The sequence below is a fragment of the Bradyrhizobium sp. 930_D9_N1_4 genome (assembly GCF_052076015.1).
Lineage (GTDB): Bacteria > Pseudomonadota > Alphaproteobacteria > Rhizobiales > Xanthobacteraceae > Bradyrhizobium.
On record NZ_CP197236.1, the window covers coordinates 2,240,393 to 2,296,013 of the forward strand.

The following is a 55,621-nucleotide window of genomic DNA, read 5'->3' on the forward strand; positions in this document are numbered from 1 at the left end:
GCCGCGTTTCACGTCATGCACGATCACAGGTACGTCGCCGCCCGGGCCGTTCAGATGCGGTTCGACCACCTGGAGCGTAAAGGCGGTGGCGACGCCGGCATCGAAGGCGTTGCCGCCCTTTTCGAGGATGGCCATGCCGACGGCGGTCGCGATCCAGTGTGTGGTCGCGACGACCCCGAAGGTGCCCTCGATCTCGGGGCGCGTCGTGAACGGATCGGGATTGACATTACTGGCCATGGAACTTCGCTACCTTGTTTATCGCGCGGGCAATTGATCACAGGCGATGCCGCGCCGCCAATGCGCAGGCCGCATGGCACGCGCGCGTCACGCCGGGACCGGCGCGGTCTTCACGGCGTGGCAGGCGACGCCGTCGATCAGTTCAGGAGCTTCCTTGCGGCAGAGATCGAACACCAGCGGGCAGCGCGGATTGAAGGCGCAACCGGGCGGCGGATTGATCGGGTTGGGGATCTCGCCTTTCACCGGAATGCGCTGGCGGCCAGACATGGCGAGGTCAGGCACTGCGCCAAGCAGCATCTTGGTGTAGGGCATGCGGGGACGGGCGAACAGCTCGCGGCCTTCCGCGATCTCGACGATGCGGCCGAGATACATCACGCCGACGCGGCTCGCCATGTGGCGGACCACGGCGAGGTTGTGGCTGATGAACATGTAGGTCAGGCCGAACTTGTCCTGGAGATCGCGCATCAAATTGAGGATCTGCGCCTGCACGGAGACGTCGAGCGCCGAGGTCGGCTCGTCGCAGACGATGAACTCGGCGTCGGAGGCGAGTGCGCGCGCAATCGCAATGCGCTGGCGCTGGCCGCCGGAGAATTCGTGTGGAAATTTCAGTCGGTCGTCGGGATGCAGGCCGACGAGGCTGAGTAGTTCGCCGACCCGAGCCTGGATGTCGCGCTCGCCCTGGATCAGGTCGAAGGCGCGGATCGGTTCGGAGATGATGGCATCGACGCGGAAGCGCGGGTTCAGGCTCGCGTAGGGATCCTGAAAGATCATCTGGATGCGGCGGCGCAGCTTGCGCCGTGCCGGCGCCTGCCGCGGGTCGGTCATCGAGACGCCGTCGATCAGGACGTCGCCGGAGCTCGGCGGCAACAGGCCGACGACCATCCGTGCCACCGTGGTCTTGCCCGAGCCGGACTCGCCGACCAGGGCAAAAGTCTCACCCTTCCTGATGTCGAAGGTCACGCCGTCGACGGCCTTGAGATATTCGAGATGACCACCTTCGAGCACGCGGTTGAGCCAGGGTTTCGAGACGTCGAAGACGCGGCGCAGATTGGTGGCCTGGACGAAGGGCGCGTTCATGCCGCGCTCTCCGCCGGCACGCTGTCGTAGAGATGGCAGGCGACCGATTGCGCGCCGCGCGGCAGCGGCTCCGGCCGTTCCACGCGGCAGCGGTCGAACGCGGATGCGCAGCGCGGATTGAACGAGCAGCCGCGGGGGATTGCCGACAGCCGTGGCATCGAGCCGGGGATCTGCACGAGGCGCTTGTCGTCGCCTGCGAGCGTCGGGATCGCGCCCATCAGGCCTTTTGCATAGGGATGCAGCGGATTTCTCACGACGTCCTGGACGGGGCCGATCTCGGCGATGCGCCCGGCATACATCACTGCGACGCGTTCCGAGGCCTCCGCGATCACGCCCATGTCGTGGGTCACCAGCATGACCGCGGTGCCGTGGTCGCGGCCAAGCCGCTTGATCAGGGAGATGATCTGCGCCTGCACGGAGACGTCGAGCGCGGTGGTCGGCTCGTCCGCGATGATCAATTCGGGCTCGGCACAGATCGCGAGCGCGATCACCACGCGCTGGCGCATGCCGCCGGAGAATTCGTGGGGATAGCCGTCGATGCGCTTCTCCGGCGCCGGGATGCCGACTTCGGCAAGCAGGTCGATGGCGCGGCGGCGCGCGGCCGTCTCGGACAGATTGAGATGGGTCCGGATCGTCTCGACGATCTGGTCGCCGATCCTGTACAGCGGGTTGAGCGAGGTGAGCGGGTCCTGGAAGATCATGCCGATGCGTTTGCCGCGGACGCGGCGCATTTCCTCAGGCGGCAGATTGTCGATGCGCAGGCCGGCGAGACGGATCTCGCCGCCCGCAATGCGGCCGGGCGGATCGATCAGGCCGATCACCGCGAGGCCGGTGACGGACTTGCCGGCGCCGGATTCGCCGACGACTCCCAGCACCTCACCCTTGGCGATGTCGAAGGAGACGTCGTCGATCGCGCGCAGCGTGCCGCGGCGGGAGGTGAACTCCACCTGAAGGCTGCGTACGGAGAGGATGGGATCGGTCATAGGCGACGCATATTCATCGAAAGCTCGCTCATCGAAGTTTTGGATTGAGAGCGTCGCGCAGCCAGTCGCCGAGCAGGTTGATCGACAAGATCAGTGCGGCGAGCGCGATTCCGGGGAAGGCGACGATCCACCATTCGCCCGCGAACAGATAATTGTTGCCGATGCGGATCAGCGTGCCGAGCGACGGCATGGTATCGGGCAGGCCGACGCCGAGGAAGGACAGCGTTGCTTCCGTGATGATGGCCAGCGCGAGGTTGATAGTGGCGATGACCAGGATAGGGCCCATCGTGTTCGGCAGCACGTGACGGAACATGATTTTCGGTGCGGGCAGGCCGATCAGCTGCGCGGCGGCCACATAGTCCTTGTTCTTCTCGACCATCACGGAGCTGCGCACCGTACGGGCATACCCGACCCAGAAACTCAGGCCGATCGAGACCACCAGCACCACCAGCATGCTGGTGGCATCCAGCCGGTTGCCGAGGATCGATTTGGCGATGCCGTTGACCAGCAGCGCGATCAGGATGGCGGGGAAGGTGAGCTGCACGTCGGCGATCCGCATGATCACGCCATCGACCGCGCCCCCGAAATAACCGGCGATCAGGCCTAGGGCGATGCCGAGCGCGCCTGCGAAGATCACGCCGGCCACGCCGACGGCGAGCGAGATGCGCATGCCGTAAAGGATGGCGGAGAACACGTCGCGGCCCTGCTCGTCGGTACCGAGCAGGAACGGGCTCTGGCCGTCGGCGGTCCAGATCGGCGAAATACGCGAATTCATCAATTGGAGTTGCGCCGGATCGAACGGGTTCTGGACCGCGAGCCAGGACGCAAAGATTGCGAGCAGGAAGAACAGCACGGTGATGGCCGCCGCCACCATGGTCAGCCTGGAGCGGCGAAACGAATAGAAGACGTCGCTGTCGAGCGCGCGGCTGAGCCAGCTGCGAGCATGCGCCGGCGACGCGCTCGGTTTGCCGGAATTGGAGACGACTGTGTCGGACATGCAGGCTGCCTTATGTGGCGCGGCCGACAGTCGAGCGCAGGCGCGGATCGACCACGGTGTAGAGGATGTCGACCACCAGATTGATGGTCACGAAGATTAGCGAGACCATCAGCAGGTAGGCGGCCATGATCGGAATATCGACGTTTTGCACGGCCTGCACGAACAGAATCCCCATGCCCGGCCACTGGAACACGGTTTCGGTGATGATCGAAAATGCAATAACCGAGCCAAATTGCAGTCCGGCCACCGTGATCACGGGAATGAGCGTGTTCTTCAGCGCGTGGCCGAAATGGATGGCGCGGGTGGTCAGTCCCCTCGCGCGGGCGAAGCGGATATAGTCGGTCCGCATCACCTCCAGCATCTCGGCGCGAACCAGTCGCATGATCAGCGTCATCTGGAACAGGCCGAGCGTGATCGAGGGCATGATCAAGGCCTTCAACCCGGACAGTGTGAGCAGGCCTGTGGTCCACCAACCGAGCTTGACCACCTCGCCCCGGCCGAACGAGGGCAACCAGCCCAATGTCACCGCGAACAAATAGATCAGGAGAATGCCGATCAGGAAAGTCGGCAGCGAGATGCCGATCAGCGAGACCGCCTGGAATAACTTGGCGAGCACGGTGTCGCGCCTCAGCGCCGAATAGACGCCCATCAGGATGCCGAGCACCATGGCAAACACGGTCGCGCAGATCGCGAGTTCGAGTGTTGCGGGCATCCGCTCCATCAACAGCGCCGAGACCGGTTGGCGGAACTGATAGGAGACGCCAAACTTGAACTGCGCGGCATTGCCGAAATAACGCACGAACTGCACCGGCACGGGATCGTCGAGGCCGAGCGACTTGCGCACGGCCTCGCGTTCGGCCGCCGGCGTGTCGATCGAGACGATCTGGTTAACGGGGTCGCCTGCGAAGCGGAACATCGAGAACGCGATGATACCGACGGCGAACATGACGCCGATGGCCTGAAGGGCGCGGCGAAGAGTGAAAGCGAGCATGCCTTCCACTATCCTTGGGTGTGCGTTTGGTCGACGTCGTTGTCAGCCTGAAAAGGAAAGGTCCCGGAAGCCTGACGCTGCCGGGACCTCGTGTTGAACGAACGCTATTCCTTTTTGGTCGCCCAGTGGAACATGACCAGATTGTCGGCGCGCTGCGGCAGGTTCACCTTCTTCGATACGCCCCAGGCCAGCGCCTGCTGGTGCAGCGGGATGTAGGCCCAGTCCTTGATGCTGATCTCGTAGGCCTGCTTGATCATCTGATTGCGCTTGTTGGTATCGGCTTCGACCAGCACCTTGTCCGTGAGAGCGTCGAACTCCTTATTGCAGTAGCCGCCGAGATTGGCTTCGCCACGGGATGATTTCGCATCGTCGCGGCAGCCCATGATGTCATTCATCACGTTGTGCGAGTCCATCGTGCTCGGCGTCCAGCCCAGCATGAAGAACGAGGTCTGGTAGCCGCCCTGCTTCAGCACCTTGGCGAAGTACTGCGCTTTCGGCTGTGCCAGCAGATTGATCTTGACGCCGATGCGGGCAAGCATGCCGACCACGGCCTGGCAGATCGCGGCGTCATTGACGTAGCGATCGTTCGGGCAATCCATGGTGACCTCGAAGCCATCGGGATAGCCGGCCTCGGTCAGCAGCTTCTTGGCGCCGTCAGGGTCGAATTTCGGCCGCGTAAAGTCCTTGGACAGTGCGAACAATTCGGGAGCGATCATCAGTGCCGACGGCGTCGACAGCCCGCGCATGACGCGCGTCTTGATCAGCTCGATGTCGATTGCCTTGTAGAAGGCTTCGCGGACCTTGACGTCCTTGAACGGATTCTTGCCCTTGATGTTGGAGTAGAGCAACTCGTCGCGAACCGTGTCGAAGCCGATGAAGATGGTTCGGAGCTCAGGCGCCTTCAGTACCTGCGCGTTCGGGCTCGAATCGACGCGGGTGATATCCTGGATCGGTACCGGCTCGATGACATCGACCTCGCCCGAGAGCAGCGCGGCGACGCGGGTTGCGTCGGATGCGATCGGGGTGAAGATGATCTCCTTCAGGTTACCTTCCATCTTGCCCCAGTAATTGGGGTTGGCCTTGAACACGGTCTTCACGCCGGGCTGATGGCTTTCGATGATGAAGGGACCGGTGCCGTTCTCGTTCAGCGAGGCGTAGCTCGGCGAGGTCGCGGACACAGGCGTCGGCTCGACGGCCTTGTTCTCCTCGGCCCACTTCTTGTCCATGATGTACCAGACGTCCCAGGACGAATGCAGGATCGGATTGGGCGAGGGCAGGATGAAATCGACCGTGTAGTCGTCGACCTTGACGACCTTGACGTTGGGCGCGAGACGGGTCTGCATGTTGGAGTTTTTATTGCGGACACGGTCGGCCGAGAACAGCACGTCGTCGGCGGTGAAGGGGTCGCCGTTGTGGAACTTCACGCCCTTGCGCAAATGGAAGCGCCAGCGGGTCGGCTCCGGAGTTTCCCAGCTTTCTGCCAGCGCCGGGATGATCTTGAGGTCCTTGTCGCGCGCGGTCAGGCCTTGATAGACGTGGCCGAGATGGGCGTGGGTCGTGGACTCGTTCAGCGAGTAGGGGTCGAGCGACTTCAGGTCACCCTGGTTGGCATAACGCAGCGTCTGGCTCGACGCCGGCGAAACCGTAACCGCAAGCATACCGGCGAGCGTCGCCGCAAACAGAGTTCGACCGACTGACATTCTTGACCCTCTCCACTCTGCCGCGCCGTGATTTTTGATTGTTCGGCCGGCGACCCAATCCATGTTGCCCAGAGTTCTCGACCCGTGCAAGCGCCATTCCAGCAAGGAACGCGCCAAGTTGCGCCGCTGTGCAGCAATGCTGCCCGGTGATCCCTGGGGCGAGAGGCGGATTTTGATTGACCATATCCGCCGATCGCGGAAACCGGCGCCCGGCCACCCGCCTCAGGTCGCTTGCGTTGCACACCGTGTCGCGGCGATACTGTGTGACGCCGCTCGAATCTCATCCGGAGGGGACATGAAAGTTAATATCGAAATAGACTGCACCCCCCTCGAGGCCCGCCAGTTCTTCGGACTCCCCGACGTGATGCCGATGCAGACTGCCGTCATGGACAAGCTGCAGCAGCAGATGATGTCCAACATCGACAAGGTCTCGCCGGAATCGCTGATCCAGAGCTGGTTCACCTTCGATCCGAAGATCGCCGAGCGGTTTCAGGACATGTTCGTCACCATGGCCGGCCTCGGCGGCTCTCGCAGCAGCGACAAGAAGAAGTAATGTCGCCCGCGCCGGACGGGCCGCAGGCGCCGGGCCGGCTTCGTCCGCCGAGCCTTGGTCTGTTGCTTGCCGAGGCCCGCAGCCTGTTTGAATTCAACGCCAGCGTGATGCTGTCGCCGCTCCTGATGCGCGCGCCGAAAGGCGACGGCCATCCGGTGCTGGCACTGCCGGGCTTTCTCGCCAGCGACCTCTCGATGGCGCCGATGCGGCGCTATCTCGGCGCACTTGGCTATGAGGCGCATGCCTGGCGGATGGGCCGCAATCTCGGTGGTCTCGGGCGGATGCGGGAGGCCCTGCGCACGCGCCTTGCGGAAATCCACGCCGCGAGCGGGCGCAAGGTCAGCCTGGTCGGATGGAGCCTCGGCGGCGTCTACGCCCGCGATCTCGCACTGCAGGCGCCCGAGATGGTCCGCTACGTCGTCACGCTCGGCAGCCCGTTTGCCAATGATGTGCGGGCGACCAACGCCACGCGGCTCTATGAAGCGCTGTCCGGCGAGCGGGTCGAGGACTTTGCCGAATTGCGCGAGGCGATCGCCGGCGATCTTCCGGTGCCGGCGACGTCGGTCTATTCGCGCGCCGATGGTGTCGTGAACTGGCGGACCTGTCTCTTGCGTCCCTCCGACCGCGCCGAGAACATCGAGGTGCATCTGGCGAGCCATATCGGGCTCGGCGTGAACCCCGCGGCGCTGTGGGCCGTGGCGGACCGCCTGGCGCAACCGGAGGGGGAATTCTGGCCATTTGACCGGGCAGGGCCGTTTGCCATTGCATATGCCCCGCCGGAACAGGCAGTATCGGCCTGACGAGAAGCGCCGGCAAAGGCGCCCGTCAAAATTAGCGGAGGGAACTATGGCTGACGGTAAAAAGCTGTCGTCGCTGGACGCATCATTTCTCTATCTGGAAACGCCGGAGATGCCGATGCATGTCGGCAGCATGGCGATCTTTCGCCTGCCTGACGACTACAAGGGCGACTTCTTCGAAGACTTCAAGGCGATGATCGTCTCGCGCCTGCATATCGCGCCGATCCTCAAAGCACGCCTGGAGAAGGCGCCGCTCGACATCGATCATCCCTCGTGGGTCGAGGACGACCAGTTCGATATCGACCGTCATATCTTCCGCGCCAGCCTGCCGCAGCCGCGCGACCGCGCCACGCTCGAGCGCATCGTCGGCTGGATGCACGCCAAGCTCCTGAACCGCGCCCGCCCGCTCTGGGAGTTCTACGTCTTCGAGGGCATGAAGGACAACGAGGTCGGGCTCTATTCCAAGATGCACCATGCCGCCATCGACGGCGGCGCGGGTGCGGCGCTGACCAACATGATCTACGACATCTCGCCGGTCCCGCGCCAGGTCGACCCGCCGGCGGCAGGGAGCAAGCCCGGTCAGGAGCCGCGCGACATCGCGGCGAACCTGCTCGATTCCTATCAGCAGCTCTTCACTCAGCCGCTCGATGCGTCGGCCGCGGCGAAGAACCTGCAACTGCCGCGCACCGGCAAGAGCGACATCGGCTCGATCCTGTTCGACAATGCGATGTACCAGATCGAGAGCGCGGTGCGCTTCGCCGGCAACATCCCGACCATGGTCAAGAGCGTCTCCGAGGTGCTCGGCAAGGTCTCCGATCCCAAGTCGCGGGAGAGCCTCGCCAGCATGGTGTCGCCACCCACCATGCTCAACAAGACGATCTCCTCGGAGCGAAGCTTTGCCGGCGTGTCGATCTCGCTGTCGCGCTCCAAGGCGCTGGCGAAGCTCGCCGGCGGCAAGCTCAACGATGTGGTGCTCGCGCTCGCCTCCGGCGTGGTCCGGCGCTATCTCAAGGAATACGCCACGCTGCCGGCGAAATCGCTGACCGCGGCGGTGCCGATCTCGCTGCGCGAGGAGGGCAACACCGAGGCCAACAACCAGGTCTTCGGCATGATCTGCGCGATCGCGACCAACATTGACGATCCCAAGGCGCGGCTGGAAGCCATCATCGCGCAATCGACCAAGTCCAAGGAGATGTCGCATCCCCTGCGCGCGCTGATGCCCCAGGTCTCCAACATCTCGATGCTGGGCGCGCCGATCATGGTGCAGATCCTGGCGCTGCTCTACAGCCGCTCCAATCTGTCGGACGTGCTGCCGCCGGCGGCCAACATCACGGTGTCCAACGTGCCGGGACCGCGGCAGACGCTCTATGCCGCCGGCGCCGAGTTGCTGCATATCTTCCCGGTCTCGATCTCGACCCACGGGCAGGCGCTCAACATCACCGTGCAGAGCTATCGGGACCAGCTCGATTTCGGCTTCATTGTCGGCGCCAACATCATTCCGCATGTGCAGGTGATGTGCGACATGCTGCCGGAGGAGTTTGCCGCGCTCGAAGCGGCCTATGCGCCGCCCGCAGCCGACATCAAGGGCGCGGCAGAATAAGAAGCTTGCAGGAAGCGTATGATGATTGAAATGCCGCCGCTCAAGTTCGCGCAGACGAACGGAATCCGCATGGGCTATTACGAGGCGGGCCCGGTCACGGACACGCCGCCGGTCGTGCTGTGCCATGGCTGGCCCGAGCTCGCCTTCTCCTGGCGCCACCAGATCAAGGCGCTGAGCGAAGCCGGCATCCGCGTCATCGCGCCGGACCAGCGCGGTTATGGCGTGTCGGACCGGCCCGAGCCGGTCGAGGCCTATGACATGGAGCAGCTGACCGGCGATCTCGTCGGGCTGCTCGATCATTTGAAGATCGACAAGGCGATCTTCGTCGGCCACGACTGGGGCGGCTTCGTCGTCTGGCAGATGCCGCTGCGCCATCCCGCGCGCGTCGCCGGCGTGGTCGGCGTCAACACCCCGCATTGGGATCGCGCGCCGATCGACCCGGTCGCGCTGTTCCGCCAGCGCTTCGGCGACCAGATGTACATCGTCCAGTTCCAGGATCCCGCGCGCGAGCCGGACAGGATCTTCGGCAGCCGCGTCGAGCAGACGTTTGACGCCTTCATGCGCAAGCCGCTGGCGCGGCCGGCAGAGAAATCGGCTGAGCCGCCGATCGCGGGCGTCCGCGCTTCGTCGAAAACCAATCTGGCTTTCCCGCAAATGATTGCGGCCTATGATGCAAGGCACGATCCGCGTACGCCAATCCTGTCGGCCGACGAGAAGAAGGTGTTCGTCGACACCTTCACGAAAACCGGCTTCACGGGCGGCATCAACTGGTATCGCAATTTCACCCGCAATTGGGAGCGCGCGAAGGGATTGGATCACAACATCCACGTGCCTTCGCTGATGATCATGGCCGAGAACGATGCGGTGCTGCCGCCCTCCGCGGCGGACGGCATGGAGAAGCTGGTCGCTGACCTCGAGAAGTATCTCGTGAAGGACAGCGGCCATTGGACGCAGCAAGAGAAGCCGGAGGAGGTCAGTGCCAAGCTGATCGAATGGCGTAGAAGGCGGTTTGGCTAATTCGTCACTTGCAAACTCGTCATTGCGAGGCGCGAAGCGACGAAGCAATCCAGATCTGTAACCGCGGATAAATTTTCTGGATTGCTTCGCTTCGCTCGCAATGACGGCAGAAAAGATCGAGGCAGGGGAAGCACTTTTAATGTCATCGAAGAACCGTCTGGACCCGATCCCGCAGCCGCCGACCAAACCTGTCGTCGGCAACATGCTGTCGCTGGACTCGGCAGCGCCCGTGCAGCATTTGACACGGCTGGCCAAGGAGCTCGGCCCGATCTTCTGGCTCGACATGATGGGCTCGCCGATCGTCGTCGTCTCCGGCCACGATCTCGTCGACGAGCTCTCCGACGAGAAGCGCTTCGACAAGACGGTGCGCGGCGCGCTGCGGCGCGTGCGCGCGGTGGGCGGCGACGGCCTGTTCACGGCGGACACCAGGGAACCGAACTGGAGCAAGGCGCATAACATTCTGCTCCAGCCCTTCGGCAACCGCGCGATGCAGTCCTACCACCCGAGCATGGTCGACATCGCCGAGCAGCTCGTCAGCAAATGGGACCGGCTCAACGCCGACGACGAGATCGACGTCGTCCACGACATGACGGCGCTGACGCTTGATACGATCGGTCTGTGCGGTTTCGAGTACCGCTTCAATTCGTTCTACCGGGGTGATTATCACCCCTTCGTCGAGTCGCTCGTGCGCTCGCTCGAAACCATCATGATGACCCGCGGCCTGCCGCTCGAGCAGCTCTGGATGCAGAAGCGGCGCAAGACCATGGGCGAAGACGTCGCCTTCATGAACAAGATGGTGGACGAAATCATCGCCGAGCGGCGCAAGAACGCGGATGCGCTCGACGACAAGAAGGACATGCTCGCCGCGATGATGACGGGCGTCGACCGCTCGACCGGCGAGCAGCTCGACGACGTCAACATCCGCTACCAGATCAACACGTTCCTGATCGCCGGCCACGAGACCACCAGCGGCTTGTTGTCGTGCACGATCTATGCGCTGCTCAAGCACCCGGACATTCTCAAGAAGGCGTATGACGAGGTCGATCGCGTCCTCGGTCCCAACGTCGATGCGAAGCCGACCTACCAGCAGGTGACGCAGCTCACCTACATCACGCAGATCTTGAAGGAGTCGCTGCGGCTGTGGCCGCCGGCGCCGGCCTACGGCATCTCGCCGCTGAACGACGAGACCATTGGCGGCGGCAAGTACAAGCTCCGGAAAGGCACGTTCACCACCATCCTGGTGACGGCGCTGCATCGCGATCCCTCGGTTTGGGGTCCGAACCCGGATGCCTTCGATCCCGAGAATTTCAGCAAGGAAGCCGAGGCCAAGCGGCCGATCAATGCCTGGAAGCCGTTCGGCAACGGCCAGCGCGCCTGCATCGGCCGCGGCTTCGCCATGCACGAGGCCGCGCTCGCGCTCGGCATGATCCTCCAGCGCTTCAAGCTGATCGACCATCAGCGTTACCAGATGCATTTGAAGGAAACGCTGACGATGAAGCCGGAAGGCTTCAAGATCAAGGTGCGGCCGCGCGTCGATCGCGAGCGCGGCGCCTATGGCGGGCCTGTGGCAACGGCGTCTTCGGGGCCAAGGGCGCCGCGCCAGCCGACCACGCGGCCCGGCCATAACACGCCGATGCTGGTGCTCTACGGCTCCAATCTCGGCACCGCCGAGGAGCTTGCAACGCGCATGGCCGACCTTGCCGAGATCAACGGCTTCGCCGTGCATCTCGGGCCGCTCGACGATTACGTCGGCAAGCTGCCGCATGATGGCGGCGTGCTGATCATCTGCGCTTCCTATAACGGTGCGCCGCCGGACAATGCGTCGCAATTCGTCAAGTGGCTCGGCGAGGACCTGCCGAAAGATGCCTTTGCCAATGTCCGCTACGCCGTGTTCGGCTGCGGCAACAGCGACTGGGCCGCGACCTATCAATCAGTGCCGCGCTTCATCGACGAGCAATTGTCGAAGCATGGCGCACGCGCGATCTATCCGCGCGGCGAGGGCGATGCGCGCAGCGATCTCGACGGCCAGTTCCAGAAATGGTTCCCGGCCGCGGCTCAGGTCGCCACCAAGGAGTTCGGCATCGACTGGAATTTCACCCGCACCGCCGAGGACGATCCGCTCTACGCGATCGAGCCCGTCGCGGTGACCGCCGTCAACACCATCGTGGCCCAGGGCGGTGCTGTCGCGATGAAGGTGCTGGCCAATGACGAGCTTCAGAACAAGTCCGGCGCCAATCCGTCGGAGCGCTCGACGCGCCACATCGAGGTGCAACTGCCGTCGAACATCACCTATCGCGTCGGCGATCATCTGAGCGTCGTTCCGCGCAACGACCCGACGCTGGTGGACTCGGTTGCCCGCCGCTTCGGCTTTCTGCCGGCGGACCAGATCAGGCTTCAGGTCTCCGAGGGTCGCCGCGCGCAATTGCCGGTCGGCAATGCCGTGTCGGTCGGCCGCCTGCTCAGCGAGTTCGTCGAGCTGCAACAGGTGGCGACGCGGAAGCAGATCCAGATCATGGCCGAGCACACCCGCTGCCCGGTCACCAAGCCTAAGCTGCTCGCTTTCGTGGGTGAAGAGGCCGAGCCGCTCGAGCGCTACCGCGGCGAAATTCTGGCCAGGCGCAAATCGGTATTCGACATGCTGCTCGAATATCCGGCTTGCGAGCTGCCGTTCCACGTCTATCTGGAAATGCTCTCGCTGCTGGCGCCGCGCTATTACTCGATCTCGTCGTCGCCGTCGGTCGATCCGTCCCGTTGCAGCGTCACGGTCGGCGTGGTCGAGGGGCCGGCGGCCTCCGGGCGCGGTACCTACAAGGGCATCTGCTCGAACTATCTCGCCAACCGGCGATCGGGCGATGCGATCTACGCCACCGTGCGCGAGACCAAGGCCGGCTTCCGGCTCCCGGATGATGCGTCTGTGCCTGTTATCATGATCGGCCCGGGCACGGGACTGGCGCCGTTCCGCGGCTTTCTCCAGGAGCGCGCGGCGCGCAAAGCCACAGGCGCTGCGCTCGGTCCGGCCATGCTGTTCTTCGGTTGCCGCCATCCCGACCAGGATTTTCTGTACGCGGACGAGCTGAAGACCTTGGCGGCCAGCGGCATCACCGAGCTGTTCACGGCGTTCTCGCGCGCGGATGGACCGAAGACCTATGTGCAGCACGTCCTCGCCGCGCAGAAGGACACGGTCTGGCCGCTGATCGAGCAGGGCGCGATCATCTATGTCTGCGGCGACGGCAGCAAGATGGAGCCGGACGTGAAGGCCGCGCTGGTCGCGATCCATCGCGAGAAGACCGGCAGCGATGCGGCCGCGAGCGCGCGCTGGATCGACGAGATGGGTGCAAAGAACCGGTATGTGCTGGACGTCTGGGCGGGCGGGTAGCCCTGAACCATAGGGTGGATTAGCGAAGCGTAATCCACCGCTTCTGCTCCAACGGAAAGCAAAGAGGTGGGTTACGCCTTCGGCTAACCCACCCTACGAATTGCGATCATGCTAAACGTCTCCCATGATTCCCTGGGAAAAACTCGACACCGCCAAGATCCCCGGCTCCGACGAAGAGCTTCGCCTGATGCGGCGCGGCAAGGAGTTCTCCATCAAGCTCGGCACCAATGAGCTGATGAACAACCGCCTGTCGGGCTCGGAAGCCGCACTCGCAACGCTTGCCGCGAAGCAGATCGAGACGGTCGCCAAACCGGTCGTCCTCATCGGCGGCCTCGGCATGGGCTTTACCTTGCGTGCGGCGCTCACCGTGCTCGGGAGCAAGGCGAAAATCGTGGTCTCCGAGTTGGTGCCGTCCGTGGTTGCCTGGGCGCGCGGCCCGATGGCGGAGGTCTTCGGCGATAGTCTCGATGATGCCAGGGTGAGCATCCGCGAGATCGACGTCGGCGAAGTCATCCGTGCCAAGAGTTCGGCCTTCGACGCCATTCTGCTCGACGTCGACAATGGGCCGGAGGGGCTGACCCGCAAAGGCAATGATGCGCTCTACAGTGCGAGCGGGCTGACGGCGGCGAAGACGGCGCTGCGGCCGGGCGGCGTGCTCGCCGTCTGGTCGTCGGGACCCAATCCCGCCTTCACCAAGCGCATCGGGCGCGCCGGCTTCGAGGTCAACGAGGTCAACGTCCGCGCCATGGGCAAAGGCGGCGGTGCGCGTCATGTGATCTGGATGGCGAAGAAAAAATAGGCTTCGCCGCGGCAAGGTGGTCCCGGATTGCGCTGCGCTCCATCCGGGCTACGCCGCCGCGCTAGAACATCGTGTTGCTGTTCGCCGGGTTTTCCGGGATGGGCTGAACGGCGTCCCAGTGCTCGACGATCTTGCCGTTCTCCAGCTTGAAGATGTCGACAATCGCATTGCCTCTCGTTCCGGGCTCGCGAACCGCGTGAACGTGCAGGATGACGAAGTCGCCATCCACGAAGCTGCGCTTGATCTCGCTGTGCGAGTTCGGAAATTTTTCACGCAGGAATCCGATGAACTTCCGGAAGCCGTCGGGACCGTCTGCGGCGTTTGGATTGTGCTGGACATAACGGTTGCCGACATAGGCAAGGGCTGCATCGACGTCCTTCTGGTTGAGGCCCTTCTCGTAGAAGGCAAGAACGGCGGCGCGATTGGCCTCCTCCTGAGCGCTGCCAGCGATCGCGGCGCCGCCTCCGAAGGACAGCAAGAGAATGGAGGCCGCAATCATTGCGACAGGGCGGACGATGAGATGCATGTGAGCTCCGAGAGGCCGCAGCCTCTGTGCTGCGATTGAGGGAGACTTGTATAGCCTTGGTGTCGGCCCGCGTTAAGAGAGTAACCAACAGCTTACATGGTCACCGTCAGGAGACCTGGGTTGGTCTAAGCCGCCTGTGCCCCCGCGCCATGCGCGTGCTTGTCGATGGCACGGATGATCTCGGGCCAGAAGCGCATAGGCAAGGCATGGCCCATACCGTCGATCATCAACAGCTTGGCGCCCGGAATCGACTCTGCGGTGTCCTTGCCGCCCTCGGGACGGACCAGGGGATCGACCGTGCCGTGGATCACCAGCGTCGGCGTCTTCACGCCATGCAGCCGTTCCTTGCGGCTGCCGGAGGCGAGCACGGCGCGGAGCTGCCGGCCGACGCCGGCCGGATTGAGCCCGCGCGCAAACACGCGCTCGGCACGATCGGGGTCGAGCGCCTCTTCTTCCGGAAAGGACCCGGCGCGCAACACTTTCCAGGTCTGGCCGTAACGGACGATGAACTCCTCCTTGCTCTGTGGCGGCGGCGCCATCAGCATTGCGGCGGCCTCGCGCGTCGGCGGCGGCACGCGCGGATTGCCCGTCGTCGACATGATCGAGGTCAGCGAGCGCACGCGCTCGGGAAACGACAGCGTCACCTCCTGCGCGATCATGCCGCCCATGGAGGCGCCGACGAGATGTGCCGACTTGATGCCGAGCGCGTCCATCAGGCCGACCGTGTCCTTGGCCATGTCGATCAGCTTGTAGGTCGCCGCGACGGGAATTCTGAGAAAGCGCAGCTTCAGCAATTCGAGCGGCGTCAGGCGCTTGCCGCCGGTAAGATGGCTCGATTTGCCGATGTCGCGATTGTCGAAGCGGATCACGCGAAAACCATGTGTCGCGAGTTGCTCGCAGAACGCATCGTCCCAGTGGATCATCTGCGCCCCGAGCCCCATGATCAGCAGCAGCGGCTCGGCATTGTCGTTGCCGAAGATCTCGTAGCAGATGTCGATGCCGTTGGCGCGGACGGTCTGGGGTGGCTGATGGGCGATCACGGATGCGTTCCCTTCGCTTCTGATCCCTGTGTATCGCACGGTTTCACGCCGCACAGAAGCGGTGTGCGCCGCACTGGGCGACCTGCCGGTTGACCGGCATCGCGCAACGGTGTGGTATGGCAAAAAAGAAGGGCATCGCAGCTCTCGATATCAGGAGGACGCCGATGACCGACAAGACCAATGACCCCGTTGCCATGTGGCAGAAGATGGTGGGCGAGATGGAGAAGGGATTCAACTCCTTCGCCAACCAGGCCATGTCTTCGCCCGAATTTTCGCAAGTCGTGAACCGCGCAGGAGGAGTTGCTGCAGGTGCTCAGAAGCAGCTCGGCGAGCTCATGGAGAAATACCTCGTCACGATGAACCTGCCGAGCCGGGAGCAGGTGACGAGTCTCGCTGAACGGCTTCAATCGATTGAATCGCAGATTGGCGAGATGAAGTCGATGCTGAGCCAGATGGCAGCAAGTTCCGGAATCTCGCAAGGTTTCGACGGGGCGCCGAAGCCGCCGCGGACGAAGCGCCCGCCCTCCGAAAACGGAGAGCAGACATGAACGCGCCGACGGGACTTGATTTTGCGGCCATCCCGGAGCGAATTCAGTCCGAGGTGCAGCGCGCGATCCAGCGCAGCATCAAGGGCGTCGAGTATTTCTCGACCTCCGGCCCCACGCTCGGCTCGACGCCGAAGGACGTGCTGCATTCGCGGGGCACGATGAGCCTCTATCATTATCGGCCGATGTCGGACGAGATCTACCGCGTCCCGGTGCTGATCGTGATGGCCACCACCAACCGCGGCTACATTCTCGACCTCGTGCCCGGCCAGAGCTTCATCGAGTTCCTGTTGAAGCGCGGCTACGACGTCTACATGCTCGACTGGAGCGCGCCGCGGCCGGAGGAGAAGAGCCTGCGGATGGAGGACTATGTCCTCGACTTCATCCCGGATTGCGTCCGCCGCGTGCAGGCCGATTCCGGCGAGCAGGAGGTTTCCGTCATCGGCTATTGCTTCGGCGGCGTGCTGTCGCTGCTCTATGGCTCGATCCATCAGGATGGGCCGATGAAGAATCTGATCTGCTTTACGACGCCGATCGACTTCCGCGAGATGAAGCTGTTCTCAAATTTCTCCGACCGCCGCTATTTCGACGTCGACCGCCTCGTCGACAGTGTCGGCAACGTGCCGCCGGAAATGATCCTGTCCTCGTTCGAGATGTTGCGCCCGGCTTCGCGCACGGTGAGCCAGATCCAGCTCTGGGAAAATATCTGGAACGACGAGTTCGTGAAGTCGTACCGGATGTTCGACCGCTGGGCGACCGACACGCTGCCGCTCGCGGGGGAATACTTCCGCACCATCACCAAGGACCTGATGTGGGACAACAAGCTGTTCAACGACACCATGTCGGTCGGCGGCCGCGCGGCGAAGCTCGAAGACATCAAGGTGCCGTTCCTGCATGCGGTCGCCGAACACGATCACATCGTGCCCTATGACGCTGCCAAGCATTTGATTGCGAAGATCGGCTCCGAGGACAAGGAAGAGGTGATGCTGAAGGGCGGTCACGTCTCGCTGGTCGCCGGGGCCAATGCGGTGAAGCGGCTGTGGCCGAAACTGGACTCCTGGCTGGGGAAGAGATCGACATGAGTGAGCAGCGTTCCTATCCGCGACACGTCAAGACCGATGCCGGCGATATCGAAATCCGCGTGATGTCGCCCGCGGACGAGGCCGCGGTGCTTGCCTTCGGCCAGGGCCTGCCGACCCATGACCTGCTCTTTCTGCCGCGCAACATCAGCGAGCCGAAGGTGCTGTCGGCCTGGGTCAAGGAGATCGAGCGCGGTGCGATCACCAGTCTTCTTGCCGTGAGGGATGCCAAGGTCGTCGGCTGCGGCACGCTGGTGCGCGATCCGCATTCCTGGTCGCCCCATGTCGGCGAGATCCGCATGGTGGTTTCGCTCGACGTGCGCGGGAAGGGGGTCGGGCGGGCGCTGTCGCAGGAGACCTTTGCCCTCGCGCTCGGTGCCGGCCTCGAAAAGCTCTCGGTCCAGATGACGGTGGACCAGCAGGCTGCGATCGCGCTGTTCGAGAGCCTCGGCTTCAAGGCCGAGGCGTTGCTGCGCGACCACGTCAGGGATGTCGACGGCAAGACCCACGACATTGTCGTGCTCGGCCACAACATCGCGCAGGTTCAGGCCCAGATGGAGGCCTACGGGCTGCCTGGCGCCGTCCACCACTAGGAGCGTCTAGTCTGAGGGGGAACAGGCTGGCTACGGAAGCATCAGGTTGCCTCCCGTTAAGGCCGTTCACGGATTCGTGATATCGCAGTGCAATATGAATATTGCATCGCACAATTAACTATGCCATATAAGTCGTGCCCCGGGCCAATGCGGACGGGGTGAGCCCATAGCTCAAAACAATGAGGATGGAGAGAACCCCATGACCACCGAAACCAACACCGCTTTCGAAGGCTTCAAAGACGCGTTCAAGAACATCCAGAACCTGGAAGTTCCCGAGGCCGCCCGCGAGTTCGTGAAGAAGTCTGCCAACACCGCCAAGGACCGTGCTGCCGAGGTGTTCGCTGGCTCCGAGCGCGTGACCGCCGCCGTCGAGAGCGCGGTGACCGAGTCCGTCACTGAAGCCGGCAAGATCAGCCGCAACATCCAGCAGGCGATTTATGACGACGCCCAGGCGTTCTTCGCCGGCATCGACAAGCTCGCCTCGGCCAAGTCGGTCAGCGAAGCCGTCGAGATCCAGTCGGGCCTGCTCCGCGCCCGCGGCGAAGTGTTCGTCTCGCGCGCCAAGGCGACCGCCGACTATTTCGGCGAGCTCGCCGCCAATGGTGCGAAGTCCGCTCAGGACAACTTTGCCAAGGTCTACAACAAGACCGCCTGATCCGGCGCCCTGAGACCAAACTGAAATTTGAGGCCCGCTTCGGCGGGCCTTTTGTTTTCGTGGCACCGCCGTCATTGGCAGTCGTCATTGCGAGCGAAGCGAAGCAATCCAGTTCGTCTCCATGGAAAGATTCTGGATTGCTTCGCTTCGCTCGCAATGACGGGTAGGGTGATGCAGTCATGGCTTCATCAGGCACCTTCTTCGATACCCCGGGCGACGCCGAACGCGCGGCCGAGCTGCGCCGCGTGAAGGCGCTGGCGACGCTGGTGCTGGCCTCGACGCTGGCGCTGTTCGTCGTCGCGAAATGGCTGCTGCCGGTGCATCCCGTGTTCGGCTTCATCGCGGCCTTCGCGGAGGCTGCGACCATCGGCGGGATCGCCGACTGGTATGCGGTGGTCGCGCTGTTCAAGCGGCCGCTGGGCCTGCCGATCCCGCATACCGCGATCATCCAGAGCAATCAGGCCCGCATCGCCGACAAGCTCGGCGAGTTCATTCAGGTGCATTTCCTCGAGGCAGGTCCGGTCGAGGCCAAGCTGAGGGAGATTGATTTCGGTTCTTTCGTCGCGGACTGGCTGCGCGACCGCAAGCGCAGCGATGATCTCGCGCGCTTTGCGTTGCGCCTGCTGCCGGAGGCCGTCTCCGCGACTGAGAGCTCCGGCCTGATGACGTTCATCATCCGCCGCATGTCCTCGCAGCTCCAGGCGATCGACCTCGCGCCACTCGCGGCCGGCACGTTGCGCGGCTTCGTGGCGGAGGGGCGGCATCAGATCCTGTTCGACGATCTCCTGCGCGTGATGCACGAGACGCTGAACCAGACGGAGACGATGGCGATGATCCGCGAGAAGGTGCGCGCGGAGTTGCCGACCCTGCTCAGGCTCTATCGCGCCGACAAGTTTCTGGTGAACAAGATCGTGTCATCCGCCACCGCTTTCTTCAACGAGGTGCGCAGCGATCCCAAGCATCCGTTCCGCGGCGAGTTCGACCGCATGGTGCTGAGCTTCGTCGACCGGCTCGGCACCGACCAGGCCTATATCGACCGCATCGACGGATTGAAGCGCGATCTGCTTGCGCGGCCCGAGCTTGCCGATCTCGCGCGCACCGTCTGGGCCAACACACGCTCTTTCATCGAGCGTAGCGCGTCGGGCGAAACGCAAGTCTTGCAGCACCATCTTGCCGGCATGTTCGTCGCCGCGGGCGAAGCGCTGGCCGGCGATGCCGAGCTGCGAGGCGAGATCAACAAAGGCCTGGTGGCCGTGCTGCGCAGCTTCGTCTCCGACCAGAAGAGCGGCGTCTCGACTTTCATCTCCGACCAGGTCAAGGGCTGGGACATGGCGCAGCTGATTTCGCTGATCGAAATCAACATCGGGCGCGACCTGCAATACATCCGCTTCAACGGTTCGCTGATCGGCGGCCTCGCCGGCCTCGCGCTTTACTCCGTAGAATCCCTGCTTCGATTGCTGTGACTTTTGCGTCACGGCCGTTAGCATTAACGCGTAGGCCTATTGTGGCCTCGTGTCTCTCCCGCTTGAATGTGCGGAACCGGCCGCCTAACTGATTCATGTTGCGCTGCGGAACGTTCAAGAAGCCGGCGTGTTGGAATTCATGCCCATTTGCCGGCATCGCTGCCGGCGGGCTTTCCAGGAATTTTGCTCCAGGGGATTAATTGATGACCGCTACCGCCCAGACGCTGCGTCCGCCGTCCCGTACTCTGATGTTCCTGGAGGGGCGCGCGATCCACGAGTTCGGCGCATTTCTCGGCGCGCTGCCGCTGCTCAGCCTCGCGCCGCGTGGCGACGGGCATCCGGTGCTGGTGCTGCCGGGCCTTGTGGCCTCCGATGCATCCACGCGCGCACTGCGGACGTTTCTGTCGGGCAAGGGCTATGCGGCGAGCGGCTGGCGTCAGGGCCGCAATTACGGCCTGCGTGAGGGCGTCCAGCATGCCATGGTCGATCTGGTCGAGGAGCTCAGCGACAAGCATGGCTGCAAGATCAGCCTGGTCGGCTGGAGCCTCGGCGGCCTCTACGCGCGCCAGCTCGCCAAGATGATGCCCGAGCGCGTGCGTCAGGTGATCACGCTCGGCAGCCCCTTTGCCGGCGATCCCCGTTCGACCAATGCCTGGCAGGTCTATGAATGGGTCAGCGGGCAGAAATCCGATCAGGTCGATCCGCGCTTCGGGGGCGATCTCGCCGTTCCGCCGCCGGTGCCGACAACCGCCATCTTCAGCCGCACCGACGGCGTCTGCGCCTGGCAGGGCTGCATGGAGAAGTCGGGGGCGCAGACCGAGAGCATCGAGATCGAGAGCAGCCATTGCGGCATGGGCCACCATCCCGCCGCCGTCTATGCAGTGGCCGATCGCCTCGCGCAGAAGGAAGGCCAGTGGCGCCCCTTCGACCGCAGCGGCTGGCGCAGCATGGTCTATCCCGATCCGCATCGATAGCCGGGCCTGCATGGTTCGAGACGCGCGGCTGTGCCGCGCTCCTCACCATGAGGGTTGAGAGCGAGTGACGCCGAGCCAAGGCAGTCAGACCTCATCCTGAGGAGGCGCGAAGCGCCGTCTCGAAGGAGAGAGCCCGGCTCTCGCATTGTCGCACCCGTCCATTGTCGCGCCCGCACCAAACGCGCTATGCCTCGCGCATGGCGCATCCGTTGTCCCGCATCATCGACCAGCTCAAGCGCGAGCCATCGCGCACCGGCTCCATCGTCATTACCGTGTTCGGCGACGCCATCGTGCCGCGCGGTGGCTCGGTGTGGCTCGGCACGCTGCTGGAATTTTTCGAAAGCCTCGATATCGACAGCGGCGTCGTCCGCACCGCGATGTCGCGCCTCGCCGCCGATGGCTGGCTGACGCGCGAAAAGGTCGGCCGCAACAGTTTCTATCGCCTGGCCGACAAGGGCAGCCAGACCTTCGAAGCCGCCACGCGCCACATCTACGATCCGCCGCCGTCGGACTGGACCGGACGCTTCGAGCTGCTGCTGATCGGCAATGGCGAAGATCGCGACGCCTCGCGCGACGCACTGCGCAATGCCGGCTTCGGCAGTCCGCTGCCGGGCGTCTGGGTGGCACCTTCGGGCGTGCCCGTGCCGGACGAGGCCGCGGGCGCCATTCGTCTCGAAGTCTCGGCCGAAGACGACAGCGGTCGCCGTCTGCTCAGTGCGAGCTGGCCGCTGGAACGCACCGCGGACGCCTATCTGAAATTCATGAAGACGTTCGAGCCGTTGCGCGCTGCGATCGCGCGCGGCACGGATTTGTCCGAGGCTGATGCCTTCACCGCGCGCATCTTGTTGATCCACCATTACCGCCGCGTCGTGCTGCGCGATCCATTGCTGCCGGACAGCCTGCTGCCGGCTGATTGGCCGGGCCGGGCGGCGCGTGAACTCTGCGGCGAGATCTATCGCGCGCTGCTTGCTGCGTCCGAACAATGGCTTGACGGCCATGGAACCAATGAAGAAGGCGCGCTGCCTCCGGCCCGGAAGCTTCTGGAGAGGAGATTCGAAGTCTGATCGACATGTTACAGAAATATCTTGCATGACGTAATTCTTGTTATATATTGCCTCCCAATAAAACGGGAGGATGCGCATGTATACCCAGGCGCTGAACACGGCCGAGGCGGACGATCGCGGTCTCGAGGACGCGGCCAAGGCTGCGCAATTCCAGGCCCGCATCGATGCCGAGGAGCGCATCGAGCCGAACGACTGGATGCCGGCGGCCTATCGTAAGACGCTCACCCGCCAGATTTCCCAGCACGCCCATTCCGAAATCGTCGGCATGCTGCCCGAAGGCAACTGGATCACGCGCGCGCCGACCTTGCGCCGCAAGGCCGCGCTGCTTGCCAAGGTGCAGGACGAGTGCGGCCACGGGCTCTATCTCTACGCCGCCGCCGAGACGCTCGGCACCTCGCGCGAAGAGCTGGTCGACGCGATGCTCGCCGGCAAGGCCAAGTACTCCTCGATCTTCAACTACCCGACGCTGACCTGGGCCGACATCGGCACCGTCGGATGGCTGGTCGACGGCGCCGCGATCATGAACCAGATCCCGCTGTGCCGCTGCTCCTATGGCCCCTATGCGCGCGCGATGATCCGCGTCTGCAAGGAGGAGTCGTTTCACCAGCGCCAGGGCTACGAGATCATGCTGACGCTGTGCCGCGGCTCGGACGAGCAGAAGGCGATGGCGCAGGATGCGCTGAACCGCTGGTGGTGGCCGGTGCTGATGATGTTCGGCCCGCCCGATGCCACGAGCCAGCACAGCGACACCTCGACCAAATGGAAGATCAAGCGCTTCTCCAATGACGAGCTGCGCCAGAAATTCGTCGATGCCACCGTGCCGCAGGCGCAATATCTCGGGCTCACCATTCCCGATCCGGGCATGACACAGGATGCCGACGGGCACTGGCGCTACAGCGAGATCGACTGGACCGAGTTCAAGCAGGTGCTTGCTGGCAACGGTCCGTGCAACCGCGACCGCATGGTTGCGCGCCGCAAGTCACACGAGGAAGGCGCCTGGGTTCGCGAAGCGGCCGCCGCCTATGCCGCCAAGCGCGCGCAGCGTCGGACCGCACAAGCTGCGGAATAGGGAGATCGCAATGGCCACGCCGAACACGCCGCTGTGGGAAGTCTTCATTCGCAGCCGCAACGGGCTCGCGCACAAGCATGTCGGATCGCTGCATGCGAGCGACGCCACCATGGCGCTGCAAGCCGCCCGCGACATTTACACCCGTCGCGGCGAAGGCCTCTCGATCTGGGTCGTGCCGTCCACCGCGATCACCGCAAGCGACCCCGCCGAAAAGGGCATGATGTTCGAACCGGCCGAATCCAAGATCTACCGGCATCCGACGTTCTACGAGGTGCCCGAGGAAGTGGGGCACATGTAATGGCGAGCGCCAACATCGAGGTCTCCGAAACGCCGCTGGTGCTCTACACGCTGCGCCGCGCCGACGATGCGCTGATCCTCGGCCACCGGCTGTCGGAGTGGTGCGGGCATGCGCCGATGATGGAAGAGGACATGGCGCTGTCCAATATCGCGCTCGACCTCATCGGCCAGGCGCGGGAGCTCTACAGCTATGCCGCGAAGGCCGAAGGCGGCGATAACGACGAGGACAAGCTCGCTTACCTGCGCGACGTCAGGCAGTACCGGAATCTGCTGCTGGTCGAGCAGCCCAATGGCGACTTCGCCCAGACCTTGGTGCGGCAGTTCTTCTATTCTGCCTTTGCCGACCTCTATTGGCGCGCCACAATGACTTCGCGCGATGCGACGCTCGCGGCCATCGCTGCCAAGTCCGAGAAGGAGAGCGCCTATCATCTGCGTCATGCCTCGGAATGGATCATCCGGCTCGGCGACGGCACGGACGAGAGCCATCAACGCGCGCAGGCCGCGATCGATCACCTCTGGGCCTTCACCGGCGAGATGTTCGCCGTCGACGACGGTGAACGCGCCCTGATCCATGCCGGTATTGCCATCGATCCCGGAACCTTGCGCGGCCGCTGGCTGACGACACTCTCCGCTGTCGTCGGTGAAGCAGCGCTCACGCTGCCGCAGAGCGACTGGATGCAGCAGGGTGGGCGTGCGGGCCGGCACAGCGAGCATCTCGGCCATCTCCTGTCCGAGCTGCAATCGATGCAGCGCACGTTTCCGGGGCAGACATGGTGACGGTGCTGGAGCGCGACAGCGAGCTGCGCCGGCGCGCCTGGGATGCCGCCGCAAGCGTGGTCGATCCCGAAATCCCGGTGCTGACCATCGCCGATCTCGGCGTGCTGCGTGATGTCGTTCTCGACGGCGATCATGTCGAGGTCGCGATCACGCCGACTTATTCGGGCTGCCCGGCCATGAACATGATTACGCTCGAAATCGAAGTCGCGCTGGAGCGCGCCGGTTTCCATCGTCCGAAGGTGCGCACCGTGCTGTCGCCGGCCTGGACCACCGACTGGATGAGCGAGGAGGGCCGCCGCAAGCTGCACGCCTATGGCATCGCGCCGCCGCAAGGCTCGAACTCGCGCCGCGCGCTGTTTGGCGCGCAGGCCGTCGCGTGCCCGCAATGCGGCTCGGACAAGACCGAGCTGTTGTCCGAGTTCGGCTCGACCTCCTGCAAGGCGCTCTGGCGCTGCAAGGCCTGCCGCGAACCCTTTGATTACTTCAAGTGTCATTGAGGGCATGTGATGCCAACCCCATCGTCATTGCGAGCGCAGCGAAGCAATCCAGACTGTCTCTGCGGTGGCAGTCTGGATTGCTTCGTCGCAAGAGCTCCTCGCAATGACGGCGATGTAGGGTCTTTCTAATGTCAGCAGCAGCCCCCCGCTTTCATCGCCTGGCCGTCAACGATCTCCGCCGCGAGGCGTCCGACGCCGTGTCGATGACCTTTGCGGTCCCCGGCGAACTTGCCGGCGACTACGCTTTCGCGCCCGGCCAGTACCTCACGCTCCGCACCATGCTGGATGGCGAGGAGGTCCGTCGCTCTTATTCGATCTGTTCCGGGCCCGACGATGGCGAGATTCGTATTGCCGTGAAGAAGGTCGACGGTGGCGCGTTTTCAAACTGGGCCGCGGACGAACTCAAATGCGGCGACGAACTCGATGTGATGACGCCGACCGGACGCTTTGGCGTCGTCCCGCCGGCGGATAGCGGACGCATCCATGTCGGCTTTGCCGCAGGCTCCGGCATCACGCCGATCCTGTCGATCGTCAAGGGCGTTCTCGCGCGGGAGCCGGACAGCCGCTTCTTCCTGTTCTACGGCAATCGCGCCACCGACAACATCATGTTCCTCGAAGCACTCGAGGAGCTGAAGGATCGTTTCATCGACCGCCTTTCGATCTTCCACGTCATCTCCGGCGAGGAGCAGGACATCCCGATCCTGCACGGCCGGCTCGACGGCGACAAGGTGAGGGTGCTGCTGCGCTCCCTGGTGCCGGCCGCCAGCGTCGACCATGTCTTCGTCTGCGGTCCCTCCGGCATGAGCGAGGACATCGAGGCAACCTGTCGTGATCTCGGCATCGCGGAAGAGCGTATCCATGTTGAACGATTCGTCTCCGAGTTCGGCGGCAAACCGCGACCGAAGAAGATAGTTGCACCGGACGCGCCGCCGAAGGCGATCGCCTCCCTGATCATCGACGGCAAGCGCCGTGACGTGCCGGTCGCCGAGGACGAGGCGATCCTCGATGCGGCGCTGCGCGCCGGTGTCGATCTGCCCTTTGCGTGCAAGGGCGGCATGTGCTCGACCTGCCGCGCGAAACTGGTTGAAGGCGAGGCGCCGATGGACCTCAACTATTCGCTGGAGCCCTGGGAACTCAAAGCCGGCTTCGTCCTGACCTGCCAGGCCAAGCCCTCGTCGGAGCGGGTCGTGGTCGATTACGATCACGTTTGACAGTTATAGCCAGGCAGCAGAGCATTATGGGTAAACATTTGGCCGGGAGAAGCGCGTGAACGTCAAAGCCATCCTGTCGCCCGAGGATATTGCCCGCGCCTGTGCCGACGCGATGTGGGCGGAGGACGATGCCTCCAAGGGGCTCGGCATGGAGATCGTCGAGATCGGCCCGGGCTTTGCGACGCTGGCAATGAATGTGCGGCCGGACATGGTCAACGGCCAGCGCATCGCCCATGGCGGCTTCATCTTCACGCTCGCCGATTCCGCCTTCGCCTTTGCCTGCAATTCGCACAATGAACGTGTCGTGGCGGCACAGGGTCAGATCACCTTCATCAAGCCGGGCAAGCTCGGCGATCGCCTCGTCGCGAAGGCGCGCGAGGTCACCCGCGGCGGCCGCTCCGGCATCTACGACGTGCGGGTCACGGCAGGCGACACCGTCATTGCGGAATTCCGCGGGCATTCGCGTGTCATTCCCGGCAAATGGCTGCCGGCGCAAGATCAATAAAGAGAAGAACAATCAATGTGGGGAAACGAGAATGGCTTCGACGAAGCTGAAGGAAGGCGGCCACACCTATAAGGCCGAGATGGACGCGCAGGAGCGGGCGTCACGCGACGAGATCATGGCGCTGCAGACGCAGCGGCTGGCCTGGTCGCTGAAGCACGCCTACGACAACGTCGCGCACTATCGCAACGCGTTCGACAAGGCCGGTGTGCATCCGTCAGACTTTCGCGAGTTGTCGGATCTCGCGAAGTTCCCGTTCACGGTGAAGACGGATCTGCGCGACAATTATCCCTTCAACATGTTCGCCGTGCCGCGCGAAAAGCTGGTGCGCGTACATGCGTCGTCCGGAACGACGGGCAAGCCGATCGTGGTGGGCTATACGCAACGCGACATCGATACCTGGTCGGAGGTGATGGCGCGCTCGATCCGCGCCGCCGGCGGCCGCACCGGCATGATCATTCACAACGCCTATGGCTACGGCCTCTTCACCGGTGGTCTCGGCGTGCACTACGGCGCCGAGAAGCTCGGCTGCACGGTGGTGCCGATCTCCGGCGGCATGACCGAGCGGCAGGTGCAGCTCATCAACGATTTCCGGCCCGACATCATCACGGTGACGCCGAGCTACATGCTGGCGATCCTGGATGAGTTCAAGCGGCAAAAGCTCGATCCGCGCCAGTGCTCCCTCAAGGTCGGCATCTTCGGCGCCGAGCCCTGGACCAACGCGATGCGTGAAGAGATCGAGCACGCCTTCGACATGGATGCGACCGACATCTATGGCCTCTCCGAAGTGATCGGTCCCGGCGTCGCGCAGGAGTGCATCGAGACCAAGGACGGCCTGCACATCTGGGAGGACCATTTCTATCCGGAAGTGATCGATCCCGTGACAGGCGCGGTGCTGCCCGATGGCGAGAAGGGCGAGCTGGTTTTCACCTCGCTCACCAAGGAAGGTTTTCCGGTGATCCGCTATCGCACCCGCGACCTGACGCGGCTGCTGCCGGGCACGGCGCGGCCGGGCATGCGGCGCATGGAGAAGGTGACCGGCCGCTCGGACGACATGATCATCCTGCGCGGCGTCAACCTGTTCCCGACCCAGATCGAGGAGGTGCTGCTCGCGACCGACTGGTGCGGCGGACACTTCATCCTCGAGTTGACCCGCGAGGGTCGCATGGACGAATTGACCATCATTGCCGAGGCGCGGACAGAGAGCTGGGATGGCCGCGGTCTGCTCGACCATGCCGATCGGATTTCGACCCATATCAAGAACACGATCGGGATCAGCTCGAAGGTTCAGATCGTGCCCCCTGACACGCTGGAGCGCTCGCTCGGCAAGGCCAGGCGGCTCTACGACAAGCGGCCCAAGGACTGACTTGACGGATTGACTTGACCGTCCCCAAAGGCGACAAGGCCCGCGAGAAATTGCGGGTCTTTTCCATGTCGCCAGCACCCAAAACCGTCGAAGCGCGCTGTGTGCGCCTCAATGCCAAAGCCGAGAACGCTGCCGCACTCGCGCCGGTGGTTGAGCATCATGCGCTCACGCGCGGTCCGAACGATCTGCTGATCGAGGTGAAGGCAGCAGCCGTCAATCCCTCCGACGTCAAGGCTGCAACGGGCCTGATGCCCTATGCCATCTTCCCTCGCACGCCAGGCCGCGATTACGCCGGCGTGGTGATCGACGGGCCGGTCGGCGCGGTGGGACGCGAAGTGTTCGGCTCCTCCGGTGATCTCGGCATCCGCCGCGACGGCACCCACGCCAGCCATCTCGTCGTCGAGGCCGATGCCGTGGTGGAGAAACCGAACACGGTGTCCTGGGAAGAGGCCGCCGGCATCGGCGTGCCCTTCGTCACCGCGATGGAAGGGTTTCGCCGCGCCGGCATTCCAAAGGCGAGCGAAACGGTGCTGGTGTTTGGCGTCAACGGCAAGGTCGGTCAGGCCGCGGTGCAGATCGCGACCTGGCAGGGCGCGCGCGTCATCGGCGTGGTGCGCAAGGCGGAAGCCTATGATGGGCACGCCAATGCCCCCATCGAAGTGATCGATGCTTCGGCGACCGATGTCGCCACGCGCGTACGCGAATTGACCGGTGGCAAGGGCGCGGACATCGTCTTCAACACGGTCGGCGATCCCTATTTCCAGGCCGCGCACAAGTCGCTTGCGCTACGCGGTCGCCAGATCCTGATCGCCGCGATCGACCGCATCGTGCAGTTCAACATCCTCGAATTCTACCGGGGGCAGCACACCTATGTCGGCATCGACACGCTCGGGCTGTCCTCGGCCGCGACCGGCGCGGTGCTGCGCGATCTCGGCCCCGGTTTTGCGAGTGGACACCTCAAGCCGTTCCCGATCAAGGCGAATGCCGTGTATCCGCTGGAGCGCGCAAGGGAGGCCTATGCCGCTGTCGCTGGCTCGTCGCGCGACCGCGTGATCCTGAAGCCGTAGTACACCGTCATTGCGAGCGTAGCGAAGCAATCCAGACATGCATCCGGGGAGACAGACTGGATTGCTTCGCTGCGCTCGCAATGACGGAGCATGGCGAGAGGCCTGAGAACAACCAATGGACTCCACCCAGCTCGTCATCCTCGCCGGCCTCGTCATCGGCCTCGTCTACGGCGCCGTCGGCCTGCTCAGCGGCTTCTGCCTGATGAGCAGCATGCGCGGCTGGCTGGCCGGGGGAGACGGGCGGCCGGTGCGGTCCTATGCGCTGGCGATTGCGGTGGCGATCGCCGCCAGCCAGTTCCTCGCCGGCAACGGCATGGTCGATCTCGGCAAGTCGATCTACCTGCAACCAACCTTCTCGGTACCGGTGCTGTTCCTCGGCGGTCTGCTGTTCGGCTACGGCATGGTGCTGTCGAATGGCTGCGGCTCGCGGGCGCTGGTGCTGCTCGGCCGTGGCAATCTCCGTTCCTTCGTGGTCGTGATCGTGCTCGGCATCGCCGCGCAGATGACGCTCAAGGGCTTGATCGCACCGGCGCGCATTGCGCTGGTTCAGGCTTCGCAAACCACCGTCAGCGTCAATTCGCTGCCGTCGTTGCTGGCAACGCTCGGAGCTGCGGAAGCTGTTTCGCGGGCGCTGGCCGCTGTCGTGGTCGTCGTCGCGCTGATCCTGTTTGCTTTCGCGCATCCGGCGTTTCGGCGGTCGCCGGGCCAGATCGCAGCAGGAATCATCGTCGGTCTTCTCGTCGCCGGCGGCTGGTTCGTTACCGGCTATATCGGTGCCGATGATTTCAACCCGGTGCCGGTGACATCGCTCACCTTTATCGCGCCGATCGCGGACGCCTTGCAATACGCCATGCTCTCGACCGGCCTGACGCTCAACTTCGGCATCGCGACGGTTGCCGGAGTCTTCGCCGGCAGTCTGATCACAGCGCTCGCCACCGGCCGCTTCCATCTCGAAGGCTATTCCTCACCGCGCCACATGCTGCGCTCAGGCACCGGCGCCGCGCTGATGGGGATCGGCGGGGTGATGGCGTTCGGCTGTTCGATCGGTCAGGGGCTCACCGGCATGTCGACCCTCGCGCTGGGTTCGTTTGTCGCGGTCGCCGGCATCCTGCTCGGCACGACGGCCGGCCTGCGCGGCGCGTTGCGCGTTCAGCCACTCGCGGTGGCCTGACCGCGCAGCAGCCGGTCGCCCAGAGTCGCAAGACCGATGCCGGCGACGATCAGTCCGGCCGCAACGGCAAGGCTCATATCGATCGGCTCGCCCAGCAGGATTGCGGCAGTTGCGATCCCGACGAGCGGCGTTCCCGTGGTGCCGAGCGAGGTCGTCAGGGCCGAGATGCTCTTGTTGACCATCGACATCGCCCAATAAGCCAGCGCCGTTCCGATCAGGCCTGAGTACAGGGACAGCAGGACGAGCCTCCACGACCACTCCGCGTGCGGCAGACCATCGACGACGAGTGCGCTGACCGTCAGCAAAATCGTCGCGACGAGAACCTGCCAGATCAGCAGCTGGAGCGGCGAGGCGATCCAGTGATGCGCGCGGATATAGATGATGTTCGCGGCCCAGGAGATCGCGGCCAGGACGACCATGCCGGCGCCGATCAAGACGTTGGCATTGGACCAGTCGATTGAGGTCGGATTCAGGATCACGGCAAGGCCGATCATTCCGAGCAGGGCGCCGGCGAGCTTTGGCGCGGTCAGTGTGTCCTTCCCGAGCAGGGGCGCGGCGATCGCGACCCAGAGCGGCGTGGTGTAGCCGAGCACGATGGCCTTGCTCGCGGGCAGGAAGCGCACACCGGCCGCAACCAGGACCGAGAATATCGTCATGTGCAGCAGCGCGACGCTCAGGACCACGGGGATGTCACGCCGCTCCGGGATGACCAGATTGTTGCTCAGTCCGAGGATCACGAACAATGCCGCCAGGGCGATCCAGCTGCGGATTGCTGCGGTCCACAGCGGCGGGAGCAACTGCACGAGTTGCTTGGTCACCGACCAGTTGACGCCCCAGGCCAGCACGACGATCAGGAACAGGCCGATGGCCGCACGGGATGAGAGGGAGTTCATCGCAAAATCCTTGAAGCAGTCCGGTTCCGCAGATAGCATCCTCGCTGGCACCTGAAAAAGTGCCAGATCAGAAAGGAATGAGGTGCCAGTTTCGGAAGCGATGATCGTCGCGCAGATCGACCTGAAACGGGCGGATGACGAGGGACTGGTGGCTCAGTTGACAAGCCAGCTCCGAAGCCTGATCGCGACCGGACGCCTGGGCAAAGGCAGCGCGCTGCCGTCGAGCCGCCGGCTTGCGAGTGACCTCGGCGTTTCGCGCAATACCGTCACCTATGCGTTCGAGCAGCTTGCCGCGGAGGGATATCTGGCGGCGTCACGCGGGCGCCGCCCGGTAGTGACGGTCGACGGCGGCCAGCGCATCGAAGGGGTCGGCGCCGCCGCGTCGCGCGTCCGCTCTGCCAGGACGCAGCTCTCGCCTTGGGCTGCGAAGTTCAAGCAGACCGACTGGTCGATATCCTATCAGGCACCCCTCAAGCCGCTGCGTCCGGGGCACGGCGATTTCAGGGAGTTTCCGAACGATATCTGGGCACGCTGCCTGCGCCGTAGTGCTGTGCGCGCAGCCAGGCGCGAGCTTGGTTTGGTCAACCGGACGCGGCTGCGTGAGGCGCTGGCGCATTATCTGGCGACCAGCCGGGGCGTACGTGCCACGGCGGACCAGATCCTGATCCTTCCGAGTGCGCAGGCGGCGCTGACCTTGATCGCGGCCGTGCTCGTTGCGCCCGGTGACGAAGTCTGGGTCGAGGATCCCGGCTATCCCGGCGCCGCGGCCGCTTTCCACGCGTCCGGCGCGCGCGTGACGGGCATGAGGCTGGACGAGCAGGGCATGCAGCGGATGCCGGGAATGGCCGCGCCAAAGCTCATCTTCATGACGCCGTCGCATCAGCACCCGACCGGACGGCTGATGTCGCTGGCGCGCCGCACCGAGTTTCTCAGGTCAAGTCGGCCCGGCAAGACCTGGATCGTGGAGGACGATTACGACGGCGAATTCCATTACGACAGCCGGCCGGTGCCGGCCTTGCAGGGTCTCGATGCGCATGGCCGCGTGTTCTATGTCGGCACCTTCTCGAAGGCGACGACCTCGGATATCCGGCTTGGCTACCTCGTCGTGCCGCAGGCGCTGGTCGGCACACTGGAGATCGCACAGCGGCATATCGGCCTGATTGCGTCCAGCCAGATCCAGGAAGCGCTCGCCGAGTTCATTGCGGACGGTCATTTCCTGGCGCATTTGCGCCGGATGCGCCGACTCTATCACACGCGCCGCGATCACCTCGTCGAAGGGCTGGAGCGCCATCTCGGCGAGGTGCTTACGGCCGAAGTGCCCTCGGGCGGCATCCAGCTCGTTGCGCGCTTCAAGCGCGGTCGCGCTGATCAGGCGGCCGTCAAGCGGCTGGCCGAGGCTGGCGTTGTGGCGCGAGCACTGTCCAGCCTGGCGTTGGAACGGCCGCGCGATCACGGCTTGCTGCTCGGCTTTGCGGCGTGGCGCGAGAACGAGATCAGCGCGGCGCTGCGGACGATGGTATCGTGCTTCTAGAGCATGGTCCGGAAATGCGTGAAGCGGTTTCCCAAGAGATCATGCTCGAAACAATGATCCGCTAGTCCACGGCCTTCGTCACGATGCGGATTTCGGAGGTCAGCGTCCGGTGCACCGGGCACTTGTCGGCGATCTCCATCAGTTTCTTGCGCTGCTCGGCATCGAGCGTGCCGTCGATGGCGATGTCGCGCTCGATCTGGTCGAGCATGCCGTCCCGCGTCTCGCACTCCGCACAGTCCTTGGCGTGGATTTTCGAATGTTTCAGCGTGACGGTGACGCGATCGAGCGGTAGCGATTTCCGGTCAGCATAGAGGCGCATGGTCATGGAGGTGCAGGCGCCGAGCCCTGCGAGCAGGAAGTCATAGGGGCCGGGGCCCGCATCCTCGCCGCCGGCCGCGACCGGCTCGTCCGCCACCAGATGATGCGGCCCGACTGTGATGATCTGGTTGAATTTGCTCTTGCGAGTTTCTTGCACCACGACCTTGCGCGGTTCTTCCGCCGCACCGGTGGTCTTCGCGACCTTTGACGTGTCGATATAACGGCTTGCCCAGGCGGCGATCAATTCGGCAGCGTAGAGCGCGTCGGCCGGCTTGCTCAGCAGATGATCGGCGTGGTCGAGCGAAACGAAGCTTTTGGGGTGCTTCGCCGCCACGAAAATCTTCGTTGCATTGTCGATGCCGACGGTGTCGTCGACGGGCGATTGCATGATCAGCAGCGCCTTGTGCAAGCCGGTGATGTCCTTCATCAACGCGTGCTCGGCGATGTCGTCGAGGAACTCGCGCTTGATCCGGAATGGACGGCCCGCGAGCGAGACTTCGACCTCGCCCTGCGCGCGGATACTGTCGATATGCTCTTTAAACAGACCGGTCACATGCGTCGGGTCGGAAGGCGCGGCGATGGTCGCGACCGCCTTGGCTTCGGGGATTTGTCCGGCCGCTGCAAGGATTGCGGCGCCGCCAAGGCTGTGACCGATCAGGAGCGACGGGGCCTTGCGGGTCGTCCGGAGATGATCGGCAGCGCGCACGAGATCGGCGACGTTGGAGGAGAAGGTCGAATTGGCGAAATCGCCTTCACTGGAGCCGAGCCCGGTGAAGTCGAAGCGCAGCACGGCGATGCCCTTGGCGGCAAGCGCAACCGAGATGCGCTTGGCCGCCAGCGTATCCTTGCCGCAGGTGAAGCAGTGCGCAAACAGCGCGTAGGCCGTGGGCTCGCCGTCCGGCAGCTCCAGCGCCGCCGCCAATTGATGGCCGCCTTCGCCCGTGAATTGAAAGCGTTCCGTCGGCATGGGCTTTCCCCCGTCCTGCTTGAACCTAATCGCCTGAATAGCGCTGCTCGGCCCAGGGATCGCCGCGGTTATGATAGCCGCGGACTTCCCAGAAACCCGGCGCGTCGTCGGTTACGAATTCGATCGCCTGGAGCCACTTTGCGCTCTTCCAGAAATACAGATGCGGCACGACCAGCCGCACCGGGCCGCCATGCTCGTCCGACAGCGGCGCCCCCGACCAGCTGTGGGCGAGCAGGGCGTCCTCGGCGGCAAAGTCTTCCAGCGCGAGATTTGTGGTGTAGCCGTCATAGGAATGCAGCACGACGAAGCGTGCGTCGTCGCGCGGCTGGCAGGCCGCGAGCAACTCGCGCGTCGCAAGCCCTTCCCACTGATTGTCGTAACGAGACCAGGTCGTGACGCAATGGATATCGGAGGTGAACTGCGCCTGCTTGTGCGCGGCGAACTCCGCATAAGTCCAGAACACAGGAGTCTCGACCGCACCATAGACGTCGAGCCGCCAGCGCTCGCGCGACACCGGCGGAACGACGCCGAGATCGAGCACCGGCCAGTCCTTGGTCAGGTGCTGTCCCGGCGGCAGCCGCTGATCCCCAGGGCGCGTGATCTTGCCGGTGAGGAAGCGGCCCTCGCGCGCCCATTTTTCCTTGGTGCGCGTCAGCTTGCTGTCGGACGGTGTTTCGTCAGCCATGACCTACTCGTGACGGTGCATCGCGGAGGCGTGCTTGGTGTCGCGCATGGTGGAATAGATGATCAGCGACAGGCAAATGACGCCGGCGAGATAATAGTAGAACCACTCTTCATGCCCGATGCTCTTGAAATAGAGCGCGATCGCCGGTGCGGTGCCGCCGAAGATCGAGACGGTGATGGCATAGGGCAGGCCCACCCCGAGCGCGCGGACATTGGTCGGGAACAGCTCGGCCTTCACCACCGCGTTGATCGAGGTGTATCCGGCGACGAACAGCCAGGCGCAGCAGATCAGGATGAACGCCATGAACGGCGATTTTGTCTCTTTCAGCGTCATCAACAGCGGCACGGTCGCGAGCGTGCCGGCGACGCCGAAGAAGATCAGCAATGGCTTGCGGCCGATCCGGTCGGAGATGGCGCCGTAGATCGGCTGGAGGATGGTCGCGAAGATCAGCGTGCCGAAGATCACGAAGGTGGTCTGGTCCTCGGTCAGTCCGACCGAGAGTTTCACGAACGTCTGCATATAGGTGGTGAAGGTGTAGAACGCCGCGGTGCCGCCGGCGGTGAGGCCGACCACCAGGAGCAGCTCGCGCGGGTAGCGCAGCAGATTGGCGAGCGAGCCGGTCGGCTTCACGACCTTCTTAGCTTCCTCGAAGGCCTCGGTCTCGTGCAGGCCACGCCGCATCACTGCGGCAAAGATCGCAAGCGCGGCGCCGATGGCGAACGGGATGCGCCAGCCCCAGGCTTTCAGCTCCTCGGGAGTCAGGAAGACCTTTTGCAGGAGCAGAAGCACGATGATCGCGGTGAGCTGGCCGCCGATCAAGGTGACGTACTGGAAGCTCGAATAAAAGCCGCGGTGCTTGGGATCGGCCACCTCGCTCAGATAGGTGGCGCTGGCGCCGTATTCGCCGCCGAGGCTCAGGCCTTCGATCATACGGGCCAGCGCCAGGATCACCGGCGCGGCAAAGCCGATCGTGGCATAGGTCGGCGTCAGCGCGATGATCAGCGAACCGAAGCACATGAACACGACCGACAGCGTCAGCGAGATGCGCCGGCCGTAATGATCCGCGATGTAGCCGAACAGCCAGCCGCCCAGTGGGCGCATCAGGAAGGTCGCCGCGAATACGACGGCGACGTTCAATTGCTGGACGACGGGGTCGCTGCCGGGGAAGAAGGCCGGGGCGAAGTAGAGCGCGAACGCCGTGTAGGCGTAGAAATCGTACCACTCGACGAGGTTGCCGATCGAGCCGATGAAAATCGCCTTGATCCGGCGCCGGGCGTCGGCGAGGTCGATGTGGTCAGAGGCCGGTTGGGTTGCTTGCTCTGTCACGTCCGGCCTCTCCGCTGCTTGGAAAGGCCTACATCGCCTTTCCGAACAGAAATGGCAACTGGCGGGGGCCTCTGACCGTGCCCTGCGACCAGGTCACCGTGCCTGCCGGATCGAGCCGGAAGTCCGGAATCCGCTTCAGCCATTCCTCCAGCGCAACCTGCATCTCCATGCGCGCCAGGTTGGAACCGACGCAGCGGTGGATGCCGAGGCCGAAGGCGGCGTGGCGGTTCTCGCGACGATCGATCACGACTTTGTCAGCGTCCGGAAACATCTTCGGATCGCGATTGGCCGCAGGGAAAGACAGCAGCACCATGTTGCCGGCCTTGACCGGGCAACCCGAAATGGTGGTTTCCTTGACCACCTCGCGCGCCATCGTCACCGGCGAATAGGCCCGCAGCAGTTCCTCCACGGCGACCGGGATCAGCCCGGGCTCCGCGATCAGGCGCGCGCGGTCGGCCGGTGTCCTCGCGAGATGCCAGAGCGAGGAGCCGATCGCGCTCCAGGTGGTGTCGATGCCGGCGATCAGGAGCAGCCGCAGCGAGCCGAGCACGTGGGACTCCTCCAGCGGCTGGCCTTCCTTGTCTTTGGCATTCATCAGATACGAGATCAGATCGTCGGTCGGCTTCGATCTGCGCTGCTCGATATGCCCCCTGAAATAAGCGCTCATCTCCTGCACGGCCTGGAGCAGCTTGCTCTCGTCCTTGATGCCGAGCTCGAGGATCATGTGGATCCAGTTGATGAAGAGATCGCTGTCGCTCTCGGGGATGCCGAGCATGTGCGCGATGGCCTGAACCGGGATGTATTTGCCGTAGCGTGCGGCGGCGTCGACCTGGCCGTCGGCGATGAAGCCGTCGATCAGCTCGTTGCAGATCGCGCGCATCCGCGGTTCCAGCTTCTTCATCGCATCCGGCGTGAAGGGCGGCAGCAACAATTGCTTGGCCGGCTTGTGCACGGGCGGATCGGAGGTGATCGGCGGCGCCGCGTTCCTGGCGACTTCGGGCCGGACGTCGCGGACAATGATGCGGCGCGAGGAGAAATGCTCGGTGTCGTTGGCAATCTCGCGCACGGCCTCATAGGTCGTCGGCATGTAGCAGCCGAGGAATCGTTCCGTGTGCACGACCGGGCTCGCGGCGCGCAGCTCCTCCCAGATCGGGAAGGGATCGTCCGTCCATTGCGGATCGGTGTGATCGAAATCGTTGACCCAGTCGGTGACGGGCGGATGGGCGGCGGGCTGGCTGACGTCGGACATCTCGGAATCCTTGGGCTTGTGTTCGCTGAAAGCACGCAAGCGGCGGAGGCCGCGCTACTCCTCGATCACATCGATCGCGATTTCCGGACAGTTGGATTTGGCAAGCCAGGCCTTGTCTTCGAGACCCGGCGGCACGATGCCGTCCCCAGCCTCATGGGCGTTGCCGTATTCGTCGAGCTCGAACAGCTCCGGCGCCAGCGCCTTGCAGCGCGCGTGGCCCTGGCATTTGTCGGGATCGACGTGAACCCTCAGTCGCTCTGTCATGCGGCTTCCTCGGTCGTATGCGCGGGCCCCGAAAGGCGGCGCGCTTTTCCTCATTTGGTTCTTAACTAAGTTATAGCCTATTACATTCGCGGCAGGCTTCCCCTGTCAAGCGCAAACTTATAGGCTCGCACCGACATGCGTTCACAACTTGCCCGTAAGCCTGCGAACACCTACCACCATGGCGATCTTCGCGACGCCCTGATCAAGGCCGCGTTGCGCGAGGCGGAGCAGGGTGGCGCTGAGGCGATCAGCATCAAGGCGCTGGCAAAACAGCTCGGTGTCTCGCAGCCGGCGCCGTATCGGCATTTCGCCGATCGTGAAGCGCTGCTAACCGCGGTGACGGCGGAGGCGTTCCGGCAGCTGAGCGCACTTCTGCGCGAGGCGATGGCAAAGCCGTCGAAGCAATCGAAACTGTCGCGGCTGGCGCAGGCGACGCTCGACTTTGGCCTGCGCCGCAACGGTGTCTACCGGCTGATGTTCGCGTCACGCACCGTGTCTTGCGCCGTCAAGGGCAGCGAGTTGCATGAAGCCACACGTGAGACGTTTGCGCTCGTGATTGAAGCGCTGGAAGCGCCCGCGGTCGGCTATTTGCGCGAGCGGCAGGCGCTGAAGATCTGGGCGGCGTTGCATGGCGTGGTGATGCTGGCCGAGCAGGGCCTGTTCACCGGCGAGGCCGCGCATGCCACGCGCGAGGAGCTGGTCGAGGATTTCGTCAACGAGACCAAGGCCGCGCTCGCGGTCGCGATCAAGGACGCGCGGCGAACGAAAAAGACCGGCGCTTAAGCATTCGCCTTCAGCAGCTTCATCAGCTTGTCGACCGCGCTATCCGGCGTCGTCACGACGGGACGGCAAGTGGCTTCCGCGACCAGCGGCGCCGTCGCCGCGATGCTGAATTGCGCGAGTGCGATGACGTCGCAATCGTGCAAATCCCTTGACGCTTCGACGATCAGCCGGTCGTGCGTGGTACGGTCGCCACGATCGAGCGCCGCCAGGGCACCCTCGGCAAGTTTCGGCACGATCTGGACGGACGCGGGAAATTCCGGCGGCATCGACGCCAGCGTCGGCGGGAACGTCGAGAGCAGGCCGATCCGCTTGCCCATCGTCACCGCCCGCTCGATCATGGCTTCGTTCGGCTTCAGCACTGGCATCGGCGCATGCGCGCGCGCGACCGCCTCGATGCAGGGGCCGAAGGCGGAGCAGGTGAACAGAATCCCGTCCGCGCCGGTCGCTGCCGCATAATCGCCGAGCGCGAGAAAGCGCTCGGTCATGGCATCGTTGAGCTTGCCATCGCGTGCCAGGTCAGCCGACAGGCTGTCGTCGAGCAGGTTCATCAGCCGCGCCTCCGGCCACGCCTGTGCGAACGCCGCCTCGATCGGGGCGATGGAATGCTTGAGGGCGTGGATGAGGGCGATGCGCATGGGCTTGGTGCTTCTTCTCCCTCTCCCCGTTCTTGCGGGGAGAGGGTTGGGGTGAGGGGCTCTATCCGCGCAAAAAGTGAAGGCTGGACGCGCGGAGACTCCCCCTCACCCGGATTGCTTCGCAATCCGACCTCTCCCCGCAAGCGGGGAGAGGTGAACTCCTTACTTGAACGGCACCGCGTACATCAAGCCGCCCTTGCTCCAGAGGCCGTTGAGGCCGCGGTCGAGCTTGAGCGGGCTCGCCTTGCCGACGTTGCGCTCGTAGATCTCGCCATAATTGCCGGTGGCCTTGATCGCCGTGACCAGCCATTTGTTGTCGAGCCCGAGGCGAGAGCCGAGATCGCCGGAGGCGCCGAGCAGCCGCTGGATCGCCGGCGTCTGCGACTTCGCCATCTCGTCGACATTGGCCTGCGTGACGCCGAGCTCCTCGGCCTCGATCAGGCCGTAATGCAGCCAGGTGATGATGTCGCTCCAGACCTCGTCGCCGTTGCGGGTGAACGGGCCGAGCGGCTCCTTGCTGATGGTCTGCGGCAGCACGACATAGTCGGCCGGGTTCGGCGCGGCGGTCGTCACCGCGCCGGCGAGCGCGGAGGCGTCCTGAGTCATGGCATCGCAGCGGCCGCCGAAGAAGGTCTGGTACATGGTGTCGACGCGGTCGAACACCAGCGGCTTCCAGTCGATGCCGTTGGCGCGGCCGTAATCGCCGAGCGTGACCTCATGCGTGGTGCCCTGCGCGACGCAGACGGTGGCGCCCTTGAGATCCTTGATCTCCTTCACGCCGAGGTCCTTCTTCACGACAAAGCCCTGGCCGTCGTAGAAGTTGACCGGCCCTTGGCGCAGGCCCAGCGTGACGCCGCGCAGATAGGTTTGGGTCGAGTTGCGGTAGAGCACGTCGATCTCGCCCGATTGCAGCGCGGTGAAGCGATTTTGCGCGGTCAATGAGACGTAACGGACCTTGCTGGCATCGCCGAGCACGCCGGCGGCGAGCGAACGGCAATAGTCGACGTCGAGGCCCTTGTAATTGCCCTGCGAGTCCGGCGCGGAGAAGCCGGCAAAACCGGCGCTGACGCCGCACACCAGCGTGCCGCGGCCCTTTACGGTGTCGAGCGTCGCTGCAGATGCAACAATCGTCGATGCTGCGAGCACGCTCGCTGCGATAACCACTTTCCTCATCATGCTAACTCTCCCCTGAGTGACTGACACTACGCAACACGTTGTCGACGGCCGTGCCGAGCTTGTCGACGATCAGGTCGATCTCCTCCGCGGAGGCGATATAGGGCGGCGCCAGCAGCACATGGTCGCCGCGGACGCCGTCCACGGTGCCGCCACCGGGATAGCAGCCGAGCCCGTTGGCGAAGGCTTCCACCTTGATCTTCTGGTTCAGCTTGAGTGCCGGATCGAACGAGGCACGTGTCGCCCGATCGGCGACGAGTTCGATCGCCCAGAACAGCCCGCGTCCCCTGATGTCGCCGACATGGCGGTGATTGCCGAAGCGCTCGGTGAGGCGTTGCTCGAGCTGTTTGCCGCGCTGCTTGATCTGCTCGAGCAGATTGTCGTCGCGGATCACGTCCTGCACCGCGAGGGCGGCCGCGCAGGCGAGGGGATGCGCCAGATAAGTGTGGCCATGCTGGAAGGCGCCTGAACCGGAGCGGATGGTGTCGATGATCTTGCCGCTCGCGAGCATCGCGCCGATCGGCTGATAGCCGCCGCCGAGTCCCTTTGCGATCGCCTGGATGTCCGGGGCGACGCCTTCCTGCTCCCAGGCGTGCGTGGTGCCGGTGCGGCCCATGCCGCACATGACCTCGTCGAGGATCAGCAGCGCGCCGTGCCTGTCGCAAATCTCGCGCATCGCTTTGAAGTAACCGTCAGGCGCCGTAACCGCGCCAGCGGTGGCGCCGACGACGGGCTCGGCGAGGAACGCCGCCACGGTGTCAGGACCAAGCCGCTGAAACTCGGCTTCGAGCTCGGCGGCCAGCCTTGCCACGAACTGCGCGTCGGATTCGCCGTCGTGCTTCTCGTGATAGGCGAAGGCCGGCGTCACATGGCTGAAGGCGTCCGAGAGCAGCGGCGCATAAGGCGCGCGGCGCCAGGCGTTGCCGCCAGCGGCGAGCGCGCCGAGCGTGTTGCCGTGATAGCTCTGCCGCCGCGCGATGAAATGCTGTCGCTGCGGCTCGTCGCGCTCGATGAAATATTGTCGCGCGAGCTTGATGCTGGCTTCGATCGCCTCCGATCCGCCGCTGACGAAATAGGCATAGGCAAGACCGCCGGGTTCGTGCCCGACCAGCCTCTCGGCCAGCGCTTCGGCCGGCTCGGAGGAGAAGAAGGCGGTGTGGGCATAGGCCAGCGTCGAGGCCTGCTTCGCCATCGCCGCGATCACGCGCGGATGCTGATGGCCGAGGCAGGAGACGGCTGCGCCGCCGGAGGCGTCGATCACGCGGCGACCGTCCTCGGCAAAGAGATAGATGCCTTCGCCACCGATCGCCTTGGGCGGCGTTTCGCGGAGCGATCGATGCAGCACGCGGCTGGTGCGAGTGCTCATGGGTCAACCTTTCTCTGAGACGTAGGTGGAGGCAGCAGTGAGCCGCGCCTCGGTATTTTCCAGACGTTTCTTCGCCGTCGTGCCGCCGAGCGAGAACGTCACCGCGGCGAGCGACTGCGCAATCGCGATGGCGCCGGTCAGGCTCGGGAAGAAGCCGGGGGAGGAGGCCGCCTCGAACAGCAATACATGGTCGGCGCCCTCGGCCATCGGTGCCGAGAGGCTGTCCGCGATCGCGATCAGCGTTGCGCCGGCGCGATGGGCGGCTTGCGCGACGCGGACGCTCGCATGTGTGTAGGGCAGGAAGCCGATGACGATGACGGCCTCGCCGGGGCGGAATGCGCCAAGATCGAGGTCGTCGGGACCGGACACGCCGACGAGCTGCACCTGCTCTGGGCGGAACAGGCGAAGCTCGTAGTTCAAGAGTTCTGCAACGCTGCGGCAGCTTCGATAGCCGGTGATCCAGATCCGTTTTGCATCGTGGAGCGCGCGGGCAGCCGCCACGATCGGGGAGGCCGAGATACGCGGAAGACCGGCGGCTTCAGCCTCGAGCTTGTCGATGACGAGGGCGACGTCGGCATTCGGGCCATGACGCCGGCTTTTGGCGCGGCCGGAGAAAGGCGATGTCGGCGACGGCCGCCGCGCTTCCGTCAGCGCTGCGCGCAACTCGTCCCAGCCGGAATAGCCGATCGCCTTGGCAAGCCGCGTGAAGGCGGCGGGATCGGCGCCGGCTTCGGCGGCGAGATCGCGCATGGAGCGGGTGGTGGCGTCGTAATCATTGGCGGCGACGAAGCGGCCGACCTCCTGCAGGCGCAGGGGAAGCGATGGCAGCGCAATGCGCAGTTCGCTCAAGGGCGAGGATTTCGCGGACTCGGCCATGAAACATTTGTTGCACGATTTTGAGATTGGTGCAACAGTTGACTTGCGCCGCCGGAAATCATTGCTTCTCGATAAGGATTTTTGTGCTGTGACCACAGACACGCCGAGACCGCCGCCGCGCCGTCGCTTCTTCGCTGCGCTCGGACCCAACGAACTGAAGGGCCTGTTCTGGCAGGTGCTTGTCGTCGGGATCGTAGTCGCGGTCATCGCCTTCCTCTGGTCCAACACCGTCACCAATCTCACGGCGCGCCGCATCACGACCGGCTTTGCCTTTCTCGGCCGCGAAGCCGGCATGCCCATTGCCGACAGCCTGCTCGCCTACAATCCGAGAGACAGCTACCTCTGGGCCTTCGTCGTTGGCGTCGCGAACACGCTGCGTGTTGCCGTGATAGGCATCGTGCTTGCGACCATCCTGGGGACGCTGATCGGCATCTCGCGACTGTCGGCGAACTGGCTGCTGTCGCGGCTCGCCGCCGTCTATGTCGAAACGCTCCGTGACATCCCGCTGCTGCTCCAGCTGCTGTTCTGGTACGTGCTGATGCAGGCGTTGCCGGCCGCGCGCGCGGCGTTCAGGCCGGTCGAGGGCGTGTTCCTCTCCAATCGCGGCTTGATCCTGCCGGCGATCCCGGTGGGCTCGCCGCAGCTTTGGGTGCTGGGAGCGGCGTTGCTCGGGCTCGCCGCGTTCCTTCTGATCCAGCGCTGGCTCGTTGCTCAGCAAATGCGGGATGGCAAGCCGCGGCCGGCCTGGCCCTTCGCGGTGGGCCTCGTCCTCGCGCTGCCGGCGGCGGTGTCTGTGGCGCTTGGTGTGTCCTGGACCATCGAATGGCCGGCGCTGCGCGGCTTCAATTTCGTCGGAGGCCTCACGCTTGCGCCGGAATATTTCGCACTGCTGCTCGCGCTCGTGACGTATACCTCCGCGTTCATCGCCGAGATCGTGCGCAGCGGTATCCAGTCGGTGCCGCGCGGCCAGTGGGATGCCGCCAACGCGCTTGGCCTGCGCCGCAGCTTCATGCTGCGGCAGATCATCCTGCCGCAGGCGCTGCGCGTCATCGTGCCGCCGATGACGAGCCAGTATCTCAATTTGACCAAGAACTCTTCGCTCGCGGTCGCGATCGGCTACCAGGATGTGGTCTCGATCGCCAACACCACGCTGAACCAGACCGGGCAGGCGATCGAGGCGATCGCGCTGATCATGGCGGTGTTTTTGACCATCAGCCTCGGCATCAGCTTCTTCATGAACTGGTACAATGCGCGCATCGCGCTGGTGGAGCGCTGAGCATGACAGCGATCACCGACATCCCGGACGCGCCGCGCGCTGCCCGCCGCCCGCAGATCGGCAATCCGGTGCTGCGCTGGCTCCGAACCAATCTGTTCTCGTCGATCCCGAACGGTATCCTCTCGGTCGTGCTGCTCGCCGTGCTCGGCAAGGGCATTTTCAGCTTCGTGCAGTGGGGCATCGCCAACGCCGTCTGGCTCACGCCCACGAATGACTCCAGCGCCTGCAAGGCGGTGCGTGGCCTTGGCGCCTGTTGGGCAATCATTCCCGAAAAATACCGCTTCGTCCTATTCGGCACCTACCCATTCGACGAGCAGTGGCGGCCGGCGCTGTCGGTGCTGCTGTTCATCGCGCTGTTCTATCTCTCCAGCCGCAGGGCCCTGTGGCGGCGCGAGCTGGCCTATCTCTGGATCGGCGCGCTGACGTTCATCAGCGTGCTGATGTGGGGCGGCGTACTCGGGCTCTCCTTCGTCTCGCAGGATCGCTGGGGCGGTCTGCCGGTGACATTGATCCTGGCGACGTTCGGTCTCGCCTTTGGTTTCCCGCTCGGCATTCTCGTTGCGCTCGGCCGGCGCTCAAAGCTGCCAGCGATTCGTTCGCTCAGCGTGCTCTATGTCGAGCTGATCCGCGGCGTGCCGCTGGTGAGCTTGCTCTTCATGGCGAGCGTGATGTTTCCGTTGTTCATGCCAAGCGGATTCAACATCGACAAGCTGCTGCGCGCGCAGGTCGCCATCATCCTGTTCGCGGGCGCTTATCTGGCCGAAGTCATCCGCGGCGGTCTCCAGGCCGTGCCGCGCGGACAGTATGAGGCGGCCGACGCGCTGGGCCTGTCCTACTGGCGCAAGCACCGGCTGATCGTCCTGCCGCAGGCGATCCGCCATGTGATCCCGCCGCTGGTGAACACCTTCATCGCGTTCTTCAAGGACACCAGCCTCGTCCTGATCATCGGCATCTTCGACTTGCTGACGACGGCGAAGACCGCAATCATCGATCCCGCCTGGCAGCAGTTCTCCGTCGAAGTCTACATCTTCGTCGCCGCGATCTACTTCGTGTTCTGCTTCGCGATGTCGCGCTACAGCCGGAGCCTCGAAGCTCACGCCGCCTCCAGATAATCCGGGAGTGCGGAACGCTTATGCCGCGCTTATAGCAGGAGCTCCGATTCAGACTGGAAATCCTACGTTGTGATATTCACCTCTTGTTTGCTGGAGGCCGTCAACAAGAGGCACGTCACATCATGATGAAGTCTGTTTTCGCCGCGTCGGCTGTGCTGGTCGCGCTTTGCTCCACCGCCAATGCTCACGAAGCCATGAAGCACTCATACATGGCTTCGCCGGCCGCCATGCAGGTATCGGAAGCGCATCCGAGTTCTTACGCCTTCGCCGCTCCAACGGATGAGGCCGGCATGGATGCGCATCAGTATCACGGCGGGCCGAAGATGAACGACTAGGATCGCCGAAGCATCTCCAATCCTCGGTCGCCCGGCAGCGCTGACGATCAGGATGCTGACACGGCGGGGGCGGCGACGCCCCCGCCGGTGCAGTTCGTATCAAGCCTTCACTTTCGGGTCGATCGGCGTCGATCCACGCAGGCCCAAAATATCCTCCAGCACCTTCGCTCCCGCGATCACCTGCGCGTCCGCGCGCGGCGCGCCGACCACCTGCACGCCGACGGGCAGGCCGGATGCGGTGAAGCCGCAAGGCAGCGACAGCGCCGGGCAGCAGGCAAGCGTGATCGCGTAGACGATACCGAGCCATTCGACGTAATTGTCGAAGCGCTTGCCCGCGCATTCGGCAACGTAGCGGTGCTCGATCGGGAACGGCGGCACGATCGTGGTCGGCACCAGCAGCAGGTCGTAGGTCTTGAAGAACTCGATCGCGCGCGCGGTCATGCCGACGCGCTGCGCTTCGGCGCGCGCGAGCTGCTCGACCGTGAGCTTGAGGCCTTCCTCGATGTTCCAGATCACCTCGGGCTTGAGCTGATCGCGCTTCGTCTTGAGCAAATTAGCCTTGGTGATCGCGAAATCGAAGGCGCGCAGCACGTGGAAGCATTCATGCGCCTCGCGCCAGTCAGGATGCGCCTCTTCGACGATGGCGCCCGCTTCCGCGAAGCGCTCTGCGGCCTTGCGGGTGATCGCTTTCACTTCGGGATCGACCGGCGTGATGCCGAGGTCCGCCGAATAGGCGATGCGCTTCGGCTTCTTGCCGGACTGCGCCGCCGACAGGAACGAGGTCGCGGGCGCCGGCAGCGACAACGGGTCGGCCGCATAGTCGCCGCTCATGGCATCCAGCAGCAGCGCGAGATCCTCGACGTTGCGCGCCATCGGGCCGAGGACGCCGAGATTGCGATCGATGGCCGATTTCGGCGTATGCGCGACGCGGCCGATGCTTGGCCGCATGCCGGCGATACCGCAAAAGGCTGCGGGGCTGCGCAAAGAGCCGCCCATGTCGGAGCCCTGAGCGAGCCAGGCCATGCCGGTGGCGAGTGCCACCGCCGCGCCGCCGGACGAGCCGGCGGCCGACTTCGACGTATCCCAGGGATTGAGCGTCGCGCCGAACACCTCGTTGAAGGTGTTGGCACCGGCACCGAATTCCGGCGTGTTGGATTTGGCGTAGACGACCGCGCCGTTGGCTTCGAGGTTCTCCACCACGATGTCGGATTTCGCGGGAATGTTGTCTTTGAAGATGGGCGAGCCCTGTGTGGTCAGCACGCCCGCAACGTCGGTCAGATCCTTGATCGGCAACGGCAGGCCCGCGAGCAGCCCGCGCGCGCCGGCCGGCTTCTGCATCAGCGCTTTGGCGCTATCCCGCGCGCGCTCGAAGCACAGTGTCGGCAGGGCGTTGACCTTGCCGTCGACCTCACCGATGCGCTTCTCCAGCGCATCCAGCAGTTCGAGCGGCGAGACGTCGCCGGAACGCAGCTTGTCGACGACGGCGCAGGCTGTTTCGCGGATCAGGTCTTGAGACAACTAGGTTACTCCTACTCTTGAAAAAGGCTACGCTCGCAATGACGCGGATAGAGTTAACCCCAACCGGCGCTGATGCCGCCATCCACCGTATAGATGACGCCCGACGTATAGCCGGCGCGATCAGACGCGAGGAACGCCATGAGGTCGCCGATCTCGCGCGCATGCGCGGGGCGGCCGAGCGGCAGGCTCTTCTGGAATTCCTTGTAGCGACTCTCGTCGCCGAACTGATGCTTTGCGCGCGTCTTGAGCAGCGTGACGTGACGATCGGTGCCAACGGGCCCGGGATTGATGCCGACCACGCGGACGTTGTCGGCGAGACTCTTGCCACCGAGCGCACGGGTGAAGGCCATCAGCGCGGCATTGCCGGCGCTGCCGCAGATATAGTTGGCGTCGAATTTTTCGCCGGCGGCACCAATGTCGTTGACGATGACGCCGCCGCCCTTGGCCTTCATCTGCGCGTAGATTTGCCGTGTCAGGTTGATGTACCCGAACACTTTCAATTCCCAGGCGTGCCGCCAGGTCGCCTCGTCGATCTTGTCAATCGAGCCGCCGGGGATGTCGCCCGCATTGTTGACAAGGATGTCGATGTCGGCGGCTTCCTTGGCGAGCCGCGCCAAATCCTCGGCCTTGCGCAGGTCGACGACGCTCGTCGCCGCATCGATCTGGTGGGCGGAGCGCAGGCGGTCCGCCAGCGCCTTGAGCTGCTCGCCGTTGCGGGCCGCAAGCAGGAGATGCGCACCTTCCTCGGCGAACGCCTCGGCGGCGGCCGCGCCAATGCCCTTGGACGCGCCTGTGATCAGGACGCGCTTGCCACGCAGATGCAGATCCATGAGGGGTACTCGCAGGAGAGGAACAAGGATCAAACCAGTAGGCGCTCGGCCGCGCCATGGTCAACATTGCAGTGCAGCGTTGCACTGCCGCCGAGTTTGGTTCATTGCAGTGCGGTCAAAAAGGCGGCGGCTGCCGGACCAACCAAGGACGTTCTCGATGAGCAAGAAGCAATACCGGATCGCGGTCATTCCCGGCGACGGCATCGGCAAGGAAGTGATGCCGGAAGGCCTGCGTGTTCTGGAGGCAGCCGCGAAGAAGCACGGCGTATCCCTGCATTTCGACCATTTCGACTTCTCGTCCTGGGAGTATTACGAGAAGCATGGCCAGATGATGCCTGATGACTGGAAGGAGAAGATCGGCAAGCACGACGCGATCTATTTCGGCGCGGTCGGCTGGCCGGCCAAAATTCCGGACCACGTCTCGCTGTGGGGCTCGCTGATCAAATTCCGCCGCGAGTTCGACCAGTACGTGAATTTGCGCCCCGTGCGGTTGATGCCCGGCGTCCCGTCGCCGCTGGCGGGCCGCAAGTCCGGTGACATCGACTTCTGGGTGGTGCGCGAAAACACCGAAGGCGAATACTCCTCCGTCGGCGGCCGCATGTTCCCGGACACCGACCGCGAGTTCGTCACGCAGCAGACGGTGATGACCCGCACCGGCGTCGATCGCATCCTCAAATTCGCCTTCGAACTCGCGCAGTCACGACCGAAGAAGCATCTGACCTCCGCGACCAAGTCCAATGGCATCTCCATCACCATGCCCTATTGGGACGAACGCGTGGAGGCGATGGCGAAGAAGTTTCCGGGTGTGAAGTGGGACAAGTACCACATCGACATTCTGACTGCGAACTTCGTGCTGCATCCGGACTGGTTCGACGTCGTGGTCGGCTCCAATTTGTTCGGCGACATCCTCTCCGATCTCGGCCCGGCCTGCACCGGCACCATCGGCATCGCGCCGTCGGGCAACATCAATCCCGAGGGCGATTTCCCCTCGGTGTTCGAGCCGGTGCACGGCTCGGCGCCCGACATTGCGGGGCAGGGCATTGCGAATCCGATCGGCGCGATCTGGTCCGGCGCGATGATGCTCGAGCACCTCGGCGAGAAGGTCGCCGGCAAATCGATCGTCGAGGCGATCGAACGCACACTGGCCGAACGCACGCTGCGGACCAAGGACCTCGGCGGCAACGCCGACACCACGGCCTGCGGCAAGGCGGTCGCGGACATGGTGGATTAGGCGGGGCGAACTGCGTAGGGCGGATTAGCCCTGCGGCCACGCGAAGCGTGGTCCGCTGGCGTAACCCACCACTGTTCGTATCCGCAGAGACAGAAGAGGTGGGTTACGCCAAGCAGACGCGCTTCGCGCATCCGCTCAGCTAACCCACCCTACACGTACGATTTCCGCGCCGGATCGAAGATCGGCGGATAATCGTTCTCGTCGAGAAGATCGAGAAACGGATCGAGCCCCCTGGACTTGATCAGGGCGAGCTCCTGATGCGAGATCAGGTTCACCGTCAGGATCTCGACCGGATCGCCCGCGATCTCGAGCGCCTCGGCGATTTGCTTGTCCGGGCCGATGACCGGCGTGAGAAACAGGAACGTCTCGAACTCCGTTCCCGCGACCGGCGGCCACGGCATCGCCACCCGATGGCCGAAACCGAACCAGGTCGTGTCGATGAACGGCAGCTTGGCGAGCCAGCGCAGATTGTCGCGGATCTCCGGCGTCGGTTCGCGGACGTACCACATCAGTTCGGCGCGCGACTTCGCGTCTCCGTGGACGCCCGGCATCCGCTGCTCGCTCATGCCGTTGGTAAGAAGGACATAGCCTTCGTCAGAGCCTTCGTCGCATACCGGCACGAAGTCGCGGCCGAAGGCATGGATATCGATACGGCGCTCCGCGCCGTCCTTGAAGCTGTATTCGGGCTCGCCCAGCTCGTTTTCATAGATGGCAAGCCGTTGCTGGTAGAGGTCGGCCGCATCTGACGGGCCGTTCGAGCGGGACATGAACTTTGCGAGACGGGAGAGCATGCGTACCTCGGGGGCGGATGTGAGCCGGGATATCCGCGTTGTCGCAAGACAACGGGAGCCGGTTCAAATCCGTCCCACGGATGCGGAGACGTTTCGCCGTAGTCCAGATCTTTGCGCAATTGTGCACAAGGACGGGACCACGCGAGCGAGAAGCCTCGTCTCGATCAGCTCACGATCTTCTCGATCGCGGCCTGGTCCAGCCCGAACTTCTTCCCGGCCTCGATAATCTCCTGCCATGTGGTCGGATCGACTGGAATGCCTTCGGCGAGGCGCTTCTTCCTGGTCTCGCGCTCGGGCTCGCCGGCGATCTTCACCTTGTCGACGCCGGGGGCGGGCGGCGAGCCGGTGTGCCAGGCGACAAAGCTCTCGACTTCGCGTGCCAGGTTCTCGCCGGTGCCGAGCTTGTCCGGATCGATGATGATCGAGAGCATGCCGTTGAGGACGTTGTGCTTGCCGTCAGACGGGCCCTTGACCGCCTGCCCGCCGGAGAGCGCGCCGCCGAGGATTTCGCAGACCAGCGCGAGCCCCGAACCCTTGTGCTCGCCGAACGGCAGGATGGCGCCGTGCGGCGGGATCACGGTGTAGCGCGGATTGACGGTGGGCTTGCCTTCATTGTCGATGATGGTGCCGGGCTCCAGCTCGACGCCCTTGTTGTGGGCGACGCGGGTCTTGCCCTGCGCGATCCTGCTGGTGGCGAAGTCGAGCACGATCGGGTCCTTGCCCCTGCGCGGGATGCCGACGCAGAACGGGTTGGTGCCGTGGCGCCCATCGCTGCCGCCCCAGGGCGCCACGATCGGGCGGGAGATCACGTTGACGAAGTGGATCGAGACCAGTCCGTGGTCGATGCACTGCTCGGCCCAGTGGCCGATGCGGCCGATGTGGTGCGAGTTGGAAAGACCGACGAGGCACACGCCGTTGCGCTTGGCGCGCTCTGCCGCCAGCTCCATCGCTTCATGGCCGATCACCTGGCCATAGCCGGTGAGGCCGTCGAGGGTGAGAAGCGGACCGGTGTCGAGCACGATCTTGACGTGCTGGTTCACGGCGAGGCCGCCATTGGTGACGCTCTGGACGTAGCGCGGGATCATGCCGACGCCGTGCGAGTCATGTCCCTTGAGATTGGCCTCGACGAGATTGGTGGACACAAGCTCGGCTTCGCGGTCCGTAGACCCGCCCGCCTTGACGATGGCGCGGATGGCGTTGGTGAGCGGCTCTGCCTTGATGGTGCGATAGTCGGCCATTGTTCTTGCTCTTGTCCCTTTACGATGTGACGGGGATGTAGGGTGGGTTAGCTTTGGTCTCTCAGGAGGTTGTCCATCTGGTCTGAACCGAGGAAGCTGAGGTTGCGAAGCTTCAGTATTCCAAGGAAAGACCAGATGAACGTCCACAAGAATGCGCCTTTGACGCCCAAAGGTCGAGAGGCGATGGTGCGCAGCGTCGTCGAGGGCGGGCTGAGCCCAGCCGACGCGGCCCACCAGTTCAACACGACAGCGAAGACCGTTGCCAAATGGGTCAAGCGGTTCCGCGCGGAGGGTGTCGAAGGGTTGCGGGATCGCTCCTCGAGGCCTCTTTCATCGCCAAGCCAAACCCCGCCAGCCACGCGCGCCGCCGTCGAGACGTTGCGCCGGCAGCGCCACACCGGCAAGCAGATCGCAGCCGAGGTTAAGGTGTCGCCGGCCACTGTCAGCCGCATCCTTCGTCACTTGGGATTAAGCCGGATACGCGATCTGGAGCCCGCCGAACCGGTGCGCAGGTACGAACGCGAGCAGCCCGGCGAACTCATCCATATCGACATCAAGAAGCTCGGCAGGTTCGTCAGACCAGGCCACCGCATCACACACGATCGCCAGATGGGCGAAAGCCGTGGCGCCGGCCACGAGTTCGTCCACGTTGCCATCGACGATGCATCGCGCCTGGCCTTCTCCCAGATCCGGCAAGATCAAAAAAAGGAGAGCGCCATCGCCTTCCTCAAGGAGGCCGTCACCTACTACCGCAGCCTCGGCATGAAGGTCACCGGCATCATGACCGACAACGGCTCCTGCTACCGCGCCAAGGCCTTTGCCAGAGCGTGCAGCAAGCTCGGCCTCAAGCACATCTTCACCAGGCCCTACAGACCGCAAACAAACGGCAAGGCCGAGCGCTTCATCCAGACAGTGCTCCGTGAGTGGGCTTATGCTCGGGCCTACGACACCTCAGATCAGCGCGCCAAAAACCTGCCAATCTGGCTTCATCACTACAACTGGCATCGCCCGCACGGCAGTCTGCAAGCCAAACCACCCATCAGCCGCCTCGGCCTACCGATGGACGACCTCCTGAGATTCCACAGTTAGCCGAAGGCGTAACCCACCACTTTTGTCTCCGTGGAAACCAAAGAGGTGGGTTACGCCGAGCAGATGCGCTTCGCGCATCTGCTCGGCGTACCCACCCTACGAATTAACGATCCGGCGGCAGTGGATCCACGCCGCTTCAATCAGGTTCTCGCTGGCCTCCGGCGTGCGGAAGGCCGAATGCGCCGACAGCGTCACGTTCGGAATCTTCGTCAGCGGATGATCGCCGGGCAGGGGTTCGATGTTGAAGACGTCGAGGCCGGCATGGCGGATGTGGCCCGATTTCAGTGCATCGATCATCGCGGCCTCGTCCACGACTGCGGCGCGGGCAGTGTTGATCAGGATGACGCCGGGCTTCATCGCAAAAATCTTCTCGCGCGTGATCATGCCGCGCGTCTCGTCGTTGAGCAGCAGATGCAGCGACACGACGTCGCTCTTCGCCAGCACCGTGTCGAGATCGACAAATTCGACGCCCGGATGGCTCTTCGGCGAGCGATTCCAGGCGATCACCTTCATGCCGCTGCCCGACGCGATGCGCGCGACTTCGGCTGCGATGCCGCCGAAGCCGATCAGGCCGAGCGTCTTGCCGGTGAGCTGCATCCCGTCCTCGCGCAGCCAGCTCCCGGCGCGCATCTCGCGGTCCATCATCGCGATGACGCGGGCCGAGGCCCACATCAGCGCGATCGCGGATTCGGCGACCGCCGTGTCGCCATAGCCCTTGATCAGGTGCACGGAGATGCCGAGTTCGGCGAGCTCCTCCGGATTCATGTAACTGCGCGCGCCGGTGCCGAGGAACACGACGTGCTTCAGCCCTGCGCACTTCCTGGCGACCTCGGTCGGCAGTGCGGTGTGGTCGACGATGGCGATCTCGGCGCCGTCGAGGATTTCAGGATATTGCTCGGGCTTGATATCGGGATCCCGGTGGATCCGCACCTTGGGATCCCCGGGCTTCTCCAGCCGCTCCATGATCACGGCGAGGGCTTCGTTGGCGTCGACGAAAACTCCGCGCATGGCTCTCTCCGATCAGGAAGCAACGCCGGCGATCGCCAGCACGGTGTGCATGAGAACATTGGTGCCCGCGGCGCAGTCCGGCTGCGTGGCGTCCTCCAGCTCGTTGTGGCTGATGCCGTCCTTGCAGGGCACGAACACCATCGCCGCCGGCATCACCGTATTGAGATTGCAGGCGTCGTGGCCGGCGCCGGACGTGATGCGGCGCGAGGAATAGCCGAGCGTGTTCGCCGCATTCTCGACCGCCGCGATCAGCTTGGGATCGAAATGCGTCGGCGGCTTGCGCCAGACCAGGTCGATCTTGACCTCGACCTTGCGGCGGGCGGCGATCTCGGCAATGGCGGCGCGCAGATCGCGGTCGAGCGCATCCATGATGTCGCCATCGGCGCTGCGGCAATCCATGGTGAAGGCGATCTCGCCGGGAATGACGTTGCGCGAGGGATTTGCGATCACGGCTTCGCCGATGGTGCCGACCGCCTTGGGTCCGTGCTTCTTCGCGATGGCTTCCATCGCCAGCACGATCTCGGAGAGCGTCGCCAGCGCATCGCGCCGCAGAGGCATCGGGGTCGAGCCCGCATGGCTCTCGAAGCCGGAAATCTTGCCGTCGTACCACAGCACGCCCTGGCCGGAATCGACCACGCCGATGGTCTTGCCTTCGGCTTCGAGGATCGGACCCTGCTCGATGTGCAGCTCGACGAAGCAGCCGAGCTTCTGGGAGCCGACCGGCTTGTCGCCGCGATAGCCGATGCTGTCGAGCGCCTGGCCGACGGTTGTGCCCTCGATATCCTTGCGCGACAGAATGTCGTCGGTGGTGAAATCGCCGACATAGGCCGCAGACGCCATCATCGCCGGTGCGAAGCGCGAGCCTTCCTCGTTGGTCCAGTTGACGACGCAGATCGGCGCCTCGGTCTCGATGCCGGCGTCGTTCAGCGTGCGGATCACTTCCAGCGCGCCGAGCGTGCCCAGGATGCCATCGTACTTGCCGCCGGTCGGTTGCGTATCGAGATGCGAGCCGATGCCGACGGGCAGCTTCGACATGTCGCGGCCCTTCCGCAGGCCGAACTGCGAGCCGAGGGCATCGGTATGCACTTCGAGGCCGGCTTTCTCACAGGCATCGCGGAACCAGTCGCGCACCTGCTTGTCTTCGCTGCTCAGTGTCAGCCGGCGCACACCGCCTTTGGCCGTCGCGCCGAATTGCGCGGTCTCGTGGATCGAGCCCCAAAGGCGGGCGGAATCGATTTGCAGATTGGTGGCGGCTCGGCTCATGCGGTCGTTCTCTCGATTATCCGGCGCCTTTTTCAATGGCCTGCCAGCGCGGGCGCGTCAACCGCGAGGCTGCTCTGCGCAATCTGCCGTGCGAGCTCGGCGACGCGCTCGATGGCCACGACGTCGGGCGAGGCGAGCCAGCTCGCCGTGAATGTGAGGGGCGTGATGGCGAGCTCGGTGTCGAGCAATTGCAGCCGCCCGTCGGCGAGTTCGTTCTCGACGATGGCGTCGGGGATCACGGCGATACCAAGCCCTTCGACCGCCATGTGGATCACGGTCGCAAGCGACGCGGAGGCGTGCAGCCGGATCGGCGGCAATTCCGGCCGATCGAACACCTCGCGCACGACCTCGTAGGGCTTGGTCTTGCGCGGGAAGGTGATGATCGGAAACCGCGCCAGCTCGGCCAGCGTCACCGGGCCCTTCCCGAGGCCGAGCGCAGGGCTCGCGAGGAAGCCGATCGGATAATCCGCGAGCACGCGATTGTGGACGCCGGAGGCCGACAGCGGTCCCACCACGAACGCCAGCTCGATCTCCTGCGCGAGCAGGCGCGCGGTGAGGTTCGGCGTGATGTCGACCTCGATCTCCAGCGACAGGTTCGGATAAACCTCGTTCATGCTTTTCACCAGCCGCGGCAGCCACGTGTGCACGATGGTTTCGGCGACGCCGAGCCGCATCACCCCGCGCATGGCCGAGCGGTCGCCGACCTCGGCCATCATCTGCGCGCGCAGGCCGATCAGCTTCTCGGCATAGACCATCATCTGCCGCCCGCTCGGCGTTGGCGACGCGACGCGGTGGTCGCGGTTCAGCAGCTTCACGCCCATCTCGCGCTCGAGCTGGGCGATGCGCTGGGAGATGGCTGGTTGGGTGGTATTGAGCCGAGCTGCGGCGCCGCGAAAGCTGCCGAGCTTCACAACCCAGAGGAAAGTCTCGATCGACCTGAAGTCCAGCATTGGAAGGATTTCCTCGATCGATAAGCCAAATTTATCGATATCGATTAGAAAGGACGATTAGACTTTATAGCATGCTTGGTGTTGGCTGTCTTTGTCGAGTTTATAGGCAGGTCGATCACATGACTGTTTTGGTGGCAGCGCAGCAAACTGAAACACCCGACACCCTCCCAAGCCGCCAGGCCCGGCTCGCTTACCGCGGCGGCCAGGTCGGCTCCACCGCCGGCGTGGCCCCGGGCTTCGTCCAGGGTAATCTGGCGATACTGCCGGCCGAATACGCCAGCGCCTTTCACCGCTTCTGCCAGCTCAATCCCAAACCGTGCCCGATCATCGGCATGTCCGATGTCGGCAGTCCGCACATCCCGGCGCTCGGCGCCGATCTCGACATCCGCACCGACGTGCCGCGCTACCGCGTCTGGCGCGACGGCGAGGTGGTGGACGAACCGACCGATGTGACCAAGCATTGGCGCGACGATCTCGTCACCTTCGTGCTCGGCTGCTCGTTCTCGTTCGAAGAGGCGCTGCTGGACGAGGGCATGCCGATCCGCCACATCGAGCAGGATGTACGGGTGCCGATGTACCGCACCAACATCGCCTGCGGCGAGTCGGGTCCGTTCGCAGGTCCGATGGTGGTGTCGATGCGCCCGTTCAAGCCGGCCGATGCGATCCGCGCGGTGCAGATCACCTCGCGTTATCCGGCCGTGCACGGCGCGCCCGTGCATCTCGGTCATCCGCATCTGATCGGCATCAAGGACATTTCCAAGCCGGACTATGGTGATCCCGTACCCGTCGCCGACGACGAGATTCCGGTGTTCTGGGCCTGCGGCGTGACGCCGCAATCGGTGATCAACGCCGCGAAACTCCCGTTCGCGATCACGCATTCGCCCGGCCTGA

General features: G+C 64.2%; 55 protein-coding genes (2 of these 55 cut by a window edge). 30 read left to right on the top strand and 25 right to left on the bottom strand.

Features of this window, described 5'->3' with window-relative positions:
- The 6 genes from AB7532_RS10425 to AB7532_RS10450 form a co-directional block, all read right to left on the bottom strand.
- Window positions 1-237: the start of a gamma-glutamyltransferase family protein gene (locus AB7532_RS10425; protein WP_441234704.1), read on the bottom strand. It extends 1,569 nt beyond the left edge of the window; 237 of the gene's 1,806 nt are visible here — the first part of the coding sequence; its start codon is at window positions 235-237; the stop codon falls past the left edge of the window.
- Window positions 238-324: 87 nt separating this feature from the next.
- A complete protein-coding gene (locus AB7532_RS10430) occupies window positions 325-1,314 on the bottom strand; it encodes an ABC transporter ATP-binding protein (RefSeq protein WP_441234705.1) in 990 nt (329 codons plus the stop codon).
- Window positions 1,311-2,297, bottom strand: a complete 987-nt coding sequence (locus tag AB7532_RS10435) for an ABC transporter ATP-binding protein (RefSeq protein WP_441234706.1) — start codon at window positions 2,295-2,297, stop codon at window positions 1,311-1,313. The genes AB7532_RS10430 and AB7532_RS10435 overlap by 4 nt, the downstream gene beginning before the upstream one ends.
- A 28-nt stretch (window positions 2,298-2,325) precedes the next feature.
- Window positions 2,326-3,294, bottom strand: coding sequence for an ABC transporter permease (locus AB7532_RS10440; protein ID WP_441234707.1), 969 nt, complete (start codon window positions 3,292-3,294; stop codon window positions 2,326-2,328).
- A 10-nt stretch (window positions 3,295-3,304) separates the two neighbouring features.
- Window positions 3,305-4,285 carry an ABC transporter permease gene (locus AB7532_RS10445; RefSeq protein WP_441234708.1) on the bottom strand — a complete coding sequence of 327 codons (981 nt, stop codon included), beginning with the start codon at window positions 4,283-4,285 and terminating at the stop codon, window positions 3,305-3,307.
- 104 nt (window positions 4,286-4,389) lie between these two features.
- Window positions 4,390-5,985 carry an ABC transporter substrate-binding protein gene (locus tag AB7532_RS10450; RefSeq protein ID WP_441234709.1) on the bottom strand — a complete coding sequence of 532 codons (1,596 nt, stop codon included), beginning with the start codon at window positions 5,983-5,985 and terminating at the stop codon, window positions 4,390-4,392.
- Between the two features lie 295 nt (window positions 5,986-6,280).
- Here AB7532_RS10450 and AB7532_RS10455 point away from each other — a divergent pair, with 295 nt between their 5' ends.
- The 6 genes from AB7532_RS10455 to AB7532_RS10480 all read left to right on the top strand — a co-directional run bounded on the left by AB7532_RS10455 (window position 6,281) and on the right by AB7532_RS10480 (window position 14,127).
- On the top strand, window positions 6,281-6,538 hold the full coding sequence (locus AB7532_RS10455; RefSeq protein ID WP_212081149.1) for a DUF6489 family protein: 258 nt from the start codon (window positions 6,281-6,283) through the stop codon (window positions 6,536-6,538).
- Window positions 6,538-7,338: an esterase/lipase family protein gene (locus tag AB7532_RS10460; protein WP_441234710.1), complete on the top strand. Its 801-nt coding sequence runs from the start codon at window positions 6,538-6,540 to the stop codon at window positions 7,336-7,338. The genes AB7532_RS10455 and AB7532_RS10460 overlap by 1 nt, the downstream gene beginning before the upstream one ends.
- A 46-nt stretch (window positions 7,339-7,384) precedes the next feature.
- Entirely contained in the window at window positions 7,385-8,935 is a 1,551-nt protein-coding gene (locus AB7532_RS10465; protein WP_441234711.1) for a wax ester/triacylglycerol synthase family O-acyltransferase, read from the top strand.
- 21 nt (window positions 8,936-8,956) lie between these two features.
- Window positions 8,957-9,952: an alpha/beta fold hydrolase gene (locus AB7532_RS10470; RefSeq protein WP_441239237.1), complete on the top strand. Its 996-nt coding sequence runs from the start codon at window positions 8,957-8,959 to the stop codon at window positions 9,950-9,952.
- Window positions 9,953-10,091: 139 nt separating this feature from the next.
- On the top strand, window positions 10,092-13,328 hold the full coding sequence (locus AB7532_RS10475) for a bifunctional cytochrome P450/NADPH--P450 reductase (RefSeq protein WP_441234712.1): 3,237 nt from the start codon (window positions 10,092-10,094) through the stop codon (window positions 13,326-13,328).
- 124 nt (window positions 13,329-13,452) lie between these two features.
- Window positions 13,453-14,127 carry a spermidine synthase gene (locus AB7532_RS10480; RefSeq protein WP_441234713.1) on the top strand — a complete coding sequence of 225 codons (675 nt, stop codon included), beginning with the start codon at window positions 13,453-13,455 and terminating at the stop codon, window positions 14,125-14,127.
- 61 nt (window positions 14,128-14,188) lie between these two features.
- On the opposite strand, the gene AB7532_RS10485 is transcribed toward AB7532_RS10480, so the two are convergent.
- Together AB7532_RS10485 and AB7532_RS10490 are read right to left on the bottom strand one after the other, a co-directional pair.
- Complete coding sequence (locus tag AB7532_RS10485) at window positions 14,189-14,653, bottom strand: nuclear transport factor 2 family protein (protein WP_441234714.1); 465 nt, start codon at window positions 14,651-14,653, stop codon at window positions 14,189-14,191.
- Between the two features lie 125 nt (window positions 14,654-14,778).
- Window positions 14,779-15,693, bottom strand: a complete 915-nt coding sequence (locus AB7532_RS10490; protein WP_441234715.1) for an alpha/beta fold hydrolase — start codon at window positions 15,691-15,693, stop codon at window positions 14,779-14,781.
- Window positions 15,694-15,857: 164 nt separating this feature from the next.
- Between AB7532_RS10490 and AB7532_RS10495 the strand changes: the two genes are divergently transcribed.
- From AB7532_RS10495 to AB7532_RS10570, 16 genes are all read left to right on the top strand, one after another.
- On the top strand, window positions 15,858-16,241 hold the full coding sequence (locus AB7532_RS10495; protein ID WP_441234716.1) for a hypothetical protein: 384 nt from the start codon (window positions 15,858-15,860) through the stop codon (window positions 16,239-16,241).
- Window positions 16,238-17,320 (top strand): PHA/PHB synthase family protein, encoded by a 1,083-nt coding sequence (locus tag AB7532_RS10500; RefSeq protein WP_441234717.1) that lies wholly within the window; start codon window positions 16,238-16,240, stop codon window positions 17,318-17,320. The genes AB7532_RS10495 and AB7532_RS10500 overlap by 4 nt, the downstream gene beginning before the upstream one ends.
- Window positions 17,317-17,910 (top strand): N-acetyltransferase family protein, encoded by a 594-nt coding sequence (locus tag AB7532_RS10505; protein ID WP_441234718.1) that lies wholly within the window; start codon window positions 17,317-17,319, stop codon window positions 17,908-17,910. The genes AB7532_RS10500 and AB7532_RS10505 overlap by 4 nt, the downstream gene beginning before the upstream one ends.
- A 199-nt stretch (window positions 17,911-18,109) precedes the next feature.
- Window positions 18,110-18,565, top strand: coding sequence for a phasin (locus AB7532_RS10510; protein ID WP_441234719.1), 456 nt, complete (start codon window positions 18,110-18,112; stop codon window positions 18,563-18,565).
- A gap of 179 nt (window positions 18,566-18,744) precedes the next feature.
- The gene (locus AB7532_RS10515; protein WP_441234720.1) at window positions 18,745-20,028 is read left to right on the top strand and encodes a DUF445 domain-containing protein; all 1,284 of its coding nucleotides are present in this window, start codon (window positions 18,745-18,747) and stop codon (window positions 20,026-20,028) included.
- Window positions 20,029-20,231: 203 nt separating this feature from the next.
- Window positions 20,232-21,002 (top strand): alpha/beta hydrolase, encoded by a 771-nt coding sequence (locus tag AB7532_RS10520; RefSeq protein ID WP_441234721.1) that lies wholly within the window; start codon window positions 20,232-20,234, stop codon window positions 21,000-21,002.
- 197 nt (window positions 21,003-21,199) lie between these two features.
- Complete coding sequence (paaX, locus tag AB7532_RS10525; RefSeq protein ID WP_441234722.1) at window positions 21,200-22,066, top strand: phenylacetic acid degradation operon negative regulatory protein PaaX; 867 nt, start codon at window positions 21,200-21,202, stop codon at window positions 22,064-22,066.
- Between the two features lie 76 nt (window positions 22,067-22,142).
- Window positions 22,143-23,135 (top strand): 1,2-phenylacetyl-CoA epoxidase subunit PaaA, encoded by a 993-nt coding sequence (gene paaA / locus AB7532_RS10530; RefSeq protein ID WP_441234723.1) that lies wholly within the window; start codon window positions 22,143-22,145, stop codon window positions 23,133-23,135.
- Between the two features lie 10 nt (window positions 23,136-23,145).
- A complete protein-coding gene (gene paaB / locus AB7532_RS10535; protein WP_008136594.1) occupies window positions 23,146-23,433 on the top strand; it encodes a 1,2-phenylacetyl-CoA epoxidase subunit PaaB in 288 nt (95 codons plus the stop codon).
- Window positions 23,433-24,209 carry a 1,2-phenylacetyl-CoA epoxidase subunit PaaC gene (gene paaC, locus AB7532_RS10540; RefSeq protein ID WP_441234724.1) on the top strand — a complete coding sequence of 259 codons (777 nt, stop codon included), beginning with the start codon at window positions 23,433-23,435 and terminating at the stop codon, window positions 24,207-24,209. Before paaB ends, paaC begins: the two co-directional genes overlap by 1 nt.
- Window positions 24,203-24,706, top strand: coding sequence for a 1,2-phenylacetyl-CoA epoxidase subunit PaaD (gene paaD / locus AB7532_RS10545; RefSeq protein WP_441234725.1), 504 nt, complete (start codon window positions 24,203-24,205; stop codon window positions 24,704-24,706). The genes paaC and paaD overlap by 7 nt, the downstream gene beginning before the upstream one ends.
- A 128-nt stretch (window positions 24,707-24,834) precedes the next feature.
- The gene (gene paaE, locus AB7532_RS10550; protein WP_441234726.1) at window positions 24,835-25,917 is read left to right on the top strand and encodes a 1,2-phenylacetyl-CoA epoxidase subunit PaaE; all 1,083 of its coding nucleotides are present in this window, start codon (window positions 24,835-24,837) and stop codon (window positions 25,915-25,917) included.
- A 55-nt stretch (window positions 25,918-25,972) separates the two neighbouring features.
- Window positions 25,973-26,422, top strand: coding sequence for a hydroxyphenylacetyl-CoA thioesterase PaaI (gene paaI, locus AB7532_RS10555; RefSeq protein ID WP_441234727.1), 450 nt, complete (start codon window positions 25,973-25,975; stop codon window positions 26,420-26,422).
- A gap of 31 nt (window positions 26,423-26,453) precedes the next feature.
- Complete coding sequence (gene paaK, locus AB7532_RS10560) at window positions 26,454-27,785, top strand: phenylacetate--CoA ligase PaaK (protein ID WP_441234728.1); 1,332 nt, start codon at window positions 26,454-26,456, stop codon at window positions 27,783-27,785.
- A gap of 65 nt (window positions 27,786-27,850) precedes the next feature.
- Window positions 27,851-28,852 carry a quinone oxidoreductase family protein gene (locus AB7532_RS10565; RefSeq protein ID WP_441234729.1) on the top strand — a complete coding sequence of 334 codons (1,002 nt, stop codon included), beginning with the start codon at window positions 27,851-27,853 and terminating at the stop codon, window positions 28,850-28,852.
- A 115-nt stretch (window positions 28,853-28,967) separates the two neighbouring features.
- Window positions 28,968-30,023 carry a YeeE/YedE family protein gene (locus tag AB7532_RS10570; protein ID WP_441234730.1) on the top strand — a complete coding sequence of 352 codons (1,056 nt, stop codon included), beginning with the start codon at window positions 28,968-28,970 and terminating at the stop codon, window positions 30,021-30,023.
- On the opposite strand, the gene AB7532_RS10575 is transcribed toward AB7532_RS10570, so the two are convergent.
- Window positions 30,002-30,916, bottom strand: a complete 915-nt coding sequence (locus AB7532_RS10575; protein WP_441234731.1) for a DMT family transporter — start codon at window positions 30,914-30,916, stop codon at window positions 30,002-30,004. The two genes, AB7532_RS10570 and AB7532_RS10575, sit on opposite strands and share 22 nt — an antisense overlap.
- A 100-nt stretch (window positions 30,917-31,016) precedes the next feature.
- Between AB7532_RS10575 and pdxR the strand changes: the two genes are divergently transcribed.
- Window positions 31,017-32,447 (top strand): MocR-like pyridoxine biosynthesis transcription factor PdxR, encoded by a 1,431-nt coding sequence (gene pdxR, locus AB7532_RS10580; protein ID WP_441239238.1) that lies wholly within the window; start codon window positions 31,017-31,019, stop codon window positions 32,445-32,447.
- Window positions 32,448-32,508: 61 nt separating this feature from the next.
- Here pdxR and AB7532_RS10585 read toward each other — a convergent pair whose 3' ends face one another.
- The 5 genes from AB7532_RS10585 to AB7532_RS10605 are packed head-to-tail and all read right to left on the bottom strand — an operon-like array spanning window position 32,509 to window position 37,256.
- Complete coding sequence (locus AB7532_RS10585) at window positions 32,509-33,732, bottom strand: bifunctional alpha/beta hydrolase/OsmC family protein (protein ID WP_441234732.1); 1,224 nt, start codon at window positions 33,730-33,732, stop codon at window positions 32,509-32,511.
- Between the two features lie 25 nt (window positions 33,733-33,757).
- Window positions 33,758-34,417 carry a sulfite oxidase-like oxidoreductase gene (locus AB7532_RS10590; RefSeq protein WP_441234733.1) on the bottom strand — a complete coding sequence of 220 codons (660 nt, stop codon included), beginning with the start codon at window positions 34,415-34,417 and terminating at the stop codon, window positions 33,758-33,760.
- Window positions 34,418-34,420: 3 nt separating this feature from the next.
- Window positions 34,421-35,743, bottom strand: coding sequence for an MFS transporter (locus AB7532_RS10595; RefSeq protein WP_441234734.1), 1,323 nt, complete (start codon window positions 35,741-35,743; stop codon window positions 34,421-34,423).
- Window positions 35,744-35,771: 28 nt separating this feature from the next.
- Complete coding sequence (locus AB7532_RS10600) at window positions 35,772-36,992, bottom strand: cytochrome P450 (protein ID WP_441234735.1); 1,221 nt, start codon at window positions 36,990-36,992, stop codon at window positions 35,772-35,774.
- Between the two features lie 54 nt (window positions 36,993-37,046).
- Window positions 37,047-37,256: a ferredoxin gene (locus AB7532_RS10605; RefSeq protein WP_015687579.1), complete on the bottom strand. Its 210-nt coding sequence runs from the start codon at window positions 37,254-37,256 to the stop codon at window positions 37,047-37,049.
- Window positions 37,257-37,391: 135 nt separating this feature from the next.
- Between AB7532_RS10605 and AB7532_RS10610 the strand changes: the two genes are divergently transcribed.
- Window positions 37,392-38,039 carry a TetR/AcrR family transcriptional regulator gene (locus AB7532_RS10610; RefSeq protein ID WP_441234736.1) on the top strand — a complete coding sequence of 216 codons (648 nt, stop codon included), beginning with the start codon at window positions 37,392-37,394 and terminating at the stop codon, window positions 38,037-38,039.
- Here AB7532_RS10610 and AB7532_RS10615 read toward each other — a convergent pair.
- The 4 genes from AB7532_RS10615 to AB7532_RS10630 form a co-directional block, all read right to left on the bottom strand.
- Complete coding sequence (locus AB7532_RS10615; RefSeq protein WP_441234737.1) at window positions 38,036-38,674, bottom strand: aspartate/glutamate racemase family protein; 639 nt, start codon at window positions 38,672-38,674, stop codon at window positions 38,036-38,038. The two genes, AB7532_RS10610 and AB7532_RS10615, sit on opposite strands and share 4 nt — an antisense overlap.
- A gap of 162 nt (window positions 38,675-38,836) precedes the next feature.
- A complete protein-coding gene (locus AB7532_RS10620) occupies window positions 38,837-39,850 on the bottom strand; it encodes an amino acid ABC transporter substrate-binding protein (RefSeq protein WP_441234738.1) in 1,014 nt (337 codons plus the stop codon).
- A 1-nt stretch (window position 39,851) separates the two neighbouring features.
- Window positions 39,852-41,213 (bottom strand): aspartate aminotransferase family protein, encoded by a 1,362-nt coding sequence (locus AB7532_RS10625; RefSeq protein ID WP_441234739.1) that lies wholly within the window; start codon window positions 41,211-41,213, stop codon window positions 39,852-39,854.
- 3 nt (window positions 41,214-41,216) lie between these two features.
- Window positions 41,217-42,089, bottom strand: coding sequence for a MurR/RpiR family transcriptional regulator (locus AB7532_RS10630; protein WP_441234740.1), 873 nt, complete (start codon window positions 42,087-42,089; stop codon window positions 41,217-41,219).
- An 88-nt stretch (window positions 42,090-42,177) separates the two neighbouring features.
- On the opposite strand from AB7532_RS10630, the gene AB7532_RS10635 reads away from it, so the two are divergent.
- The 3 genes from AB7532_RS10635 (at window position 42,178) to AB7532_RS10645 (ending at window position 44,812) form a co-directional block, all read left to right on the top strand.
- The gene (locus AB7532_RS10635; protein WP_441234741.1) at window positions 42,178-43,365 is read left to right on the top strand and encodes an amino acid ABC transporter permease; all 1,188 of its coding nucleotides are present in this window, start codon (window positions 42,178-42,180) and stop codon (window positions 43,363-43,365) included.
- Window positions 43,366-43,367: 2 nt separating this feature from the next.
- Window positions 43,368-44,477 (top strand): amino acid ABC transporter permease, encoded by a 1,110-nt coding sequence (locus AB7532_RS10640; RefSeq protein WP_441234742.1) that lies wholly within the window; start codon window positions 43,368-43,370, stop codon window positions 44,475-44,477.
- A gap of 122 nt (window positions 44,478-44,599) precedes the next feature.
- Window positions 44,600-44,812, top strand: coding sequence for a hypothetical protein (locus AB7532_RS10645; protein ID WP_441234743.1), 213 nt, complete (start codon window positions 44,600-44,602; stop codon window positions 44,810-44,812).
- Window positions 44,813-44,911: 99 nt separating this feature from the next.
- On the opposite strand, the gene AB7532_RS10650 is transcribed toward AB7532_RS10645, so the two are convergent.
- Both AB7532_RS10650 and AB7532_RS10655 read right to left on the bottom strand, forming a co-directional pair.
- Window positions 44,912-46,330 (bottom strand): amidase, encoded by a 1,419-nt coding sequence (locus AB7532_RS10650; protein WP_441234744.1) that lies wholly within the window; start codon window positions 46,328-46,330, stop codon window positions 44,912-44,914.
- A 53-nt stretch (window positions 46,331-46,383) separates the two neighbouring features.
- On the bottom strand, window positions 46,384-47,160 hold the full coding sequence (locus AB7532_RS10655) for an SDR family oxidoreductase (RefSeq protein ID WP_441234745.1): 777 nt from the start codon (window positions 47,158-47,160) through the stop codon (window positions 46,384-46,386).
- 157 nt (window positions 47,161-47,317) lie between these two features.
- On the opposite strand from AB7532_RS10655, the gene AB7532_RS10660 reads away from it, so the two are divergent.
- The gene (locus tag AB7532_RS10660; protein WP_441234746.1) at window positions 47,318-48,391 is read left to right on the top strand and encodes a tartrate dehydrogenase; all 1,074 of its coding nucleotides are present in this window, start codon (window positions 47,318-47,320) and stop codon (window positions 48,389-48,391) included.
- Window positions 48,392-48,540: 149 nt separating this feature from the next.
- Here the strand turns inward: AB7532_RS10660 and AB7532_RS10665 are convergent, their stop codons facing one another.
- Window positions 48,541-49,182, bottom strand: coding sequence for a suppressor of fused domain protein (locus AB7532_RS10665; RefSeq protein ID WP_441234747.1), 642 nt, complete (start codon window positions 49,180-49,182; stop codon window positions 48,541-48,543).
- Between the two features lie 164 nt (window positions 49,183-49,346).
- Window positions 49,347-50,420, bottom strand: coding sequence for a malate/lactate/ureidoglycolate dehydrogenase (locus tag AB7532_RS10670; protein ID WP_441234748.1), 1,074 nt, complete (start codon window positions 50,418-50,420; stop codon window positions 49,347-49,349).
- Window positions 50,421-50,555: 135 nt separating this feature from the next.
- On the opposite strand from AB7532_RS10670, the gene AB7532_RS10675 reads away from it, so the two are divergent.
- Window positions 50,556-51,509 (top strand): IS481 family transposase, encoded by a 954-nt coding sequence (locus AB7532_RS10675; protein ID WP_441232939.1) that lies wholly within the window; start codon window positions 50,556-50,558, stop codon window positions 51,507-51,509.
- Window positions 51,510-51,605: 96 nt separating this feature from the next.
- On the opposite strand, the gene AB7532_RS10680 is transcribed toward AB7532_RS10675, so the two are convergent.
- Genes AB7532_RS10680 through AB7532_RS10690 form a run of 3 tightly spaced genes read right to left on the bottom strand, consistent with a single transcriptional unit; the run spans window position 51,606 to window position 54,730 of the window.
- Complete coding sequence (locus AB7532_RS10680) at window positions 51,606-52,517, bottom strand: NAD(P)-dependent oxidoreductase (protein WP_441234749.1); 912 nt, start codon at window positions 52,515-52,517, stop codon at window positions 51,606-51,608.
- A gap of 12 nt (window positions 52,518-52,529) precedes the next feature.
- Complete coding sequence (locus tag AB7532_RS10685; protein ID WP_441234750.1) at window positions 52,530-53,780, bottom strand: Zn-dependent hydrolase; 1,251 nt, start codon at window positions 53,778-53,780, stop codon at window positions 52,530-52,532.
- A 32-nt stretch (window positions 53,781-53,812) separates the two neighbouring features.
- Window positions 53,813-54,730 (bottom strand): LysR family transcriptional regulator, encoded by a 918-nt coding sequence (locus AB7532_RS10690; protein WP_441234751.1) that lies wholly within the window; start codon window positions 54,728-54,730, stop codon window positions 53,813-53,815.
- A 119-nt stretch (window positions 54,731-54,849) separates the two neighbouring features.
- Here AB7532_RS10690 and AB7532_RS10695 point away from each other — a divergent pair, with 119 nt between their 5' ends.
- Window positions 54,850-55,621, top strand: the 5' portion of a protein-coding gene (locus tag AB7532_RS10695) for a putative hydro-lyase (RefSeq protein ID WP_441234752.1). 44 nt of this gene lie beyond the right edge of the window; only the first 772 of its 816 coding nucleotides appear in the window; it begins with the start codon at window positions 54,850-54,852; its stop codon lies beyond the right edge, outside the window.

Bases quoted from the DNA above. Each gene is read 5' to 3' on its own strand.
- AB7532_RS10430 (WP_441234705.1), bottom strand. From the start codon at position 1,314: ATGAACGCGCCCTTCGTCCAGGCCACCAATCTGCGCCGCGTCTTCGAC.
- AB7532_RS10435 (WP_441234706.1), bottom strand. From the start codon at position 2,297: ATGACCGATCCCATCCTCTCCGTACGCAGCCTTCAGGTGGAGTTCACC.
- AB7532_RS10440 (WP_441234707.1), bottom strand. From the start codon at position 3,294: ATGTCCGACACAGTCGTCTCCAATTCCGGCAAACCGAGCGCGTCGCCG.
- AB7532_RS10445 (WP_441234708.1), bottom strand. From the start codon at position 4,285: ATGCTCGCTTTCACTCTTCGCCGCGCCCTTCAGGCCATCGGCGTCATG.
- AB7532_RS10450 (WP_441234709.1), bottom strand. From the start codon at position 5,985: ATGTCAGTCGGTCGAACTCTGTTTGCGGCGACGCTCGCCGGTATGCTT.
- AB7532_RS10455 (WP_212081149.1), top strand. From the start codon at position 6,281: ATGAAAGTTAATATCGAAATAGACTGCACCCCCCTCGAGGCCCGCCAG.
- AB7532_RS10460 (WP_441234710.1), top strand. From the start codon at position 6,538: ATGTCGCCCGCGCCGGACGGGCCGCAGGCGCCGGGCCGGCTTCGTCCG.
- AB7532_RS10465 (WP_441234711.1), top strand. From the start codon at position 7,385: ATGGCTGACGGTAAAAAGCTGTCGTCGCTGGACGCATCATTTCTCTAT.
- AB7532_RS10470 (WP_441239237.1), top strand. From the start codon at position 8,957: ATGATTGAAATGCCGCCGCTCAAGTTCGCGCAGACGAACGGAATCCGC.
- AB7532_RS10475 (WP_441234712.1), top strand. From the start codon at position 10,092: ATGTCATCGAAGAACCGTCTGGACCCGATCCCGCAGCCGCCGACCAAA.
- AB7532_RS10480 (WP_441234713.1), top strand. From the start codon at position 13,453: ATGATTCCCTGGGAAAAACTCGACACCGCCAAGATCCCCGGCTCCGAC.
- AB7532_RS10485 (WP_441234714.1), bottom strand. From the start codon at position 14,653: ATGCATCTCATCGTCCGCCCTGTCGCAATGATTGCGGCCTCCATTCTC.
- AB7532_RS10495 (WP_441234716.1), top strand. From the start codon at position 15,858: ATGACCGACAAGACCAATGACCCCGTTGCCATGTGGCAGAAGATGGTG.
- AB7532_RS10500 (WP_441234717.1), top strand. From the start codon at position 16,238: ATGAACGCGCCGACGGGACTTGATTTTGCGGCCATCCCGGAGCGAATT.
- AB7532_RS10505 (WP_441234718.1), top strand. From the start codon at position 17,317: ATGAGTGAGCAGCGTTCCTATCCGCGACACGTCAAGACCGATGCCGGC.
- AB7532_RS10510 (WP_441234719.1), top strand. From the start codon at position 18,110: ATGACCACCGAAACCAACACCGCTTTCGAAGGCTTCAAAGACGCGTTC.
- AB7532_RS10515 (WP_441234720.1), top strand. From the start codon at position 18,745: ATGGCTTCATCAGGCACCTTCTTCGATACCCCGGGCGACGCCGAACGC.
- AB7532_RS10520 (WP_441234721.1), top strand. From the start codon at position 20,232: ATGACCGCTACCGCCCAGACGCTGCGTCCGCCGTCCCGTACTCTGATG.
- paaX (WP_441234722.1), top strand. From the start codon at position 21,200: ATGGCGCATCCGTTGTCCCGCATCATCGACCAGCTCAAGCGCGAGCCA.
- paaA (WP_441234723.1), top strand. From the start codon at position 22,143: ATGTATACCCAGGCGCTGAACACGGCCGAGGCGGACGATCGCGGTCTC.
- paaB (WP_008136594.1), top strand. From the start codon at position 23,146: ATGGCCACGCCGAACACGCCGCTGTGGGAAGTCTTCATTCGCAGCCGC.
- paaC (WP_441234724.1), top strand. From the start codon at position 23,433: ATGGCGAGCGCCAACATCGAGGTCTCCGAAACGCCGCTGGTGCTCTAC.
- paaD (WP_441234725.1), top strand. From the start codon at position 24,203: ATGGTGACGGTGCTGGAGCGCGACAGCGAGCTGCGCCGGCGCGCCTGG.
- paaE (WP_441234726.1), top strand. From the start codon at position 24,835: ATGTCAGCAGCAGCCCCCCGCTTTCATCGCCTGGCCGTCAACGATCTC.
- paaK (WP_441234728.1), top strand. From the start codon at position 26,454: ATGGCTTCGACGAAGCTGAAGGAAGGCGGCCACACCTATAAGGCCGAG.
- AB7532_RS10565 (WP_441234729.1), top strand. From the start codon at position 27,851: ATGTCGCCAGCACCCAAAACCGTCGAAGCGCGCTGTGTGCGCCTCAAT.
- AB7532_RS10570 (WP_441234730.1), top strand. From the start codon at position 28,968: ATGGACTCCACCCAGCTCGTCATCCTCGCCGGCCTCGTCATCGGCCTC.
- AB7532_RS10575 (WP_441234731.1), bottom strand. From the start codon at position 30,916: ATGAACTCCCTCTCATCCCGTGCGGCCATCGGCCTGTTCCTGATCGTC.
- pdxR (WP_441239238.1), top strand. From the start codon at position 31,017: ATGATCGTCGCGCAGATCGACCTGAAACGGGCGGATGACGAGGGACTG.
- AB7532_RS10585 (WP_441234732.1), bottom strand. From the start codon at position 33,732: ATGCCGACGGAACGCTTTCAATTCACGGGCGAAGGCGGCCATCAATTG.
- AB7532_RS10590 (WP_441234733.1), bottom strand. From the start codon at position 34,417: ATGGCTGACGAAACACCGTCCGACAGCAAGCTGACGCGCACCAAGGAA.
- AB7532_RS10600 (WP_441234735.1), bottom strand. From the start codon at position 36,992: ATGTCCGACGTCAGCCAGCCCGCCGCCCATCCGCCCGTCACCGACTGG.
- AB7532_RS10605 (WP_015687579.1), bottom strand. From the start codon at position 37,256: ATGACAGAGCGACTGAGGGTTCACGTCGATCCCGACAAATGCCAGGGC.
- AB7532_RS10610 (WP_441234736.1), top strand. From the start codon at position 37,392: ATGCGTTCACAACTTGCCCGTAAGCCTGCGAACACCTACCACCATGGC.
- AB7532_RS10615 (WP_441234737.1), bottom strand. From the start codon at position 38,674: ATGCGCATCGCCCTCATCCACGCCCTCAAGCATTCCATCGCCCCGATC.
- AB7532_RS10620 (WP_441234738.1), bottom strand. From the start codon at position 39,850: ATGATGAGGAAAGTGGTTATCGCAGCGAGCGTGCTCGCAGCATCGACG.
- AB7532_RS10625 (WP_441234739.1), bottom strand. From the start codon at position 41,213: ATGAGCACTCGCACCAGCCGCGTGCTGCATCGATCGCTCCGCGAAACG.
- AB7532_RS10630 (WP_441234740.1), bottom strand. From the start codon at position 42,089: ATGGCCGAGTCCGCGAAATCCTCGCCCTTGAGCGAACTGCGCATTGCG.
- AB7532_RS10640 (WP_441234742.1), top strand. From the start codon at position 43,368: ATGACAGCGATCACCGACATCCCGGACGCGCCGCGCGCTGCCCGCCGC.
- AB7532_RS10645 (WP_441234743.1), top strand. From the start codon at position 44,600: ATGATGAAGTCTGTTTTCGCCGCGTCGGCTGTGCTGGTCGCGCTTTGC.
- AB7532_RS10655 (WP_441234745.1), bottom strand. From the start codon at position 47,160: ATGGATCTGCATCTGCGTGGCAAGCGCGTCCTGATCACAGGCGCGTCC.
- AB7532_RS10660 (WP_441234746.1), top strand. From the start codon at position 47,318: ATGAGCAAGAAGCAATACCGGATCGCGGTCATTCCCGGCGACGGCATC.
- AB7532_RS10665 (WP_441234747.1), bottom strand. From the start codon at position 49,182: ATGCTCTCCCGTCTCGCAAAGTTCATGTCCCGCTCGAACGGCCCGTCA.
- AB7532_RS10670 (WP_441234748.1), bottom strand. From the start codon at position 50,420: ATGGCCGACTATCGCACCATCAAGGCAGAGCCGCTCACCAACGCCATC.
- AB7532_RS10675 (WP_441232939.1), top strand. From the start codon at position 50,556: ATGAACGTCCACAAGAATGCGCCTTTGACGCCCAAAGGTCGAGAGGCG.
- AB7532_RS10680 (WP_441234749.1), bottom strand. From the start codon at position 52,517: ATGCGCGGAGTTTTCGTCGACGCCAACGAAGCCCTCGCCGTGATCATG.
- AB7532_RS10685 (WP_441234750.1), bottom strand. From the start codon at position 53,780: ATGAGCCGAGCCGCCACCAATCTGCAAATCGATTCCGCCCGCCTTTGG.
- AB7532_RS10690 (WP_441234751.1), bottom strand. From the start codon at position 54,730: ATGCTGGACTTCAGGTCGATCGAGACTTTCCTCTGGGTTGTGAAGCTC.